This window comes from Deltaproteobacteria bacterium HGW-Deltaproteobacteria-6 (assembly GCA_002840435.1).
Lineage (GTDB): Bacteria > Desulfobacterota > Syntrophia > Syntrophales > Smithellaceae > UBA8904.
This window is the reverse complement of the sequence record PHAT01000004.1, coordinates 346,030-403,481: the sequence shown is the minus strand read 5'-3', so window position 1 is coordinate 403,481 and position 57,452 is coordinate 346,030. Positions and strand designations below refer to the sequence as shown.

Annotated in this window: 58 protein-coding genes and 1 tRNA gene (2 of these 59 only partly in view); 38 read left to right on the top strand and 21 right to left on the bottom strand. The window is 50.8% G+C overall.

Annotated elements, in window-relative coordinates; translation table 11 throughout:
• The 3 genes from CVU71_10215 to CVU71_10205 form a co-directional block, all read right to left on the bottom strand.
• Positions 1-1,228: the 5' portion of a hypothetical protein gene (locus CVU71_10215; protein ID PKN19140.1), read on the bottom strand. 848 nt of this gene lie to the left of the window's left edge; 1,228 of the gene's 2,076 nt are visible here — the first part of the coding sequence; its start codon is at positions 1,226-1,228; its stop codon lies off the left edge, out of view.
• A 20-nt stretch (positions 1,229-1,248) separates the two neighbouring features.
• Positions 1,249-1,680, bottom strand: a complete 432-nt coding sequence (gene gspG, locus CVU71_10210) for a type II secretion system protein GspG (protein ID PKN19139.1) — start codon at positions 1,678-1,680, stop codon at positions 1,249-1,251.
• 615 nt (positions 1,681-2,295) lie between these two features.
• Positions 2,296-4,194, bottom strand: a complete 1,899-nt coding sequence (locus CVU71_10205; protein ID PKN19138.1) for a hypothetical protein — start codon at positions 4,192-4,194, stop codon at positions 2,296-2,298.
• Between the two features lie 386 nt (positions 4,195-4,580).
• On the opposite strand from CVU71_10205, the gene CVU71_10200 reads away from it, so the two are divergent.
• The 12 genes from CVU71_10200 (at position 4,581) to CVU71_10145 (ending at position 16,433) form a co-directional block, all read left to right on the top strand.
• The gene (locus CVU71_10200; GenBank protein ID PKN19137.1) at positions 4,581-6,785 is read left to right on the top strand and encodes a hypothetical protein; all 2,205 of its coding nucleotides are present in this window, start codon (positions 4,581-4,583) and stop codon (positions 6,783-6,785) included.
• A 4-nt stretch (positions 6,786-6,789) separates the two neighbouring features.
• Entirely contained in the window at positions 6,790-10,059 is a 3,270-nt protein-coding gene (locus CVU71_10195) for a CusA/CzcA family heavy metal efflux RND transporter (protein ID PKN19172.1), read from the top strand.
• The gene (locus CVU71_10190; GenBank protein PKN19136.1) at positions 10,056-10,583 is read left to right on the top strand and encodes a TlpA family protein disulfide reductase; all 528 of its coding nucleotides are present in this window, start codon (positions 10,056-10,058) and stop codon (positions 10,581-10,583) included. The genes CVU71_10195 and CVU71_10190 overlap by 4 nt, the downstream gene beginning before the upstream one ends.
• A 29-nt stretch (positions 10,584-10,612) precedes the next feature.
• Positions 10,613-10,942, top strand: coding sequence for a hypothetical protein (locus tag CVU71_10185; protein PKN19135.1), 330 nt, complete (start codon positions 10,613-10,615; stop codon positions 10,940-10,942).
• Positions 10,943-11,115: 173 nt separating this feature from the next.
• Entirely contained in the window at positions 11,116-11,646 is a 531-nt protein-coding gene (locus CVU71_10180) for a hypothetical protein (protein PKN19134.1), read from the top strand.
• Position 11,647: 1 nt separating this feature from the next.
• The gene (locus tag CVU71_10175) at positions 11,648-11,998 is read left to right on the top strand and encodes a hypothetical protein (GenBank protein PKN19133.1); all 351 of its coding nucleotides are present in this window, start codon (positions 11,648-11,650) and stop codon (positions 11,996-11,998) included.
• A 198-nt stretch (positions 11,999-12,196) separates the two neighbouring features.
• Positions 12,197-12,718: a NosL family protein gene (locus CVU71_10170; protein PKN19171.1), complete on the top strand. Its 522-nt coding sequence runs from the start codon at positions 12,197-12,199 to the stop codon at positions 12,716-12,718.
• Positions 12,718-13,239 carry a nitrous oxide reductase accessory protein NosL gene (locus CVU71_10165; GenBank protein PKN19132.1) on the top strand — a complete coding sequence of 174 codons (522 nt, stop codon included), beginning with the start codon at positions 12,718-12,720 and terminating at the stop codon, positions 13,237-13,239. The genes CVU71_10170 and CVU71_10165 overlap by 1 nt, the downstream gene beginning before the upstream one ends.
• A 97-nt stretch (positions 13,240-13,336) precedes the next feature.
• A complete protein-coding gene (locus tag CVU71_10160) occupies positions 13,337-13,573 on the top strand; it encodes a hypothetical protein (protein PKN19170.1) in 237 nt (78 codons plus the stop codon).
• Positions 13,570-14,706, top strand: a complete 1,137-nt coding sequence (locus CVU71_10155; protein PKN19131.1) for an ABC transporter permease — start codon at positions 13,570-13,572, stop codon at positions 14,704-14,706. Before CVU71_10160 ends, CVU71_10155 begins: the two co-directional genes overlap by 4 nt.
• Positions 14,707-15,435 carry an ABC transporter ATP-binding protein gene (locus tag CVU71_10150; protein ID PKN19130.1) on the top strand — a complete coding sequence of 243 codons (729 nt, stop codon included), beginning with the start codon at positions 14,707-14,709 and terminating at the stop codon, positions 15,433-15,435.
• Entirely contained in the window at positions 15,432-16,433 is a 1,002-nt protein-coding gene (locus CVU71_10145; protein PKN19129.1) for a hypothetical protein, read from the top strand. Before CVU71_10150 ends, CVU71_10145 begins: the two co-directional genes overlap by 4 nt.
• 78 nt (positions 16,434-16,511) lie before the next feature.
• Here CVU71_10145 and CVU71_10140 read toward each other — a convergent pair whose 3' ends face one another.
• Positions 16,512-16,937, bottom strand: a complete 426-nt coding sequence (locus CVU71_10140; GenBank protein PKN19169.1) for a hypothetical protein — start codon at positions 16,935-16,937, stop codon at positions 16,512-16,514.
• Positions 16,938-17,140: 203 nt separating this feature from the next.
• Complete coding sequence (locus CVU71_10135) at positions 17,141-17,446, bottom strand: hypothetical protein (protein ID PKN19128.1); 306 nt, start codon at positions 17,444-17,446, stop codon at positions 17,141-17,143.
• A 342-nt stretch (positions 17,447-17,788) separates the two neighbouring features.
• Between CVU71_10135 and CVU71_10130 the strand changes: the two genes are divergently transcribed.
• Positions 17,789-17,995: a hypothetical protein gene (locus CVU71_10130; protein ID PKN19127.1), complete on the top strand. Its 207-nt coding sequence runs from the start codon at positions 17,789-17,791 to the stop codon at positions 17,993-17,995.
• Positions 17,996-18,059: 64 nt separating this feature from the next.
• Here CVU71_10130 and CVU71_10125 read toward each other — a convergent pair whose 3' ends face one another.
• Positions 18,060-18,776 carry a hypothetical protein gene (locus CVU71_10125; protein ID PKN19126.1) on the bottom strand — a complete coding sequence of 239 codons (717 nt, stop codon included), beginning with the start codon at positions 18,774-18,776 and terminating at the stop codon, positions 18,060-18,062.
• A 264-nt stretch (positions 18,777-19,040) separates the two neighbouring features.
• On the opposite strand from CVU71_10125, the gene CVU71_10120 reads away from it, so the two are divergent.
• Together CVU71_10120 and CVU71_10115 are read left to right on the top strand one after the other, a co-directional pair.
• Positions 19,041-23,120: a hypothetical protein gene (locus CVU71_10120; protein PKN19125.1), complete on the top strand. Its 4,080-nt coding sequence runs from the start codon at positions 19,041-19,043 to the stop codon at positions 23,118-23,120.
• Positions 23,121-23,204: 84 nt separating this feature from the next.
• Positions 23,205-25,103 carry a hypothetical protein gene (locus CVU71_10115; GenBank protein PKN19124.1) on the top strand — a complete coding sequence of 633 codons (1,899 nt, stop codon included), beginning with the start codon at positions 23,205-23,207 and terminating at the stop codon, positions 25,101-25,103.
• Positions 25,104-25,282: 179 nt separating this feature from the next.
• On the opposite strand, the gene CVU71_10110 is transcribed toward CVU71_10115, so the two are convergent.
• The 3 genes from CVU71_10110 to CVU71_10100 are packed head-to-tail and all read right to left on the bottom strand — an operon-like array spanning position 25,283 to position 28,869.
• Complete coding sequence (locus CVU71_10110; GenBank protein ID PKN19123.1) at positions 25,283-26,167, bottom strand: hypothetical protein; 885 nt, start codon at positions 26,165-26,167, stop codon at positions 25,283-25,285.
• 36 nt (positions 26,168-26,203) lie between these two features.
• Positions 26,204-26,638 carry a two-component system response regulator gene (locus CVU71_10105; protein ID PKN19122.1) on the bottom strand — a complete coding sequence of 145 codons (435 nt, stop codon included), beginning with the start codon at positions 26,636-26,638 and terminating at the stop codon, positions 26,204-26,206.
• 8 nt (positions 26,639-26,646) lie between these two features.
• Complete coding sequence (locus CVU71_10100) at positions 26,647-28,869, bottom strand: hypothetical protein (protein ID PKN19121.1); 2,223 nt, start codon at positions 28,867-28,869, stop codon at positions 26,647-26,649.
• 554 nt (positions 28,870-29,423) lie between these two features.
• Between CVU71_10100 and CVU71_10095 the strand changes: the two genes are divergently transcribed.
• On the top strand, positions 29,424-29,840 hold the full coding sequence (locus CVU71_10095; GenBank protein PKN19120.1) for a hypothetical protein: 417 nt from the start codon (positions 29,424-29,426) through the stop codon (positions 29,838-29,840).
• Between the two features lie 93 nt (positions 29,841-29,933).
• Here CVU71_10095 and CVU71_10090 read toward each other — a convergent pair.
• Positions 29,934-30,008, bottom strand: a tRNA-Glu gene (locus tag CVU71_10090).
• A 178-nt stretch (positions 30,009-30,186) separates the two neighbouring features.
• Entirely contained in the window at positions 30,187-31,593 is a 1,407-nt protein-coding gene (locus tag CVU71_10085) for a glutamate--tRNA ligase (GenBank protein PKN19119.1), read from the bottom strand.
• 158 nt (positions 31,594-31,751) lie between these two features.
• Between CVU71_10085 and CVU71_10080 the strand changes: the two genes are divergently transcribed.
• The 15 genes from CVU71_10080 (at position 31,752) to CVU71_10010 (ending at position 42,197) form a co-directional block, all read left to right on the top strand.
• Positions 31,752-32,303, top strand: a complete 552-nt coding sequence (locus CVU71_10080) for a hypothetical protein (GenBank protein PKN19118.1) — start codon at positions 31,752-31,754, stop codon at positions 32,301-32,303.
• Positions 32,304-32,328: 25 nt separating this feature from the next.
• Positions 32,329-32,514 (top strand): 50S ribosomal protein L32, encoded by a 186-nt coding sequence (locus CVU71_10075; GenBank protein ID PKN19117.1) that lies wholly within the window; start codon positions 32,329-32,331, stop codon positions 32,512-32,514.
• Between the two features lie 306 nt (positions 32,515-32,820).
• On the top strand, positions 32,821-33,057 hold the full coding sequence (acpP, locus tag CVU71_10070) for an acyl carrier protein (GenBank protein PKN19116.1): 237 nt from the start codon (positions 32,821-32,823) through the stop codon (positions 33,055-33,057).
• A gap of 25 nt (positions 33,058-33,082) precedes the next feature.
• Positions 33,083-34,324, top strand: coding sequence for a beta-ketoacyl-[acyl-carrier-protein] synthase II (fabF, locus tag CVU71_10065; protein PKN19115.1), 1,242 nt, complete (start codon positions 33,083-33,085; stop codon positions 34,322-34,324).
• Between the two features lie 24 nt (positions 34,325-34,348).
• Positions 34,349-35,599, top strand: coding sequence for a serine hydroxymethyltransferase (glyA, locus tag CVU71_10060; protein ID PKN19114.1), 1,251 nt, complete (start codon positions 34,349-34,351; stop codon positions 35,597-35,599).
• Between the two features lie 114 nt (positions 35,600-35,713).
• Entirely contained in the window at positions 35,714-36,208 is a 495-nt protein-coding gene (locus CVU71_10055) for a cytidine deaminase (protein ID PKN19168.1), read from the top strand.
• Between the two features lie 21 nt (positions 36,209-36,229).
• Positions 36,230-36,691 (top strand): transcriptional regulator NrdR, encoded by a 462-nt coding sequence (locus CVU71_10050; protein ID PKN19113.1) that lies wholly within the window; start codon positions 36,230-36,232, stop codon positions 36,689-36,691.
• A gap of 2 nt (positions 36,692-36,693) precedes the next feature.
• The gene (locus tag CVU71_10045; protein PKN19112.1) at positions 36,694-37,329 is read left to right on the top strand and encodes a riboflavin synthase; all 636 of its coding nucleotides are present in this window, start codon (positions 36,694-36,696) and stop codon (positions 37,327-37,329) included.
• 15 nt (positions 37,330-37,344) lie between these two features.
• Complete coding sequence (locus CVU71_10040) at positions 37,345-38,547, top strand: bifunctional 3,4-dihydroxy-2-butanone-4-phosphate synthase/GTP cyclohydrolase II (GenBank protein ID PKN19111.1); 1,203 nt, start codon at positions 37,345-37,347, stop codon at positions 38,545-38,547.
• A gap of 58 nt (positions 38,548-38,605) precedes the next feature.
• Positions 38,606-39,076 (top strand): 6,7-dimethyl-8-ribityllumazine synthase, encoded by a 471-nt coding sequence (locus CVU71_10035; protein ID PKN19110.1) that lies wholly within the window; start codon positions 38,606-38,608, stop codon positions 39,074-39,076.
• Between the two features lie 56 nt (positions 39,077-39,132).
• Positions 39,133-39,588: a transcription antitermination factor NusB gene (gene nusB / locus CVU71_10030; protein ID PKN19109.1), complete on the top strand. Its 456-nt coding sequence runs from the start codon at positions 39,133-39,135 to the stop codon at positions 39,586-39,588.
• Positions 39,542-40,111, top strand: coding sequence for a hypothetical protein (locus tag CVU71_10025; protein PKN19108.1), 570 nt, complete (start codon positions 39,542-39,544; stop codon positions 40,109-40,111). Before nusB ends, CVU71_10025 begins: the two co-directional genes overlap by 47 nt.
• Positions 40,112-40,309: 198 nt before the next feature.
• Positions 40,310-40,630: a hypothetical protein gene (locus CVU71_10020; GenBank protein ID PKN19107.1), complete on the top strand. Its 321-nt coding sequence runs from the start codon at positions 40,310-40,312 to the stop codon at positions 40,628-40,630.
• 128 nt (positions 40,631-40,758) lie between these two features.
• Positions 40,759-41,700 carry an alpha/beta hydrolase gene (locus tag CVU71_10015; GenBank protein PKN19106.1) on the top strand — a complete coding sequence of 314 codons (942 nt, stop codon included), beginning with the start codon at positions 40,759-40,761 and terminating at the stop codon, positions 41,698-41,700.
• 167 nt (positions 41,701-41,867) lie between these two features.
• Entirely contained in the window at positions 41,868-42,197 is a 330-nt protein-coding gene (locus CVU71_10010) for a thiol reductase thioredoxin (GenBank protein PKN19105.1), read from the top strand.
• A gap of 150 nt (positions 42,198-42,347) precedes the next feature.
• On the opposite strand, the gene CVU71_10005 is transcribed toward CVU71_10010, so the two are convergent.
• Positions 42,348-42,734 carry a hypothetical protein gene (locus CVU71_10005; GenBank protein PKN19104.1) on the bottom strand — a complete coding sequence of 129 codons (387 nt, stop codon included), beginning with the start codon at positions 42,732-42,734 and terminating at the stop codon, positions 42,348-42,350.
• 104 nt (positions 42,735-42,838) lie between these two features.
• Positions 42,839-43,021, bottom strand: coding sequence for a hypothetical protein (locus tag CVU71_10000; protein PKN19103.1), 183 nt, complete (start codon positions 43,019-43,021; stop codon positions 42,839-42,841).
• Here CVU71_10000 and CVU71_09995 point away from each other — a divergent pair.
• Entirely contained in the window at positions 43,020-44,936 is a 1,917-nt protein-coding gene (locus tag CVU71_09995) for a hypothetical protein (GenBank protein PKN19102.1), read from the top strand. The two genes, CVU71_10000 and CVU71_09995, sit on opposite strands and share 2 nt — an antisense overlap.
• A 459-nt stretch (positions 44,937-45,395) precedes the next feature.
• Positions 45,396-45,887 (top strand): hypothetical protein, encoded by a 492-nt coding sequence (locus tag CVU71_09990; protein ID PKN19101.1) that lies wholly within the window; start codon positions 45,396-45,398, stop codon positions 45,885-45,887.
• A gap of 100 nt (positions 45,888-45,987) precedes the next feature.
• Here the strand turns inward: CVU71_09990 and CVU71_09985 are convergent, their stop codons facing one another.
• The 3 genes from CVU71_09985 to CVU71_09975 all read right to left on the bottom strand — a co-directional run bounded on the left by CVU71_09985 (position 45,988) and on the right by CVU71_09975 (position 48,846).
• Positions 45,988-46,422: a hypothetical protein gene (locus CVU71_09985; protein PKN19100.1), complete on the bottom strand. Its 435-nt coding sequence runs from the start codon at positions 46,420-46,422 to the stop codon at positions 45,988-45,990.
• A gap of 115 nt (positions 46,423-46,537) precedes the next feature.
• Complete coding sequence (locus tag CVU71_09980) at positions 46,538-47,320, bottom strand: 3-oxoacyl-ACP reductase (GenBank protein PKN19099.1); 783 nt, start codon at positions 47,318-47,320, stop codon at positions 46,538-46,540.
• 71 nt (positions 47,321-47,391) lie between these two features.
• Complete coding sequence (locus CVU71_09975; protein PKN19098.1) at positions 47,392-48,846, bottom strand: hypothetical protein; 1,455 nt, start codon at positions 48,844-48,846, stop codon at positions 47,392-47,394.
• A 367-nt stretch (positions 48,847-49,213) separates the two neighbouring features.
• Between CVU71_09975 and CVU71_09970 the strand changes: the two genes are divergently transcribed.
• Positions 49,214-49,456: a hypothetical protein gene (locus CVU71_09970; GenBank protein ID PKN19097.1), complete on the top strand. Its 243-nt coding sequence runs from the start codon at positions 49,214-49,216 to the stop codon at positions 49,454-49,456.
• Between the two features lie 17 nt (positions 49,457-49,473).
• Here CVU71_09970 and CVU71_09965 read toward each other — a convergent pair whose 3' ends face one another.
• From CVU71_09965 to CVU71_09950, 4 genes are all read right to left on the bottom strand, one after another.
• Complete coding sequence (locus CVU71_09965; GenBank protein PKN19096.1) at positions 49,474-49,950, bottom strand: hypothetical protein; 477 nt, start codon at positions 49,948-49,950, stop codon at positions 49,474-49,476.
• 92 nt (positions 49,951-50,042) lie between these two features.
• Complete coding sequence (locus tag CVU71_09960; protein PKN19095.1) at positions 50,043-50,477, bottom strand: hypothetical protein; 435 nt, start codon at positions 50,475-50,477, stop codon at positions 50,043-50,045.
• A 181-nt stretch (positions 50,478-50,658) separates the two neighbouring features.
• Positions 50,659-51,636 (bottom strand): hypothetical protein, encoded by a 978-nt coding sequence (locus CVU71_09955; protein PKN19094.1) that lies wholly within the window; start codon positions 51,634-51,636, stop codon positions 50,659-50,661.
• Between the two features lie 89 nt (positions 51,637-51,725).
• Entirely contained in the window at positions 51,726-52,244 is a 519-nt protein-coding gene (locus CVU71_09950) for a hypothetical protein (GenBank protein ID PKN19093.1), read from the bottom strand.
• A gap of 451 nt (positions 52,245-52,695) precedes the next feature.
• Between CVU71_09950 and CVU71_09945 the strand changes: the two genes are divergently transcribed.
• The 4 genes from CVU71_09945 (at position 52,696) to CVU71_09930 (ending at position 55,005) form a co-directional block, all read left to right on the top strand.
• Positions 52,696-53,274 (top strand): hypothetical protein, encoded by a 579-nt coding sequence (locus tag CVU71_09945; GenBank protein ID PKN19092.1) that lies wholly within the window; start codon positions 52,696-52,698, stop codon positions 53,272-53,274.
• A 232-nt stretch (positions 53,275-53,506) separates the two neighbouring features.
• The gene (locus CVU71_09940) at positions 53,507-53,998 is read left to right on the top strand and encodes a pyridoxamine 5'-phosphate oxidase (protein PKN19091.1); all 492 of its coding nucleotides are present in this window, start codon (positions 53,507-53,509) and stop codon (positions 53,996-53,998) included.
• Between the two features lie 46 nt (positions 53,999-54,044).
• On the top strand, positions 54,045-54,560 hold the full coding sequence (locus CVU71_09935) for a hypothetical protein (GenBank protein PKN19090.1): 516 nt from the start codon (positions 54,045-54,047) through the stop codon (positions 54,558-54,560).
• A complete protein-coding gene (locus CVU71_09930; protein PKN19089.1) occupies positions 54,517-55,005 on the top strand; it encodes a hypothetical protein in 489 nt (162 codons plus the stop codon). Before CVU71_09935 ends, CVU71_09930 begins: the two co-directional genes overlap by 44 nt.
• 292 nt (positions 55,006-55,297) lie before the next feature.
• Here CVU71_09930 and CVU71_09925 read toward each other — a convergent pair whose 3' ends face one another.
• Positions 55,298-57,452 carry the 3' portion of a hypothetical protein gene (locus CVU71_09925; GenBank protein ID PKN19088.1) on the bottom strand. Its footprint extends 86 nt past the window's final position, so 2,155 of the gene's 2,241 nt are visible here — the last part of the coding sequence; its start codon lies beyond the right edge, outside the window; the stop codon is at positions 55,298-55,300.

Here is a 57,452-nt window from a genome sequence, read left to right as displayed (position 1 = left end):
TAATATCGATTTTATCAATGGCTGCCTTAATCATGAGAAATTCTTCGGGCGTCGATAAAATAATAATGGAGTTGGTGACTTCATCCGGGATGAATTTGGTGAATTCAGCGACAAGCATCTGTCCTCCGGATGAAGTTGGGGGGCTGGAAGATGCATGCCCGCCCATCCCGCTTACCGCGGGTGGTGACGCCTGTCCGGCCGCAGCACCGGCACCCGGGGTCGCAGGTGATCGTGCCCCCTGAAAGGTTTGCTGCAGGATGCTGGCTATGTCCTTGGCCTTTCCGTTATGAACGGAGTAGACAAAAACCTGCGGCCCGGTGATTTTCATTTTTTCATTATCAAAGACTTCAATCAACTGGAGCAGACGTTTCACATTGGTATCGGTGTCGACGATGATGATTTGATTGCTTTTGGGAACGTCGATCAGGATGGCATTACTGGATGAAAAAGGCGAAAGCAATTTAATGGCTTCGGCTGACGACATATAGAGAATGGGCGCCACCTGGAGCAGAGCTTTCCCTTTCACGACAATCTTTCGGGGGTCGCGTCCGAAGTTGACGGGTGACGGTTCTCTCGAAATGTCACCAATGGGGACGAGACGGTAGAGACTGTTTTCCTCCACAACCCCGATGCCGTTCAGTCTCAGGATGACTTCCATCAGGGGGAGCACCTTGTCAAAGGGAACGGGAGCAACGGCACGGAAAGTTACCCTGCCTTTGATCCGGGGGTCAACCACATAGTTAACTTTAAGTACATTACCGAAAATAGTTTGAATGATCGCAAACACATCCGCATCATCGAAATTCAGAGTAACCATCCCCTGCTGCGATGCCATAGCCGGGATCGACGGCCCGGGGATGAAAGGCGCCGGTTGCATGTTCGGCAATTGCCCACCGGGCAATGGAGCAGCGCCTCCCGGCATGGTGGACTGCGGCGGTTTTGCCTGGTCCGGACGGGCCAATGCAGGTGTCTGACTTTGCTGCGGCAGGTTTTCGCTCTTTGCGGCAGGCATAACCGGCTGCTCCCCCGGCTGAATTTCAGGGCTCTTCTGGCCGGGCAGCAGGGGAATTTGAGGATTCACCGGCACTGGTTTGATGATAGGCGGGGTTGCCGGTTCCTGTGCGAAGCACACTGTCTGTGTTCCAGGCACGCCCGGAAAGGAATGGAACATCCAGCTGAAAGCGATTAACCCGATGTATGAATAAATGACGTGTTTTCTGTTTTGCAATGTTCACCTTCCGAATACAGTTATTTCCAGCTTACAATATCCTGGTCTTCACCCTCGCCGCCGGGAGAGCCGTCTCTGCCGTAGGAAAATAAATCATATTCGCCGTGTGTTCCGGGAGACTGATAGATGTATGGCTTGTTCCATGGATCATTGGGCATATCTTTCTTGAGGTAGGGGCCGTCCCATTTTTCGATGTTGGGGTTGACGATGAGTGCGTTCAATCCTTCCTGCGTGGTCGGATATTGCCCGGTATCGAGACGATAGTGATCCAGCGCCTGTCCGAGTAGCTCTATTTGCGCCTTGGCCGCGGAGACCTTGCCCTTGCCCAGCTTGGGAAAAAGACGGGGACCCACCAGAGCGGCAATCAGAGCCAGAATGACCATGACCACCAGCATTTCAATGAGGGTAAACCCTTTTGAGCCGGGCGTCCTGCGAAAATATTTAATCATCATCAAAATTCTCCATCCCTCGACCATCAGTTAATGACCTAGGATATTTAAGAGAAATTTGACATTTACCAGACTGTTTTACTATCGGGGAGAAACTTGATCAGGCATTCAGAATTTCCTATTTCCATATCAGGAAAAGGATGATGAAATCCTGAAGTGCTGTGGCAGTCCGACCTGACGCGGCCGGCTAGCCTTCTTGAATATTGGTGAAAAAAAGATGCCGGCCGGCGAAAGGAGGGAAGACGCCGGCCGGCAGCGAACCGGGAGTGTGCAAGCCATCGGGACGCCTTTCCGGTTCATCAGGTTTTTCGGTTAAAACACAGGTGTTGCATTTTTCCAGACGGTTGTCTCTTGAACGGACACATAACAGTTCGGTCGCCGGACAGACCGGTTCCGCATGGAGTCAATATGTTTATTTTCTGTTTCACAGTCAATCAGGCTCGCCCTGATTGATCACGCGGCGATAACTTAAAATTATCTAATCCGGTCCAGGTTATTCCGGGCCGTCTGCAGGAGTTTTCATTATTATCCCGGAACAAGGGTAAAAAGCGGATCTCCCCGCTTCCGCAAGACGAGCGTTCATTCGCCTCCGCTTGCTGCGATATAAAAGCGTTCGTTTCATACCTCGACTGCCTGCTGCGAGGCGGTTGTTTTTTTTGCAGCCTTTTTTGCCGTATTTGTTTTCCGGTGTTTCTGTTCCGGCACAATGAGCCGGACGGATGTTCCCTGTCCCTTTTTGGCTTCAATCTCGAAAATGCCCCCGATATGATTCAGCCGTTCCCTGATGCTGAGCAGGCCGAAACCGCCCGTTCGCGAAGAAGGACGCTCAATGTCCTCCATATCGAAGCTGACGCCATTGTCCTTCACGGTAACACTGATCTTTCCCGGCAGCATTTGTAAAATGATATAAGCTTCTTTGGCGCGGGCGTGCTTTACCGCATTCAAAAGCAGCTCTCTGGTGGATCGGAATAAGAACACCTGAAGATCCTTATCAATATTCCGGATTTTCGGATCATTTTTCACAATGACCTTCAGCCCGTGCTGGTCTTGAATCTGCTCGCCCAGCCACTCCAATGCTTCCGTCAGTCCCAATTCGTAAAGGACGGACGGGCTCAGGTCGGTCATCAAAGATCTGGTTTGCGTGATGGCCTGATTGATCAACTTGATGATGTCTTTCAGAGGCTTTTCCGACTCGTCTCCGTGCGACGAGTCCAGAAGCAGATCGAGCTTCAATTTGGTGATAGCCAGTGTTTGAGCGATATGGTCGTGGAGGTCGACGGCAATCCGGCGTCTTTCACGTTCCTCGGTCATGACCAGTTCCGATGTGATGGATCTGAGCATTTCATTGGTCCTGAGAATTTCCTGCTCCGCTTCCAGGTGTTCCGTGATATCGCGGGCATTGGCCAGGATGCCTTGAATCTCTCCCGCTTCATTTCGGAATAACGATGCGTTGTAAAGAACATTGGTTTCCCTGCCGGAGGTATGGCGGATGGCCAGAGGATAATCCCGTATAAACCCCTTGGCAAAAACTTCGAGATACCCGTCATGAGCTTTGTCCGGTTCAGTGAAATAACCGGAAAAGTCGCTGCCGATCAATTTTTCCGGGCTGAGACCCGTGACGGATGCAGTGGCCTTGTTGACATCCGTGATCATGCCGTCGGCGTTGATGGTCACCAGGGGATCAAGGCTGGCCTCGATCAGGCTTCGGGCATAAAGGGAGGCCTCGCGTTTTTCTTTTTCGGCTTCTTTCAGTTTGGTAATGTCCAGCAGCGATAAGACCTGCCTCCTGGTCGGTGGTATCCAGGCAATACTGGCCAGAACATAATGAACATCGCCCGTTTGATGAATGATTCTGAATTCACAGTCACTGCTTGCCTCTGTGGCGGTGAGTCCGCACTTTTGATCGAGATCGACCGTTTTGCCGAGATCATCGGGATGGACAAACTCATTCCAGTATTTTTTTCCTTCAATTTCCTGTCTGGCCATACCGGCGAGTTGTTCAAATTGTTTATTGGCGAGAACAATCTTTTTGTTCTCCCCGATAATAATGGTTGCTGTGCCGGTATTTTCAAAAATGGACCGGTAACGGTTTTCCGATTCCTTGAGGGCGTCTTCGGCGCGCTTTCGTTCAATCCGCTCTGCCGCTTCCTGCATGGCCCTGTTCACAGCGGGCGCCAGACGGGACATTCTGTCCTTCAGAACATAATCCGTTGCTCCTTTTTTCAGAAGATCAATAGCCAATTCTTCGCCTAATGCTCCGGAAACAAAGATAAACGGAATATCGGGATATTTGCTTCTGGCAATTTTCATTGCCTCATAACCGTTAAACTGGGGAAGGGAATAGTCGGAAAGGATGATGTCCGGCAATCTTTCTTCGAGCGCGGCGAGGAAAGATGCTTTATCGGAAACGAACGTGGGCTCAAAGTCCGTCCCGGCCTCGCTAAGCTCGAAAGCCACTAATTCCGCATCTGCTTGAACATCATCCAGGATCAATATGTGGAGTCTTGATTTTATCATTCAATCTCTATTCCTTAGTGTATTTTAAGCTGCCTTCATGATCAGCCGCTGTTCAATTTCTTTAGGGGTATTAATAGGGTTCAATCCGGTAAATAACAATAGTAATTAATTGACAGAGGTACAGTAGCTAAATACTACTATTAATAGCCCTTTGCGGATATAGCCCATCACCCGTTTTTTTCGTGTTCATCCATTCCCTGAGCCGTATTTAAGGTATCAGGCCTGTGGGATGCAGTTTTATCCCGATGGAAAATATTACCTAATAGCATAACATTTTATGCAACAGGAAGATGCCTTATCAGTGAAAACACCATAATCGGATGTGATGTTTCCGGGGATGGCAATTTTCTCTGATTGGGAAATAACAAAATGACAGGTTATTAATCATGAAAAATAAGACCAGAGCGCTGATCCTGCTGATCATTATTACCGCTTCTTTTTTCGCCGGATATTGGGTCAGCAGAACGAACAGGTCCGATGAAGCCTCTATCCGTAAAATATTATACTATGTGGATCCGATGAATCCGGGATTCCGATCGGAAAAACCTGGCCTTGCCCCCTGCGGCATGGCTCTTGAGCCGGTTTATGCTGATTCCGGTGAAGCAGCCCTCCAGAAATCGCTGCCGCCGGGAGCGATCAGAATACCGCCGGAAAAACAGCAATTAATCGGCGTCAAGACGGCAATCGTGGAGAAATCACCGTGGAGCCATACGCAGCGCGTGCTGGGAAGGGTGACACCGGACGAGACGCGCGTTTATCGGATCAACGCCGCCGTTGCCGGCCTGATCAAAAATGTTCGTCCCGTAACCACGGGCAGTCAGGTGCGGGAAAATGAACTGCTGGCTACGTTTTATTCGTCCCTGGAGTACCGGGCGCTGGTCCAGAGTTATTTTAACTCCATGAAATTAGTCAAAACCGGATCCTGGGGCGCGGACGCGGAACGCTCGCATCCCCAATTCAGCAAGGCGCAGCTTGCCCAGATGAAGAAAACCGCCCGTGATCAGGGGCAGACGGGAGAAACATCACAAATTGATTATTATCGCCGAAATATTTTAAACTCGGGAATAAGCGCTTATCAGCTGGCGGAAATGGAACGCACCGGAACGATACCCGAGGAAATTGAAATCCGCTCACCCGCCAGTGGTTTTGTGGTCCTCCGGAATGTAACGGCCGATCTGCGTTTTGATAAAGGAGCCGAATTATACAGAATTGCCGACATTTCCAGGGTCTGGGTGCTGGCTGATGTTTTTGAAAATGAGGCGTCGTTTTTTCAACCGGGGCAGCGCGTTAAGCTGGAGTTGCCCTATCAGAAAAAAACCATGTATGCCACGATGAGCAATGTTTTACCCCAGTTCGACCCCGCCACACGGACCCTCAAGATGCGCCTGGAGGTGAATAACCCGGGCTATGCTCTGCGACCCGATATGTTTGTGAACGTAGAGCTCGTCATGAACGGTCCGCAGGCAATCATTGTACCGGTGGACGCTGTTCTGGATTCAGGATTGAAAAAAACGGTCTTTATCGATCGGGGCAACGGAATTTTCGAGCCCAGGCAGGTGGAAACAGGGCGTTCTCTCGGGGAGCGGGTGGAAATTGTACAGGGGCTGATGCCGGGCGAGAAAATTGTGGTGTCCGGAAATTTCCTCCTCGATTCCGAGTCTCGGATGCAGCAGGCTGCTTCGGGAACCGTCGTGAAAACCTTTCGTGACCCGGTTTGCGGCATGAATACGGATGAAGACCGCGCCCGGGCTGCCGGTCATTTTCATGAATATCAGGGCGGCAAATACTATTTCTGCTCAACAGAGTGCCGCGATGAATTTATCAAGTCGCCTAAGCGTTATACCGGAACCGCAATGCATCAGGGAAGCATGCCGCCAGCGCCGGCCGGCGCCGCGAAAGAAAAGAAACCAAAACCCGGTGCTGCGATCAATCATCAGGATCACGATCATGGCGCGATGCAGGGCTCTGAGCATTCGTCGCCGACGCCGATGCGGAGCAACGTCAAGATGATGAAGCCTGCCGCAAACGGTAAAGCAAATATGCCGATGGATGCGGCGGCCATGCCCGGCGCAAAAACAAACCCTGCGCCTTTCTCTGATCGTTCCCTGCCGGTGATGACCGAATCGCCGGAAGGAAAGCCTCCTCTTTCTCCGAAGGCCGCAAGCCCCATGCCGGTGACATCCGGTGGACAAGGCAGGGGAACGATGCCCGGAGCGCCGGGCGCCGCCCCTCCTCCCGAAGGCAACCCGATGCAACCGCGACTGCCGGGCCAGCTGCCCGCTGCTATCAAAACAGATAAAAGTTTTTTGCCGGCGATGAATTCTTCTCCCGTCTTCCCGGCGCCCGGCGCTGTCCAGAATGCTTTGCCGCCGGGAGCCCCGGGGGCGAATGTCGCGCCGGAAGCGGCGGGGGGCGCAGGAGATCAGAAAAAACGTTATCCCGCCAACATGAGAACGAAGAACCCCGCCGGCCGCATGCAGATGCCAGGGCAGCGGGAAGCATCTTCCCCGCCCGATGAAAACGCGGCGATCACTCCGCGCAAGACTTCCCCGTTACGGGACGAAGAAATGAAACGTCCAGATGGTGAATAAAGGCATGATTAACCGGACCATTGATTTTTCCGCCAACAACAAACTGATTGTTTTGCTGATTGTGGCCGCTCTCGCCATCGCGGGGTGGTGGTCCATGAAGACGGTTCCGCTGGATGCCATACCGGACCTCTCGGAAACCCAGGTCATCATTTACTCCCGTTGGGATCGCAGTCCGGATATTCTCGAGGATCAGGTGACCTACCCGATCGTTACGGCCATGCTGGGCGCTCCCGGCGTCCGGACAGTCCGGGGATTCTCCGACTTCGGTTATTCCTTTGTCTATGTCATTTTTGATGAGGGGACCGACATCTACTGGGCGCGATCGCGCACTCAGGAATACCTGTCGGCGATCTTGCCGCGTCTGCCCCAGGGTGTGAAGACGGAGCTGGGACCGGATGCCACGGGGCTCGGCTGGGTTTATCAGTATGCGCTGGTTGACACGACAGGTCAGCAGAGCCTGGCGGAACTCCGTTCCTATCAGGATTGGTATCTCCGCTATTACCTTAAATCGGTGCCCGGGGTGGCCGAAGTGGCCCCCGTGGGTGGTTTTCGCCAGCAGTATCAGGTGAATCTCGATCCCAACCGGCTGCAGTTTTACGGGATTACGGTCAACCGGGTGGTCGAGGCGATTCGCGGGAACAACAACGATGTCGGAGGCCGGCTGATTGAATTTGGCGGAACGGAATACATGGTGCGCGGCCGGGGATATGCGCGGTCCACCGAAGAGTTCGGGAATATCGCCCTGGCCGTCAGCGAGAACGGATCGCCGATCCGTGTTCGCGACGTGGGACAGGTGACGCTTGGACCGGACTACCGCCGGGGCATTGCCGACCTCAATGGCCAGGGCGATGTTGTTTCCGGCATTGTCGTCATGCGCCAGGGTCAAAACGCTCTGGATGTCATTGAACGGGTCAAAAAGAAGATTCGGGAAATCGAACCCGGCCTGCCTCCCGGCATTAAAATCATTCCCGTTTACGACCGTTCGGAGCTGATCAATCGCGCCATCAGCAATCTCAAGGTGACCCTGATCGAGGTGATGATCACCGTTTCGCTGGTCATCCTCATCTTCCTGTGGCATTTCCCGAGCGCGGTTATTCCTATTATCACCATTCCGCTTGCTGTTTTGATTTCGTTTATCCCGTTCCGGCTCATGGGGATTTCAGCCAATATCATGTCGCTTGCCGGAATCGCCATTGCCATCGGCGCGCTGGTTGATTCGGCCATCGTGATTGTGGAACAGACGCATAAAAAGCTGGAGATATGGGAACAGGAGGGCCGGAAGACCGATTACCGGGAAGTGATCATCAGCGCGGTCAAGGAAGTCGGACCGGCCAGTTTCTTCGCCCTGTTGGTCATCGCGGTCTCCTTTCTTCCCATTCTGACCCTTGAGGCTCAGGAAGGGCGTCTGTTCAAACCGCTGGCCTATACCAAAACGCTGTCCATGGTTGTCGCCGCCTTTCTGGCCGTCACGCTGGACCCGGCTTTACGGCTCCTGTTTACCCACTTTCGCAACTTTCATTTCCGGCCGCGCGCTCTGAGCCGCATGGTGAACGCCATGCTGGTCGGGAAAATCCGGCCCGAAAAAAATCATCCCGTCAGCCGTTTTCTGATTCGTCTCTATGAGCCGGCGGTGTCCTGGTCGCTCAACCGGAAGTGGCTCGTTATCGGTGTCTCCGTCATGCTGGTGCTGGTGACCATCCCCGTGTTTCAAAAGCTCGGTTCCGAGTTCATGCCGCCCCTCGACGAGGGGTCGCTCTTTTACATGCCGACTACCATGCCGGGGATCTCCATCACCAGAGCCCAGCATCTTCTGCAGACCACGGACCGGATCATTAAACAATTTCCGGAAGTGGATCAGGTGCTGGGGAAAGCGGGACGCGCCGAGACGTCAACGGACCCGGCGCCCCTTTCGATGCTCGAAACCCTGGTCATCCTCAAGCCGAAAAGTGAGTGGCGCAAAGTTGACACCTGGTATTCTTCCTGGGCGCCCCAATGGCTCAAACCCCTGTTTCGTTCGATCTCTCCCGACACGCTGTCGCAGGAAGAACTGATTCACCAGATGAATGAAGCGCTGCGGCTTCCCGGACTCTCCAATGCCTGGACCATGCCGATCAAGGGACGGATCGACATGCTGACCACCGGCATTCGCACGCCCGTGGGTCTCAAAATCTCCGGCGCTGATCTGGTGCAGATCGAGCAGATCGGGGGACAGGTGGAAGCGGCTCTCCGCCAGATGAAGGCGACCCGGAGTATTTTTGCCGAAAGGACGGGCGGCGGTTATTTTCTCGACATCGAATGGAACCGTGATGAACTGGCCCGTTACGGCCTTTCCATTGATGAGGCACAGAGCGCCGTCGAGAATGCCATTGGCGGGGAAAGCATTGCCACCACGATTTCGGGGCGGGAAAGATATTCCGTCAATGTCCGGTATCAGCGTGACTTCCGCAGTAATCTGCCGGCCATCGGCCGCATCCTGGTGCCGGTCGCCGGCAGCCAGAAACAGATTTCCCTGTCGCAGTTGGCCCATGTGAATGTTGCCGGCGGTCCGGCGATGATTCGTGATGAAGACGGAATGCTGACCGGCTATGTTTACGTGGATATCGCGGGTCAGGATCCGGGAAGCTATATCGAGGAAGCCAACCGTCTGCTCATGGAAAAGTTAGAGCTTCCGGCCGGCTATGTCGTCAGCTGGAGCGGCCAATACGAGGCCATGCAGCGGGTCCGGGAGCGCCTGAAGGTGGTTGTTCCCATCACTCTTCTGCTGATTGTCATTCTGCTTTATCTCAATACCCGCTCGCTGGTGAAGACATCGATCGTCCTGCTGGCTGTGCCTTTTTCGGCCGTGGGAGCCGTCTGGTTTCTTTATCTGCTGGGTTACAACATGAGCATCGGTGTCTGGGTGGGATTGATCGCTCTGCTCGGGGTCGATGCGGAAACAGGCGTCTTTATGCTTCTTTATCTGGATCTCGCCTATGAAAAGGCCAGGCGGGAAGGAAAGCTTAAGACGCTGGATGATCTGCGGGCGGCCATACGGGAGGGAGCGGCTAAACGGATACGGCCGAAATTCATGACGGTGGCCACAACGATGCTCGGCCTTATTCCCATTATGTGGGCAACAGGAACCGGTTCGGACGTCATGAAGCACATCGCGGCGCCGATGGTCGGGGGAATTCTCACCTCTTTTTTGATGGAACTGATGGTCTACCCGGCTGTTTATGAAATATGGAAATGGAATTATGAAATGAAAAAGCAGCGGATGGAGTTGACTCCATGAACAAGACATGCCCGGAGAAGAAGAGAATGGGATGGTTTCCGGTCTGCCGGTTGGCGGTCCTCTGCCTGATCGGTCTGCTTGCCGCGATTCCGGCCGGGGCTGCCCTGCGCATCGGCGATGTGCCGCCATCGATTACTCTCCGTGATGTCAACGGTCTTCCCGTCAGGATTCCGGAGAGCGTCCGGGGCAAAGTGGTGATTCTCCATTTCTGGCAGATTGGCTGCAGTTCCTGCAAACTGGAAATGCCGGCCATGGATAAGTTGCGCAATCAATACCGGCAAAAGGGGCTGGAAATCATGGCTGTCAACATCGGCCAGACAAAAGAGCGCGTGAAGACATTTGCCGCGGAACTGGGGGTTTCCTATCCGCTGGTGATCGATGAGGACAAAAAAAGTGCGGGTCTCTACGGTGTGACGGATGTGCCCAGAACTTATGTGATCGATCGTAAAGGTATCGTGCGCTACCGGATCCTGGGCGGCGCCAGTCCTGAACTTTTGAAAAAACTGATTCTCGGTCTTTTCTGACGCTGCAAGTTTAAAAAAGGAGAATTGCCATGAAAAAGATATGGAGTTTGCTGCTGATCACGATATTTGCCATGCCCGTAGCAGGATTTGCCGATCCCAAGGTTGATTTCAATGCCAAGTGCGCCAAATGCCACAGGACAAACAAAAATATTCTGAAACAGGCCAAACTGCTCAATGTTCATCCGGAAAAGCTGACGCTCAGGACCAGTAAGATGACCCGGGATGAAATGATTGCCATCACCGAAAAAGGCAAGGATAAAATGCCGGGATTTGAAAAGGATCTCACAAGACAACAGATTGAAGACATTATTGAATACATACTGGCATTAAAAAATAGATCCGTCCCCCCCGGCCGGTGAAGCAAAGCATTTCCCTGATGCGCAAATAGTTAATCCCTGACTGAAACTAAGAGTTTCCCCGATATCATTTCAGCTGCAGGAAGCATATGTTTTGAGGAAGTTGCCTGAGGACGCAGGCGGGCAATGATTGTTGCGCCGGTGAATCTGAGAAAGCGCTCGGCGGAGAATCCGTTATGCAGGAAATTATCTCAAATATCGGAAGACGGAATTTCGTGAAAATCGGAATGATGGCCGGACTCGCCGCTGTTCTTCCCGGCATCCTGTCCTGCCTTGGAAAAGAAGTCCCGGGCGTGGGAAGCAAGCTTTCCGAAGTCGTTCTTTCCGACGTTTCGGGGAATAAAGTTGTGATCCCCGCGGACGCAAGAGGGAAAATCGCCCTGATTCACTTCTGGGCCAGCTGGTGCCGGACCTGCCGGGGTGAAATGAAGCATCTGGAATGGATTGCCAATCAGTACCGGGAGGCAGGTGTGGTTGCTTATTCCGTGGGCGTTGGTGAGAAAAAAACGACGGCTGCCGCGTATATTCATAACTTGAATATCTCGTATCCGGTTCTGCTCGATCCGGATGCAATCACTAAAAAACGGTTCGGCATTGTCGGCATTCCGACCTACTACGTCCTTAACCGGGAAGGGATCATCCGCTTTAAAATCTTCGGTGAAACGGATGATCGTCAATGGGAAAAAATAATCGGGGGACTCATCTGATATGAAGCTGCGAGCTTTTCTTCCGGCATTCATCGCCTTGATCATTCTGACGGGTTCGCCCTTTGGTTCCCTGATGCGTGTTGCTGAAAGGCCGCACGGGGGACTCGAATGTTTTTGCTGTCAAGATTCGGCAAAGCCCTGCGTCATGATTTCCTGCAGCTGCTGCAATGATCAGACCGACCGGGATATGCCCCAATGGATGCCGGAGATGATTTTTACTCCGCATCATTCCAGTGTTTCCATTAAGCCCGTCTATACGCAGGCGCCCTGCTTTCTCATGCCGGAAAGCATCTGTATGGACGTGCCTGTTTTACCTCCTGAGCCGGTCCGATTCCGGATTGCCTCTGTTTAAATCATCAACAAGCTTCATCACCGGTTCCCTGAACCTTGCGGTTTATGTTGAATGCAGGACGGGGGGGGATCGTGCGCCATTGTGGCAATCCCTTAAAATGGACAGAAAATGAATTGTGCGAACCATCAGGTTCGTGAACGGGAAGCGGGTCCCGGCGGCCCGCTCCTCATCATGCTTTCAACCGTGAAAGGAGACGTTATGAAAAAATTATCCGTATATTGGGGAATCGTGATTTTGTGCCTGATGCTTGCCGTGCCCGTGCTCTGGGCCATGGAAAATGATGTAAAGGAAATGCCTGCCTGCATCCATTGCGGCATGAACCGCGATATGTTTGCTCACAGCAGGATGCTCATTGAATACGGCGATGGCTCGAAAGTCGGTGTATGCAGCCTTCATTGCGCGGCGGTCGATCTGGCCCTGAACCTGGATAAAGCGCCGTCAGCCATCCGCGTGGGTGATTACGGAAAGAAAGAATTGATTGATGCGGAAAAAGCTTTCTGGGTTATCGGCGGTGGCAAACCGGGCGTGATGACAAAAAATGCCAAGTGGGCGTTTGCCGATCAGGCGGATGCGGAAAAATTCATGAAGGTAAGCGGCGGCCGTTTTGGAACTTTTGACGATGCGCTTCAGGCCGCTTATGTGGATCTTGGCAATGACACAAAAATGATCCGCGAAAAAAGAAAAATGAAAAAAATGAAAATGATGGAGCATAAACATTGATGAGCAAAACACAACGGTATTGGAAATGGGGCAGGGTGCTTCTGGCTGCTTCGTTTGTCATATTTTGCGCTTGTTTGCCGGCAGCCGCGGCGGGGTCGGCAAACAAGCAACTGACGATGCCGAAACCTGCGGTGAAAGACAAATGCCCCGTCTGCGGCATGTTTGTGGCGAAATATCCGGACTGGGTCATGGCCGTCCGCTTCCGGGATGGTTCCCACGTCTATTTTGACGGCGCGAAAGATATGTTTAAATATCTTTTTGATCTGAAGCGTTATGCTCCGTCCAGAAAAGCCGCGGATATCCAAACGATCCTGGTCAGGGATTACTATCATCTTTCCGCGATCGACGCGCGAAAAGCCCTGTACATCATCGGCAGCGATATTTACGGCCCGATGGGGCGGGAATTGATCCCTCTGGCACATGAAGACGATGCCCGGGAGTTCTCAACCGACCATCAGGGGAAAAAAATTCTCAAATTTTCCGAAATAACGGCAGAGGTGGTCAAAAGTCTTGATCAGTAAACTTTTACATCATCAAAACGGACAGGTCCGGTTGCCGGTGAGGAAATCGGATCTCTGTCTGATCCTGCTTATCTTTCTGCTCATTGCCTGCGGACTGATGTTCGTTCACGCGGCAGCAAGGCGGCAGGCGGATGCCGCTCACATCGCTCAGCTGGCAGCAGTGGTTAAAAAACTGGAGCTGACGGATCTGTGTCTTTTTACGGAAGCGCGCTATACCCGTCATTTGTCCCAGGCCGACATGTATTCAGCCTTTCAGGATCATCCGGTGGCGCTCGAACATTTTCCGACGGGGTCGCTTGCGGGCCCGACCGTCAGGCAAAGGAGGCTGGAATGACACGCTGGATTGAGAAACAAAGAAGCATCCTCGACTTCACCATGGCTTCCCTCATCAGAAGAAAAGGCAAAAACCTCAGCCTGCTTTTTGTCTATACACTGGTTGTTTTTATCCTGGCCTCGGCCATGTTTTTTACGCACGCCATGAAGCGGGAGGCATCGCTCATTCTGAAAGGCGCTCCCGAAATGGTGGTGCAAAGGCTCCTGATGGGCCGCTATGACCCCATTCCCGTGAATTATCTTCAGAGGATAAAAAAAATCAGGGGTGTTACTTCGGCCGAGGCAAGATTATGGGGCTATTATTATGATCCCGTTGTCGGCGCCAACTACACCCTTATGGCGCCCCGGGGAAACGACCTGTCCTCCGGAAATATCATCATCGGCAGCGGCCTGGCGAAAGGCAGAATGATCGGCGCCGGCGACATCATGTCCTTCCGTGGTTCGGATGGATCCGTCCGGGGTTTTTCCATCGTTCGGGAAATTTCCGCCGCATCGGAACTGGTGACGGCCGATTTGATCCTGATGACGGAACAAGACTTCCGGGAGCTATTCGGACTGGCCGCGCCCTTCGCGACGGACATTACCGTAACCGTCAGGAATCCCAAGGAACTGGCAACCATCGCGAGGAAGGTAACGGAACTGCTTCCCGATACACGGCCGATCATCCGGGATGAAATGGTGCGGACCTATGACTCCGTTTTTGACTGGCGGGGCGGTATGGTGATCATTCTGCTCATCATGGCTCTTTTGGCTTTCATTATTTTTGCTTCGGAAAAAGCATCGGGACTTTCGGCGGAAGAGAAGCGGGAAATCGGCATCCTGAAGGCCATCGGCTGGGAAATATCCGATGTCCTGGCCGTGAAAACCTATGAAGGCGCTCTGATTTCCTTCCTGGCTTTTGCCGGGGGCGTATTGCTGGCTTACGCCCATGTTTTCTTTTCATCAGCTTTCCTGTTTGCTCCCGCCTTGAAAGGCTGGTCCGTCCTCTATCCTGATTTTCGTATAACGCCTTTCATCGATTCCTATCAGCTGGCCGTCCTTTTCTTTCTGACGGTTGTGCCCTATACCGTGGCCACCATTATCCCTTCCTGGAAGGCGGCGATTATCGATCCCGATCAGGTGATGAGGTCTTAGATGATTAAATTAATGAATGTGCGAAAAGGATTTAATCTGGGAAAGTCCAATGCCTTTACTGCCGTGAACGGCGTGACGCTTGACATGGAAGGCAGCCGCGTCACGGTGCTGAAGGGGCCGAGCGGTTCGGGAAAGACGACACTCCTGTCGCTGATCGGCTGCATGGCGAGGCCTTCGTCCGGCCGGATCACGCTGCAAAAAGGGCTGCTGGGCAAAAATGGTTTTCTCCGGAATGACGACCAGCCGGATGTGGAGGTGACGAGCCTGCCGGAGCGGTTTTTGACGGAAATACGGCGCCGTTCGTTCGGATTCATTTTTCAGCAGTTTAATCTCGTCCGGGGAATAACGGTGATCGAAAATGTCCTGCTCCCCTCCTACCCGCTGGGAAACAAGCACGCCGAGGTCAGGAGGCGCGCGGAAGAACTTCTGGATATGTTCAGCCTGAAAGACCGCGCCCCCGCGAAGGTGGAGTGGCTTTCCGGCGGTGAAGCGCAGCGGGTGGCGATCGCCCGGGCGCTGATGAATGACCCGCCGGTCATCATCGCCGATGAACCGACGGCGCATCTGGACAGCAGGTTGTCGCTGGAATTCATGAACATCGTTTCCCGGTTGAAGGATCAGAGCAAGACAATCATTATTGCCAGTCATGACCCTATTGTTTTTGAAGCGTCCGTTGTTGATCGGGTTATTGGCGTTCGTGACGGGATAATCGATGAGGCGGGGCTATGATTCTGCATCCGGCCATTGTCGCACTCGTGTTTGCGTCCGTTCTCATCTGCGGAATGATTATTTTCAGCTCCTGGTTCGGCATCAGGATTATCCGCTGCTGGGACATGCAAAGCGGCAGTGAAGAGCAGCTGGCCCTGGAGAGAAAGACTTACCTCATTTCGACGATTCTATCCTATGTCTTCGTATTCCAGATCGGTTCGCTCTTTCTTTTCATCTATACCGCCGACGGGCTTCACAACCTCTTTGTCGGAGCGATGTGCGCCGCGGGCACGCTTTATGTTGATCCTTACGGCTACCCGGCCTTTCTCCTGAAAATTCTCAACTGCATCCTGGCCGGTCTCTGGCTCATCGTCAACCATGTGGACAATCAGGCCAGAGATTATCCCCTGATCAGGAAGAAATATGCCATGCTCCTCGGCCTTTCGCCCCTGATCATCGCGGAAGCAGTTTTCCAATGGTTGTATTTTTCCGGGATGAAGGCGGATGTCATCACATCCTGCTGCGGAAGTCTCTTTAATTCCGGGCAAACCGGCGTCGGTTCGGAAATTACCGCACTGCCGGTTGTGAGCGCCATGGCGGTTTTTTACGGGGGGATTGTCCTGACTTTGTTGTCCGGCATCATTTATCTCGTCAAGGGTAAACCGGGATATCTTTTTTCCATCATCTCCGGATTATTTTTTCTGATATCCTGCGCCTCCCTGATCTCTTTCATCTCGCTTTACTTTTATGAACTTCCGACCCACCATTGCCCTTTTTGCATTTTACAGAAAGAATATGGTTATGTCGGATACCTTCTTTATGCCTCCCTGATGACCGGCGTTGTTTCGGGTCTGGGTGTGGGCGTCCTGATGCCGTTTCGCAGAATTAAAAGCCTCGCTTCCGGCCTGGCGCGTTTTCAGAGGAGGCTTACGCTCATCAGCCTTGTCTCCTATTGCATCTTTGCCGGGATATCCATTTGCCGGATGGTCCTTACGGATTTTACCATGGGGTTGTTCTGATTTTTTAAAAGATATCTCCCGCTGGTCTTGCCCCCGGCAATAAGGGTCGGCAGGACAGGAGATCAATGCAACGCTGCTCTAGTTGGAGGCCCTTTTACCGCTCATGATTTCCCGTTGATTGAGAAAGAGGCTGTCGGCATTCCGTTTCTGCTCATCTGTCATGCTGTTATAGAGAGCTTCAAATGCCGGAATAAATTTTTTCAGGCCGCCGGCATGGGCGTCGGCAATTTCGCTGTAACTTTTAAGGTCATCCAGTGCGGTCATCAACCGGACTTCTTTCTGGCGCTTTTCCTGAAGATCCTGCATCGTTTTATTATTTTCCAGCATCACCCGGGCGAATTTCTGCCATTGATCTTCCTGAGCCTTCGTGATCTGAAGCTTGGTGTGCAGCATGGAGAGGTGTGCGTCCATGCGTTCGGTTAAAGACAGCTTTACCGCCGTTTTGGATTCGGAATCATCGGGACCCGCATAAGAGACATTTGCTCCCGTGAGCAAAACAGCCATCAAAAGTAATGCCGACGCCATGATGATAATGGGTTGATGACCCCGTCGGCTGATATTTAATTTCATGATCTTCCTCCATCGGTGTTTTGATACCGGACAGGGTGCTGTTCCGGGAAAAACCGTGAGCCGTGTCCTGATTGGTTGCTTCCCCTCAAACTAAAGCCGTTCTCAGCCTTTTTGACGTCTTGGTAACAGGGTGACGACTACGGAAGGCAGGCGCCGTCCTTGGCGTCTTCCACAATAAATGATTTCTGATTCTTCGGACATATCTTGATAAATTTATAGGGAATGGCAATGGGTTCTCTCCCAGTGGCCATGGTGCGGTAGGTCAGCACCCAGACAAAACCGGTGGTTGTGTCCACAAGATATGCCTTGTCTTCCGGGCCTGTGACAACTTGATAGCGGTGGGGAGGCTCCGCTGCAAACGATGTGTTGCAAAAGAAAATAACGGTCAATGACACGAAAACCACCGCCAATATTTTGTGCTTCCATGAAGTACTGACCGGCATGGGACACCTCCTGAAATTTTTGCGGGATTCATGATACCCGTATGACTATATATTAAACATCAAATTGATCATGCTCTCCATCGGGAATACACTGGATTAGGATCAACCAATCCCTGAGACAAGCCTCATGGCATGGATGAAACAATTGGTGATACACATGAGCAGCCGACGGTAATTCGGGCAGTTCCATAACCATAGCCGGGAGTAGTATTTACCTGCCATTCAACTCTTAATTTATCATTATTGTTTTTATCTTAAACTTCCTGCATTTTAAGAAAAAAGAGCACCCCGGTTTAAGCTGAGACGGGTGATGTTCGGACTACTTTTTCAGGGAGAAAGATCATGCTTTGGTCGATTGCTGTTTTACTGACAGGTCTCTGGTGTCTGGGGTTGGCAACCGGTTATACAACCGGTCTTCTGATCCACGTATTAATTGCCGCCGCGATCATTCTGCTGGTTATTAATATCAAGCAGGAAATTGTCATTTATGATGAGTTGACGGAAATATCGCGCGCCGGTAAACGTAAAAAAGCACATTTGAGAGGATGACGGATAAGCATCGATAAGGCAATCTTCAAAATGAATGGATCAGATAGTCAGGAAGTTTTTCAGGTCAGTTGAACGCCTGCGGATAAAGTTTTCTTGCGCATTCCGGGCACACCCCATGAGTAAATTCCGCGTTGGAATTATTTTTGATATAGACTTCAACTTGCTCCCAATTACCCTTGCTGTCACGGATCTTTTTGCAGGAAGCACAAATCGGCAAAAGACCGCTCAGTGTTTTTATACGGGAGAGTGCTTCCCGGAGGTCTTCCTCGGTCTTCTTTCGTTCTTCAATTTCGGTCTGTAACTGAGCGGTTCTCTGTTTGACCTGAACCTCCAGCTCATCATGCGCCTTGCGCAGTTGTGCCTCCGCCTCTCTGCGCGCTTTGACTTCCCTTGCTTCCTCCAGCGCCCTTTGGACAGCCGGGACAAGTCTCTGCAGGCGATTTTTCATGACATAATCACTGGCCCCGCTGATCAGAATATCGATGGCCAGATCCTCTGCAATGGCTCCCGTTACAAGGATAAAGGGCACATCCGGAAATTTCAGTTTGAGTCTGGCATCACTTAAAGCTTTAACACCGTCATATTGGGGGAGATTATAATCAGAAAGAATAATGTCCGGAAAAAAATTATCCAGGGCCTCCAGGTAATCTTTTCTGTTGGAAACAACACAGGGAACAAAGTTGAGTCCGGCGCTTTGCAGCTCATCTTTGATCAATATCGCATCGCTTGCCACATCTTCCAACATCAGAATACGTATATTATCAGTCATGTTCCATCTCATTCCCTGAAAAAATTTCCTTGTGATGAATCTGTTTTATTACATCATTTTACATTAGTATAAGGTTTGACGCATAAAATAAACATGGTAGGAAATATTGCGCTATTCGGTAGGTAAAACCCCCTATTGTTCGGCGGAAAAACATCATTATATGATGCAACCGCGATCAATCTGGAAAATATAAGTTTAAAATCCGCTTTGAAATCCAATCTTGATGTATTGTTACTAATATGTCAGATTGTGATGCAATCGACATATTGACAGGTGATGAGATTTATGACGGAACCCCTTCACATTCTTATTCTGGAAGACAACCGAACGGATGCCGAGTTAACGCTGTTTGAACTGGAAGATGCCGGGTTTCGCGTTGCCGCGAAAGTGGTGGAAAACGAGCAAGATTACATTTACGAACTACAGCAGTCCTGCTACGATCTTATTCTGTCCGATTATGACCTTCCTCAATACAACGGCGCATTGGCGCTTCTGGAAGCAAATAAACAATGCCCCGACACCCCTTTTATTTTAGTGACCGGCGCGGTCAGTGAAGATCGCGCCATTGAAATTCTCACGCAGGGCGCAAAGGATTATGTTTTAAAGAACCGTCTGCAGCAGCGGCTCGTGCCGGCTGTAAGGAGAGCCCTGGCGGAAGCGGACGAGTTGAAGGCGCGCAAGAAAGCGGAAGAAGAACTGCGCGAGGCGCACAGAGATCTGGAACGGCAGGTTGCCGCAAGGACGGCGGAACTGCAGAAAGAGTTGGAGCACCGCCGGCAGATAGAAGCGATTCTGTTAAAATACAACGAACGGCTGGAAATCTTATCCTACACGGCCGGCCGGCTGCTCGCGAGTGACAAACCGCAGCAGCTCGTGGTGGAGCTGTGCACACGGGTTATGGAATTTCTGGATTGTCAGGCCTTTTTCAATTTTCTGGTTGATGAAGATGCCGGACGGTTGCACTTAAATGCGTATGCGGGGATTCCGCCCGAAGCGGCGCGAGAAATGGAATGGCTGGAATACGGTGTGGCGGTTTGCGGGTGCGTGGCGCGCGACAAATGCCGGATTGTCGCCGAGAACATTCCAACGACGCCCGACGTCCGGACGGAACTGGTAAAATCTTTCGGCATTAAAGCCTACGCCTGCCATCCGCTCATGGAGCAAAATCGTGTCATTGGAACCCTGTCCTTCGGCACCCGTAACCGGACGACTTTCAGCGCGGATGATCTGGCGCTGATGAAAGCCGTTGCCGATCAGGTCGCCATCGCCATGAATCGCGTCAAAATCGAAGAGGCCCTGCGGGCAAGCGAGTTGCGGGAAAGAATACGCGCCGGGGAAATGCAGACCGTGATGGATGTGGCGCCCGTTGCGATCTGGATTGCGCACGACCCGCAATGCCTGCGCATTACCGGCAACCGGTACGCCGATGAGATCATGCAGGTGCCGCCCGATGCCAATGTTTCGATGAGCGCGCCCGGGGATGCGGCAGTGACTTATAAAGTTTTACGCAATGGTGCGGAGATGAAGCCCGACCAGTTGCCCGCGCAGGTTGCCGCCGCAACAGGAAGGCCTGTCGAGGCCGAAATGCTGGATCTGGTCTTCTCCGACGGACGGGTGGTGCGGCTGATCGAAGGCGCCATGCCGTTTTTCGATGCCGAAGGTCGTGTCCGTGGCTCCGTAGCCGCCGGAACGGACATCACCAGGCGGCGAATGCTGGAAGAGGAACTGAAGGAGACCACGGAACGCTTTGAAATGGCGCAGCACGCGGCACAGGTGGGCACGTGGGACTGGAACGTTTTGACCGGCGATATTCTGTGGTCGGACCAGATGTTTTATCTTTTCAAACTGGATCCGCGGAAAAACCGGGCATCGTTTGAGTTGTGGGAAAGCATCCTGCATCCTGAAGATGTTCCAATAGCACAGGGCCGGATCAACGATGCCCTGCGTCAGAAGACAACCCTGAACAGTGATTATCGCATTGTGCTGCCGGACGGCCAGGTTCGCTGGATAAATTCCATCGGAGAAGGCAGATATGATGACACAGGCAAACCCGTCCGGATGATCGGCATCTGTATGGATATCACCGATCGGAAGCAAACTGAAGAGGCGCTCGGCAACAATGAGAACCTTTATCGCGGCCTCTTCAACAGCATGCAGGAAGGATTTTACATAGGCGAGATTATTTACGATGAAGACGGCAGCCCGCAGGATTACACTTATCTGGACATCAATCCGGTATTTGAAAAGATCATGGGAATTTCGCGGGATCAAATCATCGGCAGACGCATGAAAGAGCTGAATCCCCATGTTTCATCCCACTGGCTTTCTATTTTCAAGAAAGTTGCCATCACCGGAATGTCGGAGTACAGTGAATTCTACTCCAAATCTTTCCGGCGGCACTTTAAAGCCATGGCATATCGGCCGATGGAAAAGCGTTTTGCCGTGCTGGTTGAAGATATCACCGAGCGTAAGCAGGGCGAGGAGGCCCTGAAAATAAGCGAGGAAAAATACAGGAATCTTGTCAAATATGCTCCTGCCGCCATTTATGAAATGGATTTGCCGGGAGCAAAGTTTTTAAGTGTCAACGATGTCATGTGCAACATTCTCGGGTATTCCAGAGAAGAACTGCTGGCCGTGAAGCCTCTTGATATTCTGGCAGAAGAAAGCAGACCGCTTTTTGAAGAAAGAACCAGACAAAAACTGGCGGGGAAAGCCGTAGCCGAGACGGTCGAATACCGGATCAGAAAGAAGAACGGAGACTGGATATATGCCGCCGTTAATATGGGAACCGTTTCTTACCCCGGTGAAAAATCGGCCCGGGTTGCCGTGATCGCTCATGATATTACGGCGCGCAAAAAAATTGAGGAAGCCCTGCGCGACAGCGAACAGCGTCTGAAGTTTCATTTTGAAAATTCTCCTCTGGCCGTGGTGGAATGGGATGCTGATTTTATCGTAACAGAATGGTCCTCTGAGGCCGAGCGAATATTCGGCTGGAAAAAAGAAGAAGTCATCGGCAGGCGCATTGACCATCTCCGGATAATTTATAATGAGGATATCCCGGCGGTCGACCGCATTATGGAAACCCTGGCGACCGGTGAAAAACATACCGTTGTTTCTACGAATCGCAATTACACGAAGTCGGGCGCCATCATTGAATGCACCTGGCATAACTCCGCCATATTCAATGCCGAAGGAAAGATGGAATCCGTCTTGTCACTGGTCGAGGATGTCACCGAGCGCAAGCGGACGGACCAGGCCATCCTTCTGGCCAAGGAAGAGTGGGAGAGGACCTTTGACACCGTTCCGGATCTGATTGCGATACTGGATAATCAACACAAGATCATCCGGGTCAACAAGGCGATGGCGGATCGTCTGGGTGTCGCCCCGAAGCGCTGCATCGGACTGACCTGCCATGAAACTGTCCATGGAGCGGGTGAACCGCCCGCCTTCTGCCCTCATCAGCTGACTTGCGGAGACGGTCTGCAGCATGTCGCCGAAGTTCATGAGCCGAATCTCGGAGGCGATTTTCTGGTCAGCACAACGCCTCTTTGCGATCAGGAGGGGCGTCCCGTTGGATCCGTGCATGTGGCACGTGATATCACGGCCCGCAAACGGGCGGAAGATCTTCTGGCCCGGCAGGCGGCAGAACTGCAGGAGCGGACCAATCAACTGGAAGCCGCCAACCGGGAACTTGAAAGTTTCAGTTATTCCGTCTCGCATGATCTGCGGGCGCCGCTTCGGGCCATCGACGGGTTTTCCCGGATCATCCTCAGGCAGCAAGGGGAGCAATTTGATGAAAATACCCGGCGGCAATTCGATATGATCAGAGACAATACCAGAAAGATGGGCGCTCTGATCGACAGTCTGCTTTCTTTTTCGAGAGTCCAGAAAACCAGTATGAACATTTCGGTCATCGATATGGATAAACTTGCCCGGGAGGTATGGGAAGAAATACGGATCGCGAATAAAGAGCGTAATCTGGAATTCCGGATAACAGAGGTATTGCCCGGATGCGGAGACCGGACCCTCATCAGGCAGGTGCTGTTCAATCTCCTGGAGAATGCCGTAAAATTTACCAGGAACCGCCGGTCGGGCATAATCGAAATGAGCAGCGCTGAAGAATCCGGTCGTATGGTTTACTGTGTAAAGGATAATGGCGCCGGGTTTGATATGGAGTATTATAATAAATTGTTCGGTGTTTTCCAGCGGCTCCACACCGCGGAGGAGTATGCGGGCACCGGCGTGGGGCTGGCGATCGTCCAGCGAATTGTCAAACGGCATGGTGGACGGGTGTGGGCTGAAGGAAAAGTAAATGAAGGGGCTGCATTCTATTTTGCACTGCCCCAAAAATGTTAAATACCTCAATCCGACAGTCGGAATAGCTGATGCGGAAATGAAGCGGTTTATTCTTGCAGCGTGAGTCCATAAGGAAAGGAAGTTATGAGGAAACAGGAGGCGACTTTATTCGGACCGGGCGAGGTGGTAGTCGGTTTGATCTCTCTGGCCGGATTGTTTGTCATCAGCCGTTACAGCTATCTGACATTCCATGTAATGGCCGAGTTATTCAGCATCATCATCGGATTCAGCATTTTCATGCTCATCTGGAATTCACGCCGTATTATTGACAATAATTATCTCACATTTATCGGCATTGCTTTTTTCTTTGTGGCGGCCTTCGATCTCGTCCACACCCTCGCTTACAAAAAAATGGACTTTTTCATGGGCTACGGAACGAATCTGCCGACTCAGCTGTGGATTGCCGCGCGCTATATGGAAAGCCTCTCGCTTTTTGCCGCTCTCTTCCTGATGGGGCGAAAACTGAAAGCCGGCTGGATCCTGACCGGATACGCGGGATTGAGTCTGGCGCTCCTGACGGCTATCTTTACGGGGGTCTTCCCCGATTGTCATATTGACGGCGTCGGCCTGACCCGGTTCAAGATTTTGAGCGAATATCTGATTTCCGCCATCCTGTTTGGTTCTTTGATCCTGATGCTCATGAAGCGCGACGAATTTGATCGTGACGTGCTGATTCTGCTCGTTTTGGCGATCATCGTTACAATAGGTTCGGAGCTTGCCTTTACGTTTTATGTCGGCGTCTATGACCTCTCCAATTTAATCGGCCATTGCCTGAAGATAATAGCCTTCTATCTTATTTACAAGGCGATCATTGTAACCGGCCTTTCCAGGCCCTATGACCTGCTGTTCAGGAATCTTCAGCTGAGTGAGCAGGCGCTGAGGGAAAGCGAGGAAAGATATCATTCTCTTTTCATAAACATGTCGGAAGGATTTGCGCTTCATGAAATTATCTGTGATGAACAGGGCGTACCCTGCGACTATCGCTTTCTGGACATTAACCCGGCCTTTGAAACGCTGACCGGCATCCGGAGGGAACAGATTGTCGGCAAGTGCATGAAAGAGGTTTTTCCCGGTGAAGATCCGAAATGGATCAAGGTCTATGGTGACGTAGCCCTGACGGGCGAACCGGTGCATTTCGGGAACTACGCCGTAACACTCAAACGGTACTACGATGTTTTTGCCTACCGCCCCTCGCCATGCCATTTTGCGGTTATCTTTATGGACATTACCGACCGTATGCAGGCGGAAGCAGAAGTGCAGAAAAAAACCGCTCTGCTTGAAGAAGCAAACCGGGAACTGGAGAGTTTCAGTTACTCCGTTTCCCACGATCTCCGGGCGCCGCTTCGGGCCATTGACGGTTTTTCCCGGATCATCCTGAGACAGCAGGGGGATCAGTTTGATGAGAAGACAAGGCATCACTTTGATCTGATCAGGGACAATGCCAGGATGATGGGCATTCTGATCGACAGCCTGCTTTCTTTTTCCAGAGTGCAAAAAACCGACATGAGCATTTCGGTCATTGATATGGATAAACTGGCGGGCGAAGTATGGAGTGATATTCGTCAGGAGCATCCGGAACGGGAGCTGGAGGTCGAGATTACGAGGATGCTCCCCGGCTACGGAGACCGGAATCTTATCCGGCAGGTGTTTTTTAATCTTCTGTCCAATGCCGTAAAATTTACAAAAAACCGGAAACCGGGCACCATCTTCATCAGCAGTCATGAAGGCGACGGCCATGTTGTCTATTGTTTGAAGGATAACGGCGTCGGTTTTGATATGGACTATTATGATAAACTCTTCGGTGTCTTCCAGCGCCTCCACAGCCAGGAGGAGTTCGAGGGTACGGGTGTGGGACTGGCCATCGTTCAGCGGATTATCAGCCGGCATGGCGGACGGGTCTGGGCCGAAGGAAAAGTGGACGAAGGCGCCAGCTTTTATTTTTCACTGTCATCAATGCCTAAGAAACATGAGGCGGTTCACTGAATAATGAACAGCCGCGGGTTTGCCGGAAGGGAACGCATGACCTGTGAAAACGGCGTGGGCGGACTCCGCATATGACGGTGTGATGCAATAAATCATTCCGCCGTAAATAATTTCAGCATCCTGATGCTGATTTGCGGATAGTCCCCATCGCGGGGACTATCTTGTTCAGGATCGCCAATCTAAGACGACATGGAGAGAAGTAAAGAGCGGAGATTTGTTTTCTCGTTTTTTATGCCGAGTTTTGAACGGATATTTTTCCGGTGAAAATCGACGGCCGTGGCCGATATATTCAAATATTCGGTCATTTCTTTGGTCGTTTTGCCTTCTTTAATCAGGGTGGCAATTTGAATTTCCCGCGGCGTCAAATCAAAATGTTTTGTAGTCAGATTATGCAGAAACGGCGATATGATCTCCTGCAAATGGCTTTCAATAATGCTGACATGCTCTGCCTGCATGTCGTTTAACTTCAGTGTTTTTAATTTTTCAATGGAAGGAAGCACCAGCTTTTTTACATTAGATAAAATGTTTTCTTCCATGGCGCTCCTGTCTTCTTCCCGATGCTTCAACAATACTTTCAGGGCGATATTGGCTTCTTCTAATGTCTGGGATTTCAATTGCAATTCTTTTTCGCTTTGTTTCAAATCTGCCTCGGCTTTTCTGCGCTCATTGCGCTGGGCTGTTTCCTTTAACGCCCGGTTAACCGAAGGAGCAAGCCTCAATAAATTATTTTTTAAAACGTAATCCGTCGCTCCTTTTTTGAGCAGTTCCACCGCCAGTTCCTCACCCAGAGCGCCCGAGACAAAAATAAAGGGAATGTCGGCATATTGGCTCACAACAATGTTGAGCGCCGATTTGCCGCTGAAGCCGGGCAGCGAATAGTCAGCCAGAATCAAGTCCGGCAGGAATTCGTCCAATTGTTTCACGAAATCCGCCTTGGTGGCGACCCTTCTGGAAATAAACTCCAGCCCGGCTTGCCTTAATTCGTCTTCCATCAGCTCCGCGTCGGAAGCTGTGTCTTCCAATATCAAAATGCGTAATTCTTTGTTCATAGTGGCACCATCCATCTTTAATCCATGTTAATTATTGCCCCATGTGCTGACTTAATAACCATTCTCATTTAGACTGATCCAATAATTGATAATTTGTTTGATATGGTTTACAAACTGATCGGCATCCAGCGGTTTGACCAGATAGCTGTTGGCACCCAGTTTGTAACTTTCCATCCGGTCTCTTTGTTCATTGGATGTCGTGAAAACCACGACGGGAATGCTTCTTGTCCTTTCATCCGTTTTCAATAGTTTCAGAACTTCCATGCCGTTGATCTTCGGAAGTTTTAAATCCAGCAATATCAACCGCGGCAATTTACATTTTTCAGAGAAAAATCTGCCGCCGACGCCAAAAAAATTCTTTACCGCTTCTGTTCCATCGCTGAAAATGAGAGTGTCCGCTTTAATTTCCAGTTCGCGAAAGGCGTCTAAAATCATCTCGATATCATGATGATTATCTTCGACAATAACAATATCCACATTATCCATTATTCAAATCAGTCCTTTACCGGCAGGGAAAAATAAAAGGTTGCTCCTTCTTCCGCTTTGCTTTCCGCCCAGACGCGGCCTCCGTGGCGATGAACAATTCTCTGGACAATGGCCAGTCCCACCCCGGTGCCTTCATAATCATCAGCGCTGTGCAACCGTTGAAATACGCCAAACAATTTATCATAATATTCCATGTCAAAGCCGACGCCATTGTCTTTTATATAGTAGATATTATCATTCTCCGCTTTGTATCCGCCGGTTTCAATGCGTGCCCGGTCCTTGATTTTTGTATATTTTACGGCATTGGATAAAAGATTGGAATAGACTTGTTTGATCAACGTGCGATCCCCGAAACCCTGCGGAATGGTTTTAATATCGAATTCAATCTTTCGTTCGGGATTGATGACCTGCAGCTCCATCCATACATCATTGACCAGACCTGTCATATCCAGTCTGGACATATTGATTTCCAGCCGGCCCAAACGGGAGAAGGAAAGCAAATCATCAATTAACTTACCCATCATCTGCGTATTACTTCTGATCAAATCAAATTTCCGCCTGGCGTCATCGTTGAGATGATCTTTCTGATCCCGCAGGATCATCCTTGAATAACCGTCAATCGCCCTGAGCGGAGCGCGCAAATCGTGAGAAACGGAGTAGCTGAAGCTCTCCAGTTCCTTATTGGTCATTTCCAGCAATTGTGTCCGCAGTTCAATGAGCTTTTCCACCTCTTTGCGTTCCCGTATTTCCCTTTGCAGGGATTCGTTGACTTTTTGCAGTTCGTTTGTTCTTTCTTCCACTCTTATTTCCAGTTCATCATGCGCCGCCTTCAAAGCCTGTTCAACGCTCTTTAACTTTGTTATGTCACGGGCCGCCGCAAAAATACCCTGTACTTCCCCGGCTTCGTTCTTATACAGGGAAGCGTTGTACAGGACTTGGGTGACCTGTCCGGAAACATTTCTGATGAACAGCGGATAGTCCCGGACAATTCCTTTTTCAAAGGCCAGTTTGTACCCTTCTTCGGCCTTTTGGGGCTCGGTAAAATAGGTCGAAAAATTGCTGCCGATCAATTCCTGTCTGGTCCGTCCCGTGATCAGCTCCGTTGATGCATTGACATCCATCACTTTCCCTTCAGGACTGATCGTCACCAGCGGATCAAGGCTTGCCTCAATGAGGCTTCGGGCATACAGAGAAGCTCTTTTATCTTCCAGCTCATATTGTTTGCGATAAAATTTCGCCTGCTGATAACGCCGGACATAGGCGGCAATGACTCCAAAAGACAGTATGGCGCCTAAGACGAAAACCACGATCATCCAGAAGCGTGAAGCTAAGGATGCGTACAGCTCCTCCGTATCAATTTTTGCGACCAGAAACCACCGGGAATCCGGCACCGCCTTGATTGCAGCGAGAACATTTTTTTTACGGTAATCCGTTCCATCAACAACGCCTGTATGGCCTTGGACTGCCATAACGGCCGGCAGGGACGATTCCGTCAGGGAATGTCTCATCAACAAAGGCCTGTTCTTTTCGTGACGCAACTCGTTCAGATACACCACATCGTTCCCGTCGCGGCTTACCAACAGAGACTCTCCGGTTTCACCGGGCGCGGGCCATAATTTAATTGCCGGGTATAAGCGCACATAGGGATCGATAATAATAATTACAGTACCCAGGTGCGCGGCGCCGGGCTTTTTCGTCATCGCGATGGGAATGGCCACGGACAGATGAACCGCATGAGATTTATTATCAATATAGAAATCGCTGATCGTGATGTTGTTTTTCGCGACAGCCTGATCGATAAAATCAGAATGAATTCTGCCGTAATCGCTATCGTTGACTTTTGTGGCGAGCTTCGTGTTTTTTTGTTTATCCAGCAGCAGGATGTTTTTATATTGATATGATTTCTGCGTTGCAGAAAGCAGGGATAAAATATTTTTTTTGGCCGCAGAAGATGACGGATTGCTGAAATATTGAAGGACGTCGGCATAAAATGCGTCATTGTTGTAGATGACGCTGGCATCACCGATCCGCTCATTGCGCCAATTATTGATTTCCCATACTTTAAGCTCGGCAATGGCGTTCAGTTGCTGCTTTGCCGCATCATTCGTGTATTTCTTCTGACTTTGATAAAATAGATGGCCCAGGATGATGACCAGAATGGAGGCGGTCATAAAAATGACCGCAATTATCAGTAAAGATGCTCTGGTTTTCTCAGGCAAAGAATTTGTCATTACGTATTTGCTTTCCTTTTCTTCACATAAATCGAAAGTGCTTTTCAACTCATTATAAAATCAAGCAATTAGAAAAACAAATCAGTTTACAAAGCTTACTTTAAAAAATCATTTATTGCAATTATTATAAACTTTCCCCGGATAATTGATCCGATCTTTTAGATGGGCTTCCATCTATTGTATGCTCCGATCGATTATTTGCAGTTTGTTTATCATGACGCGCGGATTTGCAGCTGTCTAATGCAGAAATAAACTTTGTCACTCTTTTGCCTGACGGGTTGGAAATAGGGCTGGGAGAATATTTGTTCCAGGGCAGGCAGTTGTTTTAAAATAAACTTTAATGTACAATCACAGTCGTTCGGGTCTCTTTTATCCATGTCTCCCATTCGGGTTGGAGGTGGCAATCTAACACCGGAGTTTTTGGCCCGGCAACCCGGGCATGTACACGGGAAAGCAATATCCTGCTGCATTCCCGTTGACACCCGATAATTATATTTTGTCAACAGCCAAGCAATGCAGACTAAACTGAATCAGACAGGGGGAATCATAAGATCATGAACGAGACGCAAAAAAAGAAGGTGCTGATTAACCCGGCGGGAACAGAAGAAACATACAGACGGATGAAATTCTCCCAGGCCACCCGTGTAGGCGAGATGGTTTGGGTATCCGGACAGGTTGGGATGGATGAAAAGGGTGCGGTCGGTGAAGGGATTGAAGCCCAGGCCCGCCTCGCCTTCAAAAATCTTGAGCATGTTCTTGCCGAGGCCGGCGCCACTCTGGCCGATATCGTGGAGCTCATGACCTTCCATACGTCCATGAGCGACATTCGCGGTTTTTCCAAAGTAAAAGCCGAGTTCATCCCGGAAAATTATCCGGCATGGACGGCGGTTGAAGTCAAAGGGCTAGTCATGCCGCAGTTACTGATTGAGATCAAAGCGATTGCCGTGATCGGCAGTGGAAAAACCGGTTAATCAGCGCGGCGGACTATGATGCTGGAGTGCGGCTTGGGATGGTGGTTATTGTGAACTGTCTCTATGCTGAAAATAATTTACAGCTATTTGAACTGGTAGTCCCACGGGGACTTGAACCCCGGTTTCCGGCGTGAGAGGCCAGCGTCCTAACCACTAGACGATGGGACCATTTTGGTTCGACGGCCAGGATGAAAATTTACGCTGCAGGCTGGAAAATCCTGTTGCCGTTGCTGGCCGATTCCCCGGCGACGGGGAAAGTCGAGGGTGAGTATCTATTCAATTCGACTTTAAAAGTCAAGATGAAAGTAACGCGGTTGATATAACGCCGCAGCCTTCCTGCCAGTCCTCATGCATTCTGCTTGTTAATGGCGGCCATTGCGGCGTTGATTCTTTGCACAACACGATCCCTGCCCAGTGTGACCATCACTTCGTCAATGCCGGGGCTGACCGTTTTTCCGGTCAGCGCCACTCTGAGCGGCTGCGCAATTGCCTTAAATTTAATTCCCCGTTCTTCGATGAACGTCTTGAGAAATTCTTCCAGCCCTTCTTTACTGAAGTTTTGGACGCCCGGAATGGCCTCTGCCATCGCCTTTAAATGGGGGGCTATTTCAGGTGTCAGAAATTTCTGCGCGGCCTGTTCCTCGTAATGAACCGAATCAGTAAAATAAAAATTCGCCACTTCCGCCAGCTCGACCAGGGTTTTGGCGCGGGGCTGCAGATCGGCAATTACCTTTTTGGTAAAAACGGCATCCGTGGCATCCGTTCCGGCAGGCCACAGGGGTTTCATTTCTTCCATCAGCCGCCCCGGATTTGCTTCCTTTATATAATGGGCATTCAACCAGAGCAGTTTTTCAGGGTTAAAAACGGCGGGGGATTTCCCGACCGCGTCCAGGGCAAAAAAATCAACCAGTTCTTTTTGCGAAAAAATCTCCTGGTCCCCGTGCGACCAGCCCAGGCGAACCAGATAATTTACAAGGGCTTCCGGCAGATAACCCATCTCTTTGTAGGCCATGACGGAGGTGGCCCCGTGGCGCTTGCTCAAGCGCGCTTTGTCCGATCCCAGAATCATCGGGACATGGGCAAATTTGGGCACCTCAAAACCCAGCGCCTGATACATCAGAATCTGGCGCGGGGTGTTGTTGACATGGTCGTCGCCGCGAATAACATGCGTGATATTCATCATGGCGTCGTCAATAACGACGGCAAAGTTATAAGTGGGATATCCATCGCCGCGTTCGATAATTAAATCATCCAACTCATCGTTATTAAAGCTTATATTTCCTTTGATGAGATCTTCTACAATAGTAATGCCGGTTTGCGCGCCCCGGAAGCGCACTACACTGCCCGTTGATTTCTTTAAGTTTTTGTCACGGCAGGTTCCGTCGTATTTGGGCTTTTTGCCGGTAGCCAGGGCTTCTTTTCTTTTGGCTTCCAGTTCCTCGGGGGTACAGGTACAGACGTAGGCCTTGCCCTCGTCAATCAGTTTCTGCACCATGTCGCGGTGCAGACCGACACGCTGGGCCTGAAAATGCGGTCCTTCATCCCAGTTCAGACCCATCCAGGTCATGGCATCCAGAATCGCTCTGGTGGATTCGTCGGTAGAGCGCTGCTGATCCGTGTCTTCAATTCTTAAAACAAATTCGCCGCCATTATGGCGGGAAAAAAGCCAGTTAAAAAGAGCGGTTCTGGCACCTCCGATGTGCAGGTAGCCGGTCGGGGATGGTGCAAAACGGGTTCGTATTTTGGCGGTCATATTGTTTCCCTTAATTTTTGCGCTGTTATAGGGTTGCGGCCGACCATTTGTCAAGCGCCTTTTGACTGCTGTCCGGCAAATTGTTCTTGACAACACGATAAATTTATCATTTACTCACCGGCTTAGCGCGGTTGGCTGAATTTTTTTTGCAAGGTAATATGGGTTCCATGTCCGATTCTTTGAAAATTAATCTGACCATTCTTCCCGAGGAAGGGTTGCGTTTGACTTTTTCCAAAGATGCCGCATGGTTCAAGGAATGCTTTTCTGAGGACGATCGGCCGGAGTTTTCACTGGTCAAGGCGGATGTCAACTGTCTCATCACCCGGTCAGGCGATACGATTTATGTCCGGGGGGAACTGGCAGCCAGCATCAGCCAGGATTGCGACCGCTGTCTGGAGAAAACGACGATTCCCATCGGCGGAGATTTTGCCTATACGCTGGTTCCTGAAAAGACGGAGATCGCAGAAGAACTGGAGCTGACCGCAGATGAACTTGAAACAAGCCATTACCGCGGTGATTTCATCGATCTGGCGCCGATGATCTGCGAACAGATTGTTCTGCAGGTACCGATGAAAATTCTCTGTGCCGGGGATTGCAAAGGGTTGTGCCCGCATTGCGGTAAAAATTTGAATACCGGTTCATGCAACTGCCGTTCGGATGTTGTAGACGATCGTCTGGCAGTGCTGAAAAAATTTAGAGTGAAAAATTAATTTATAAAAAAGAGGATAATTTACCATGCCAAATCCAGTAAAGAGACATTCCAAAACGAGACGCAATACCCGAAGGGCGCATGATTTCCTGAAACAGCCTTCCATGTCGGTTTGTCCGCAATGCAGTGAACCGAAAATGCCCCACCGTGTTTGCCCGAATTGCGGCACCTATAAAGGCAGAGAAGTGATCTCGGCGGAAAAGATTTCCTAACACGACTGCATCGTTGTTTTGAGGAAAACACCGGCTGTTTTCACCCGTTGATTGTTTTCACGGCAGGTGGTTCAGTATAAACCGGGTGATTCAGTCTGCGGGAAGTTCTGCCAATAAAAGATGGAGTACCCTGTAAACAGGGAACTGTCTGAACCGGTGAACATCGCGGGGCGGACGCTTCAACGGCCGGAAAATGCGGAAGTCCTCCGCATTGAAATAAATAAGGAATTATTTTAAAAAAACAGGTAATAAGTTCAGCACTTGTTATAATTATGTAGTCTAATTTTGGACTGGGGGAGGGAACTCATGTCATTGGAAGAAAAAGTCATTAAACTTGTTATGGAACAGCTGGATGTGGCACAGGAGCAATGCAAACTGGAGGCGTCATTTATTGATGATCTGGGTGCTGATTCTCTGGATCTGGTTGAACTGATCATGGAAATGGAAGAAGTTTTCGGTGTAGAGATCGCCGACGAAGAACTGGAAAAAATCCGAACGATTCAGGACGTCGTCGATTTTCTCCAGAAAAAAGGCATTAATTAATTTTTTAAATCAGGATCATTAATCCATGAAAAGGCGTGTTGTTGTAACAGGCCTCGGCGCCCTGACTCCCCTTGGCAATTCCGTTTCGGAATCATGGGCGGGCGCCGTTGCGGGAAAATCGGGCATCGGTCCCATCACCCGGTTTGATGCCACTGCTTTCGCCTCCAAAATCGCGGGCGAAATCAGAAATTTTGATCCTTCACAATATGTCGATAAAAAAGAAGTCCGGCGTCTGGATAACTTTGCCCTTTATACCATAGCCGCTTCTCAGATGGCCATGGAAGATGCGGCGCTGACCGTCAGCCCGGAAATTGCGGAAAGGGTCGGTGTCATCATTGGTTCAGCCATCGGGGGCGTTGCAACCTTTGAAAAAGAAGTTATTGTGATCCATGATTCAGGCCCCCGCAAATTATCGCCTTTTGCTGTTCCGTCCATTCTGGCCAATCTGGCATCCGGTCATGTTTCCATGCGTTTCGGCGCCAAGGGTCCCATCAATTGCGCCGTGACGGCCTGTGCTTCGGGTACGTCGGCTATCGGCGATGCTTATAAAATCATCGCTTACGGCGACGCTGATGTCATGATAGCAGGCGGCGTCGAAGCAGCCGTAACACCGCTCGGCGTCGGCGGATTTTGCGCCATGCGCGCGCTCTCGACACGAAACGATGAACCTGAAAAAGCCAGCCGGCCTTTCGATAAAGGACGCAATGGTTTTGTCATCGCCGAAGGCTGCGGCGTTTTAATCCTGGAAGAACTGTCCTTTGCCCGAAAGCGGGGCGCAAAAATCTACGCAGAAATTATCGGCTACGGCTGTACGTCGGATGCTTTTCATCTGGCCGCGCCGCCTCCCGGACACGAAGGCGCAGCCCGCAGCATGCAGGTGGCGATCAATGATGCCGGTCTGAAACCCACCGATATTGATTATATCAATGCCCACGGCACATCCACACCGCTCAACGATCTTTATGAGACGCAGGCCATCAAGAATCTTTTCGGCGATCACGCGAAGAAGCTGCTGATCAGTTCGACGAAGTCGATGACCGGCCACATGCTGGGAGGCACCGGCGGTGTAGAGGCGATATTTACCGTTAAAGCGCTGCACGAGGGCGTCATCCCGCCCACCATCAATCTGGACAATCCGGACGATGAATGCGATCTGGATTTTGTGCCGAATGTCGCCAGACATCAGGAAATCAACACCGGCATGTCCAATAGTTTCGGTTTCGGCGGCGTCAACGCGGTTATCATTTTCAGAAAATATACAGAATAACTGTTTTTGGAGGAATTTTTAGCAATGTCATTTTTAGATCAGGTTGATCCGGAAGTTGCAAAGGCCATTGAACTGGAAACAAGGCGTCAGGCGGGAAAACTGGAACTTATCGCTTCGGAAAATTTTGTCAGTGAAGCCGTTCTGGAAGCCCAAGGCTCGGTCATGACCAATAAATATGCCGAAGGTTACCCGGGTAAGCGCTATTACGGCGGCTGCGAATACGTTGATATTCCCGAAACTCTGGCCATTGAACGCTGCAAGCAGCTCTTTGGCGCGGAAGCCGTCAATGTGCAGCCTCACTCCGGCACCCAGGCCAACATGGCCGTCTATTTTGCCGCCTGTTCTCCCGGCGATACGGTTTTGGGCATGAACCTTTCTCACGGCGGCCACTTGTCGCACGGATCTCCTGCGAATTTTTCCGGCAAGTTTTATAAGATTGTGCCCTACGGTGTGAACCGGGACACGGAAATGATCGATTATGACGAAATGGCCAGGCTGGTACGTGTTCATAAACCCAAAATGATTGTTGTCGGCGCGAGCGCCTATCCGCGGACGATTGACTTCAACAAATTCCGCGCGGCGGCCGATGAAGTCGGCGCGGTCATCATGGCAGACATTGCGCATATTGCGGGGCTGGTTGCCGTAGGCCTTCATCCCTCTCCGGTTCCCGTCTGCGAGTATGTTACCACCACCACGCACAAGACCTTGCGCGGACCGCGCGGCGGACTCATCATGTGCAAGGAACCCTATATTAAAATCCTCAACAGCCGGGTTTTTCCCGGTATGCAGGGCGGGCCGTTGATGCATGTTATCGCCGCCAAGGCCGTGGCCTTGAAAGAAGCGCTCATGCCGGAATTCAAGGCATATCAACAGCAGATTGTTAAAAACGCCCAGGCGATGGCGGACGAATTAAAGAATGCCGGTTTCCGGCTGGTGTCGGGCGGTACGGACAATCACCTGATGCTGGTCGATCTGACCCCCAAAGGCGTGACCGGCAAGGATGCGCAGGAAGCTCTGGATCGTGCGGCCATTACCGTCAATAAAAACGGTATTCCGTTTGATACGCAGGGGCCGATGGTCACCAGCGGCATCCGGATTGGAACACCGGCGCTGACGACCCGCGGTATGAAGGAAAATGAAATGCGCGAGATTGCTTCGCTGATTGCCGATGTGATCGACCATATTAATGATGAGCAGAAAATTAAAGCCGTGGCTGAAAAAGTCAACACGCTTTGCGCCCGGTTCCCGCTGTATGCGCAAAGGCTGAAAGGGTAATGCCGTTTTGCTTTCAAAGGATAACGCGACGACAAAGCCGGTAAAGTTAGCCAAAGAAAGTGAATGGGTATAATAGGGGATCAAGGCAAGCGGCTTATCAGAAAGCGGAAAGATATGACGGAAAAAAATGCGCCGTCGCATCATATTTCAGATCAGGTCCACTCCCGTCCCGATTGGGACACGTATTTTCTGGACATCGTTGATCTGGTATCCCGGCGCAGCACCTGCCTGAGACGGGCGGTTGGAGCCGGACTGGTTCGCGATAAGAGAATTCTGGCCACCGGTTATAACGGCGCCCCTTCCAAATTGCAGCATTGCCTGGATATCGGCTGTCTGCGGGAACAGCTTAAAGTTCCGTCCGGCGAACGCCATGAATTGTGCCGCGGACTGCACGCGGAGCAAAACGCGATTATTCAGGCCGCCCTACATGGCGTCAACACCAAAGACTCTACGTTATACTGCACCAATCATCCCTGCGTCATTTGCGCCAAGATGATCATCAATGCCGGCATCACCCGCATTGTGATTCGTGACGGCTACAGTGACAAGCTGGCGGCGGAAATGCTCCGCGAAGCGGGGATCAGCGTTGAATGGTTGGAAAAATTTTAAAAGGATCGGTCAGGTGAAATCATGAAATGTCCTTTTTGCGGTAATGCGGAAAACAAAGTGATTGATTCCCGGATCAGCAAAGACGGTAAGGCCATTCGCCGCCGCCGGGAGTGCCTGGGCTGCTCCCGCCGTTTCACGACGTACGAATACGTGGAAGACATTCTGCCGATGGTGGTCAAAAAAGACGGGCGGCGCGAACCGTTCGACCGGACGAAAATCCGCAATGGCGTGAGAACGGCATGTGAAAAACGGCCGATCAGCACGGAGGATATGGAAAAAATCGTCGAAAACGTGGAAGCCGCCTGCCAGGAGTTTCAGGGCGAGGAAATTCCTTCCTCGGTGATCGGCGAAAAAGTGATGGGTGAACTCAAAGTGCTCGACGGCGTGGCCTATGTAAGATTTGCCTCGGTCTACCGGCAGTTTCGCGACGTCGGGGAATTCATGTCCGAATTGAAGGATTTGCTAAGCAAAGGCAAAAAATAATCATGTTTACCGGCATTATTGAAGGATTGGGAAAAGTCGTTCGTCTCACGATGAAAGGCGCGGATGCGGTTCTGGAAGTGGAAGCCGCGATTGATCTGCAGGAGGTGTCCCTGGGGGACAGTATAGCGGTAAACGGCGCCTGCCTGACCGTGACGTCCAAAACGGCCAGAACCTTTACCGTCGACGTTTCCGCGGAGTCCCTGAGCAAGACGACCCTTAAAACCTTACAGGCCGGACATAAAGTTAATCTGGAAAAATCTCTGCGAGTCGGCGGCTTCCTGGGCGGCCACTTTGTGCTGGGCCACGTGGACGGGATTGGCCGGATCCTGAGCAAAACACAGAAGTCCGGGTCGATCATCTTTGCTGTTGAAACCGCGGCACCCTTGTCGCGCTATATTGTGGAAAAAGGCTCGGTCGCCATCGACGGAATCAGCCTGACCGTGAACAAGCTTGAAAAAGGCCGGTTTTATGTTAATATCATTCCACACACAGCCGGCAATACGACGCTCACGGAGAAAAAAGAAGCGGACTTTGTAAACATTGAAACGGATATTCTGGGTAAGTATGTAGAAAAGTTATTGCAAACACCGCGGGGAATCGATAAGGATTTTCTCGCCGAACATGGTTTTATTAAGTAAAAAAGGATGAGAAAAATGGCAGTTAGTAAAATATCGGAAGCAATTGAAGACATTCGCAACGGGAAAATGGTTATTCTCGTTGATGATGAAGATCGGGAAAACGAAGGCGACCTTTGCATGGCGGCGCAGTTTGTCACGCCCGAGGCGATCAATTTCATGGCCAGGCTGGGCCGCGGGCTGATTTGCCTGACCATTAATGAGGAAATTGCCGACCGGATGAAGCTCCATCCGATGGTGAAAGACAATCAGGCGCGTTTCGGTACGGCCTTTACCGTCTCCATTGAAGCCCGGCATGGCGTCTCCACCGGCATTTCAGCGGCGGACCGCGCTACCACCATTCTGGCGGCGGTGAATTGCGCGGGCAAACCGGAAGACATTGTCAGCCCCGGCCATGTGTTTCCGATTCTGGCGCGCAAGGGCGGCGTTCTGGTGCGCACCGGTCAGACTGAAGGGTCCGTGGATTTATGCAGGCTCGCGGGACTTACCCCGTCCGGAGTCATCTGTGAAATCATGAAAGACGACGGCACAATGGCGCGAATGCCGGATCTGGAAATATTTGCGCAGGAACATAATCTCAAGATATGCACCATCGCCGATCTGATTGATTACCGGATGCAGAACGAATCCCTGATCCGGCGCGTTGCGGAAGCGTCATTGCCGACGCTTTACGGCGGCGACGGCAAGATTATTATTTATGAAAACGATGTGGACGACATGCAGCACATCGCGCTGGTGAAAGGCGATATCACCAAGAACGACGAAGTGCTGGTGCGTGTTCATTCCGAATGCTGCACCGGCGATATTTTTGCGTCGGCCCGCTGCGACTGCGGCGATCAGCTTCATCGCGCCATGGAAATGATCGGCGAAGAAGGCAAAGGCGTTATTGTCTATATGCGGCAGGAAGGCCGGGGCATCGGTCTGGTCAACAAAATAAAAGCCTATGCCCTTCAGGATGAAGGCCACGATACGGTGGAAGCCAACATCGCTCTGGGCTTTAAAGCGGATCTGAGAGATTACGGGATCGGCGCGCAGATTCTGGCGGATCTGGGCGTGCACAAAATGCGGTTGATGACGAATAACCCCAAAAAGATTGTCGGGCTGGAAGGCTACGGGATTGAAGTGACCAAGCGCGTGTCGATTGAAATTCCGCCCAATGAGAACAACATTCGTTATATGACCACCAAGAAAAGCAAGATGGGTCATATTCTGGAGCTTTAAACAAGGGCGGCGCAATGCGCCGATAGGAATAATTTCAAATAAGGATGGTGTTGAAATCATGCCGAAAATAATTGAAGGAAAAATTGTTGCCAAGGGGATGAAGTTCGCGATTGCCGTAAGCCGGTTTAACGATTTCATCGGCGGCAGGTTAACGGAAGGCGCGGTGGATACGCTGTTGCGGGCCGGCGCGGACGAAAAGGACATTGTGGTCTGCAAAGTTCCCGGCGCGTTCGAACTGCCGCTGGCGGCAAAGATGCTTGCTAAAAGCAAGCGCTATGACGCGGTGATCTGTCTGGGCGCGGTGATTCGCGGCGCGACCCCGCATTTTGAATATGTCAGCGCGGAAGTGTCCAAGGGCGTCGCCAGCGTGGGGCTGGATGCGGAGATTCCGGTGGTTTTCGGCGTCCTGACGACGGACTCGATTGAGCAGGCGATTGAACGGGCGGGCACCAAGTCGGGCAACAAAGGTGCGGATGCGGCAATGGCGGCCATTGAAATGGTGGATCTGTTCAAAAAGATCAGTGCCTAAATTAAAAAAGTGAAATAGCGCCGGAATGCTCAGGCGCTTCTGGATTTGAGGATTAGATGCAAGGTCGTAGAAAGGCGCGCGAAGTTGCCTTACAGGTTCTTTACAGTTTGAATTTTGTCACGCTCGATGTGGAAAAGGCTCAGGAGCTTTTCTGGGGGAATTTTGTCGCGCCCAGGTCGGCCAAAGAGTTTGCGGCCACCTTGATTTCCGGCGCCTGGCATCATCGGGAAGAGCTGGACAAGATGATCGGCGGCTGTTCGGATAACTGGTCGCTTGGCCGGATGTCCAAGGTTGATATCAGTATTCTGCGAATGGCCGTGTATGAGTTTCTTTACTGTGACGATATTCCGGCTAAAGTCAGCATCAATGAAGCTGTTGATCTGGGTAAAATGTTCGGATCGGAAAATTCCGGTTCTTTTATCAACGGCATCCTGGATGCCCTCAATCTGAAAATTAATAAAAAAAATGCAGCTAAACCTGACCACCCATCCACCCGACCGGCAAAGGCATAAGTGCCTGGTCCTGGGTTTCTTCAGCGATGAAAAACCGCCGCGCGGCATTTGCGGTTTGATGGATTGGCGTCTCAACGGCATGATTTCGCGGGAAATCAAACAGGGTCATGTGACCGGAGAGTTTAAGGAGAAGGTGGCAATACCCTATCCGGACCGTGTCAATTCCGATTTGCTGCTTCTTTTCGGAGTGGGCAATGTTGGCGATCTTTCCTATGATCGCATCTACACAGCGGCTTATGAAATAGTTGCCACGGTTGATAAAATGAAGATCAGGGATTTTGCGTTTGACCTGCCGGGCGAAGGGCGTTCGGATTTGAATACCGCCGGCGTTCTGGAAGCCATGATTACCGGTTTTTTCGACTGCCTGTCGGAAGATGTCAGCAAGCTGGCCAGCATGAATATGTGTCTGGTGACATCTTCTGAACGTTTAAAAGATGTCGCAGCGGGCGTAACCCAGTTTCACAAAAACGTGCGGCATCTGGGTTCGGTTGATTTCAGCGCCCTGGAACCGCATTTCACCTGAGTATCTCGCCCCGACCTTGTAGCTTGAATATATTCATTTGCCGGCATCCGCACCGGCGACCGCGGCTGGCTTGACGAAGACGGATTCCTGCATATTACTGGCCGTTTTAAGGATGAATACAAACTGGCCAACGGGAAGTATGTCCATCCGGAGGGCATCGAAAATGAAATCAGGCTGCTGCGCTATGTTGCCAACACGATGCTGTATGGCGAAGGGAAAGACTACAACGTGGCCATTATTGTTCCCAATTATGCAGAACTGAAAGCCGATCCGAACATCAATTCACTGCTGAAGGACACACTGGAAGAATCCCTGAAGAGCAAAAATTTGCAGGATTATCTGGCCAAAGGAATCATGGCTCATCTCCGTAAAACATTCGGCAGTTATGAAGTGCCGCAAAAATTTCTTTTTGTTGAGGAGGACTTTACCATTGATAATGGTTTTATCACCCAGACCATGAAACTCAAGAGAGCCAATGTCTTGAAGAAGTATGGAGAACAACTTCAGGCGCTTTACTGAGGTTTGCCTTATGCCTTGTCGATAAAAAAGCCGTTTGCCCGTTATGGGTTGCGGCTTTTTTTCTCTTAACGGAACAATACAGGATATCCCCCTGTTTTGCATTTCCTGCATAAAACTGGTAAGAAGACATGTCAATCAATCAGGGTGTCCATGGCAAAAAAATGAATCCGGGAGGAGCCGTTGGAATGACAGCCACAAGCGACGGGCAGAGGGTATCCGAAAACGAAGTCAGGTTTCTTGCGGCAGACGGGTTTGAGCTTGCCGGTACATTGCTGCTTCCGGATCAGCCGCACACGGCCGTGCTCATCTCCGCGGCAACAGGGTTTCCCAGGGAATTCTATCTGCCCTTCGCCCGTCTGGGTGCAATGCGCGGCGCCGCCTGCCTTGTTTACGACTACCGCGGCGTCGGCGCTTCGGCGCCTGCCGATCTGAGCTCATTTAAAATGGATTATCCGGACTGGGGCAGGCTGGACATGGCGGCGGCCCTCGAACGGCTGATCGCTGCGGCGCCCGGCGCGCCCGTTGTCCACATTGCCAACAGCGCCGGCGGACATCTGGCCGGCTTCATGCCTAATCAGAATAAGATTACACGCCACATCTTCATCGGCGTCGGGTTGGGAACCTGGTGGACGCATCGGTTTCCGAAGCAGCAATTGCTCGACATGTTTTTCTGGTGGATCTACGGACCCCTGCAGCTGACGATGAAAGGGTATATTCCCGCCGGCGGCCTCTGGGGAGGCTCCACCCTGCCCTCAGGCGCCTTTCGCACCTGGCGGCGCTGGTCGCACAGGGGCGATTACTTCCGCCGCGAGCTTGCGGACCGGCTGAAACCTCACCAGTTTGATGAAATGCAGGCGCCGATCATTTCGTATGTCTTCTCCGACGATCCGCTGACCACCGCCAAAAGCGCGCGAACGTTTCTGGCATTCATGCCCCGCGCGGGAAAAGAGATTCGCCTGAAGAAGCCCGCCGACCTGGGAGTCAGGGCGCTCGGCCACCAGAACCTGTTTCGCCGCAAAAATGAGGCCGCCTGGTCCAATATCTGGGATACAGCGATCAATGGGGAGTGACGAAATGAAACCGAACGGAGAATGTGTATTTTCATCCAGTGAAAAAGTTTCGGCATTTTTTAAGTTTATAGGAAAAGAGCAATGGTTAAGCGAAGTCCCGGTGACCTCCCGTTGGTCCGGGCAACTCATTTCACCTTTTACAGATAGGCAAACAAGGAGGGCGAAAAATGGCCTTCAGCAGTAAATTTGTCGAAATCGAACCGGCTCGCAAAGATATTGATGCGTTATGCGGACCCGCCGTTCTGGAATTCGGCACGGACTGGTGCGGTTATTGCCAGGATGCCGGGCCGATGGTCCGGCAGGCATTTGCCTCGCATCCGCAGGTTGTGCACATCAAGGTCGAAGACGGCCGCGGCCGTCCGCTGGGGCGTTCCTTCGGGGTCAAGTTGTGGCCCACGCTGATCTTCCTCACGGACGGGTGCGAAGTCGCGCGCCTGATCCGTCCGGAGAGCGTGCAGGCCATTTTGCAGGCCATGAAAAAAATCGATTGTCCGTGAAGCGTTGGAGGAATGGGCAGGCTGAGCCGCCATTAAGAATCCTTGTAAGGCCGGTGCCACCTGACATCAGAAACGGATATGTCAAGTCCCTGACCTTGTTTTCCCAGCCTCCTTCAAGGAATAAGCCAACCAGTTGACAGCGATTCTTTTTTACCAATTCGAGATAATGTTATAGTAATGCTCGCAACCCACGTTACAAAGAAGGTACTTCCCGCTCGAAGACCATCCTTCCATGCATTTGTCCTTGCACTTTACCCATCCCGGTCCGGCGTTGCCTTTATCAAAGCTGCCTGTCCATGCCGAGACAACGCTATAGTAATAATCACAACCGCTGCAGCAATAAGAAGGAAAACTGGCGCCATTGCATTTGTTTTTGCACTTTGTCCATGCGGGTCCTGCATCGCCTTTGCCAAAACTGCCGGCATAAGACGAACTGACCAGTTCGGTTGCCGGCCATAAGCTTTCAGACGTGACACCCGCCATGAAAATCACTACTCCCAATCCAACCGGCAAAAATCTCTTCAGTAACTTTTTCATTTTTTCTTTTCCTCTTGTGCCTGCTTTTTACAATCCGTTTCATGCTGGATGTCTGCAATATCAGCGGTTATTTCATGGCATAAAATAATATATAGAAAAATAGATTATCGGAAGATAAGAAAATAATTAATCGCAAAGACTGCGCTCATTGCCGGATTTAAACCGAGCGAGAACCGCAATAAACGAAATGGGTTCCGGTATAGGATCATCCTATATTGTTTGACTTGTGATGGTTTCTTGATTATAAGGGCCTCATTAAGCCAACTGATCAAAGGAGGCCCCATCATGAATGAAAACCCCGTTCCCTGGTACATCACGGTTCAGACTTTTCCCGAACTTCTCCACCGCAACGCCACACAGCACGGCAACCGGCGCGCCCAGTGGTGGAAGACTGGGGGGAAGAACACGGATTCTCTAACCTATGCGCAGCTTGCGCAAACGGTGCGCGAGCTTTCGGCAGGCCTTATGCAGCTTGGCCTCGCCAGGGGTGACCGCGCCTGCATCATGGCGAACACGCGGCCCGAGTGGGTATGGGCGGATTATTCCATCCTCTGCGGGGCGGCCATTACCGTGTGCATCTACCCCTCGGTATCGGCTCCCGAGATCAGGCATATCGTGAACGATTCCGGGGCCCGCTTCGTCTTTGTGGACAACGGGGAAAACCTGAACAAGATAAAAAGCGTCTGGAATGAAATGCCTACGCTGGAAAAAGTTATCACCATCGGGGAATGGTCTGCGACCGGAGATGAGCGGGTGATAACGCTTGATGATCTGAAGGTCCTCGGCCGAACGCTTTTGGCCGGGACTCCGAATGCTTTCGACGATCGCTGGCGCGAAGTTCGACTGGACGACCCCATGACCATCGTCTACACCTCGGGCACCACGGGTGTTCCCAAGGGAGCGGTGCATACCCACCGCAGTGTTAACGCGGCCTGCCGGCGCGACCTGACGGTGTTTTCCGCTCGGCCTTTCACCGAGGAAGATGTCTTCCTGTCGTTTCTGCCTTTGTCTCACACCTATGAACGCGAGTGCGGCCATGGCTGCGCCATGCACTGCGCGGTGACCGTCGCCTATACCGATCCCAAATCCCTGGTGGACGATTTACAGATCTTCCGCCCGACCGCTTTTGTTTCCGTCCCCCGGCTCTATGAGCGCATCTATATGACCATGCAGTCCCGCACGGCAACCTCGCCGGTCAAGAAGGCCATTTTCGAGTACGCGATGAAAACCGGCCTGGATCTGGTGGAATACCGCTCCGACAAAAACGGGTTCATCAATATGGCCGAGGGAGTTGACTTTACCGAGGGTGTGCCATTGCCCCTCCGGATCAGATACAAGCTCCTGGACAAGATATTTTTTTCGAAGGTGCGCGCCATGATGGGCGGCCGTTTCCGGTTTGCCTTTTCCGCCGCCGGCAGTCTGCCCGCGGACCTGTGCAAGGTGTTTCTGGCCATGGGGATACGAATCTACGAGGGATACGGGTCCACGGAGACCTGCAACACCATAACCATCAACCGGGTCGACAAGATCCTTCCCGGATCGGTGGGGCCTGTGGCGCCGGGCGTTGAGGGCCGGATTGCCGAGGACGGCGAGTGGCAGGTCAAAGGGGAAAATATTTTTGCGGGATACTGGAACAACCCGGAGGCGACAAAAGAAGCCTTTACCCCGGACGGCTTTTTTAAGACCGGAGACATCGTGGTCATGGTTGCCGATGGCTTCCTGAAGATCGTGGACCGAAAGAAAGGATTGATGGTTCTCGATACGGGCAAAAACGTGCCGTCGGCCAAAATCGAAGCCAGATTCTCGTTATCGCCCTGGATCGAGGTCGTCATGCCCGTAGGAGACAATCGCAAGTATGTGGGTGCCCTCGTGGTGCCCAACTTTGACGCCTTCATCCGTCTTTTCGATGAAAAGGGCATCACCTATGACAAAAGCAAACTGATTTTTTCCGAGGCGGACGGTACAAGAATCTGCGCGCAGGTCGGTCAGGACTTTATTGACAAACCGGAACTAAAGCAGCTCATTGATGCCGATATCCGCAAGGTCAACGCCGAGCTTGAGGAATACGAGTGCGTCAAAAAGTACGCCATCCTGAAGCGAAAACTGACCGTGGAAGAGGGCGAGATGACCCCCACCATGAAGGTCAAGCGCAACGAGGTGATCAAACACTTCAAGACCGAGATCGAAGGCCTTTACGATTGAAAAACGACAGGGGCAGGGACTGTTGTTCAAGTCTTCTGCCCCGGGTATCAGGACAACTTGGTCGTTCGTCAGGCTTATCTTATGTGACAGTGACAATATCGTTGTTGACGGCGGTATTTCAATCCAGTGAGACAAAGGGATGACGGCTAAGTAACAGGAGGTAATTTTACTTAACCGAGATCATTTTATTTCTAAAAAGGTTTGTTTCTCTTGAAGGGAATAATATAGGACGTCCCGCTGTTCAGGTCCGGGGATATTTCGATAAACTTGGTATTTCAGGGGCGCCTCGCTCACGGTTCAAATATGATCTCATTCCCATAACCTGACAGGGCTTGGTTTCTCGAAGCTGATTGCAGGCTTCATAGCAGTTTCCATCTGCCAATCTCCTGCCATTTAACTATTATTGTTTACTTCACTTCCTGAGATTAGACTGGGACGGCAATTGACCAATTATCATCTATGAGAGGTGATATGCAATATTTTTCGTTACTGGTATTATCATGGGTACTGGTTTTTATATTCACCCTGCCTTTTGTTTTACAGGCTTATACATTAACGCCATTTCTTGGAAAACAAAGATCCATTCAAATTGTAGGCAGGCAACTGATCCTGGCCGCTACATTAGTAGCGAAAGTAATAGTGCCGCGGGTAAATTCAAAACTGGAATTTCCAATATTCAAGCAAAAAATTAAAAGAAACTTTTTATTTTTCAGAAAACTTCTGCATTTAAGAATTGAAAATGAAACACAGGATAAAATTGAATTCCGGTTTCAGTTTTGTCCGGTCACAAAGATGCTGACCCTGTTCGGGCTGTCAGAGCTGTGCAAATACTCGTGCGCGGGAGATTGGAAGCACGCAAAGGAAAATAAGGAATACTGGATTTTTACCAGAGAACAAACCATTGGAAAAGGCGGTTCGTATTGCAATCACACATACTCAAGAAAGCCATGATGATATTATAACCATGCCCTGCATCAAAACCGCGGCGGAGACCAACATTGAGAAATGGTTGTCAGGGGCGTCCCCCTCGCTGTCTCTTATCCACATCAAATCACTTCTTACAGAAGCCAAAGTCGTTATTCTGGAGATTAGAGTAATCGCCCGTGGTCCCGCGCTTCCGGCAAATCTTCCATCCCGTATCCCGGCAAGCCATTCTTCCTTCTGATATATCGGAAATGTCGTTGCCGCTGTGCATGCTGACCGGCTGCAGGGCAATAGATACAAATTCATTCTGTTTATAAATGATATATTTTCCGGACAGACTCTTCGGACATCTTGCTCCGGTGTGGAAGCTGATGGTTCCGCCTTTCACGATATCTTTCGTATCGCATTCATCGGATCCAATTAGTTTTTCCGTGCACATTTTGACTTGGCCCGGCCACCACCAGGGACTTTCCACTTCAACCGACCATGCCGATGCATTATTATTCATCACGGTAAAAAAGCAGAGTATCGCCATCAATATGATCAAACCGGTTTTTTTCATTTCGTCTCCTTTTTTATAAAATCAATTATTTTATATTCAATCCTGCTATTCCCTCGGCGCAAAGTTCTATGATCGCAATTTATTAAGATGCGATTCAGAATTCAATGAGATACGTTCAGGATTCAAGCGTGACGGCTTTGAGCGTGACCCCCCCGTCGACCACAATCGTAATGCCGACGACGTAGTCTCCGGCCCGGGATGCCAGATAAACCGCCGCTCCGGCCATGTCCTCATCGCGCCCGATGCGTTTTGCAGGAACGCTGGCCGCGACCATGTCTTCGTAGTCGCGGGCAAGCTTGTTCATTTCCGATGCGAAAGCCCCCGGCGCGATTCCGCTGACAACGATATTGTCCTTGATCAGTCGCAGGGCCATCCGCCGGGTCAAATGGATCAGACCTGCTTTGCTTGCGGCATAGGAATAAGTCTCCATGGGATTGACAATGACGCCGTCAATCGAAGATACATTGATGATCTTTGCCGGCCGGTCTTCGGCTGCTTTGCGTAATTGCCTGATCAGCGCCTGGCTTAAAAAGAACGGCGCCTTTAGATTCAGGTCGACAACTTTATCCCAGCCTTTTTCGGAAAAGTCATCGAAAGGTTCTCCCCAGGCAGCCCCCGCATTGTTCACCAGGATATCGAGTTTTTCTTCGCGTGCGGCAAACTGAGAGGCCAGGGCCTTCGCACCCTCAACCGTTGAGACATCGCACGGCAGGGAAATACAATTGCCCAGCTCACAGAGTTCTTTGGCTGTTGTATCGCAGGCATCCGCCTTGCGTGATGAGATATAGACGCGCGCGCCCTGTTCGAGGAAGCCCTCCGCAATCATGCGGCCGATCCCGCGCGAACCGCCCGTTACGAGCGCCGTCCGCCCCTTAAGAGAAAATAATTCCTTCATCATCTGCCATTCCTCCCTGTTATTAATTTCATGGTTTCTCTGTGATGGTTGTTCAATATAAAAAAGGACGTCCCTTATTTTATGTCTATTTCCTTTTTTACCAGCGTCGCCTGTTTTTTTCCTTTTTTTGCGGGCTGTTTTTCCGCCCATTCAAAGTATGATCCGATCGCGTAGACAGCATCCTGTATTTTAGTATAAACGGGGAAGCCCGCCTTGCGCAGAGCGGCGTACGTTTCGATCCGGACGCGCTCATAGTCGAGGTTGTCTTCCACAAAGTTTGCCAGGATCGGGATAACGGGTTTCCTGATTTGCCGGGCCATTTCCAGAACGGTATCAGCGTTATTTTTCACATTAAGAAATAATTCGGCATGCAGGATGTATTCGACTGAAAAGTAGGGGACAATAACGTCGATCGATTCGTCCGCATCAATGGCCTTCATGGTATGCAGCATAACATTGAGATCGAAACCAAAGGCCCCCAGATCAACCGGGTTGACCGTCGAGGTATTGACTCCCATGATTTTTTCACTGATCATCTGCTGCGAAGCGGCGCTCAATTCAGGAAGAGACAGGCCCGACTGAATGGCAAGATCGGAAAAAAGAACGGATACGCCGCCTCCGGCGCCCAGGAAGCCCACCCGCTTGCCCCGCGGAATTTTTGCAGCCGTGCCCAGCATCACCAGATGCATCAGTTGATCGAAATCATCCACCAGCAAACCGCCGTGCTGACGGACGGCCGCCGCCCAGATTGTGTAATTGCTGGCCATCGCGCCCGTGTGGCTGGCCGCGGCCTTTGATCCGATTTCCGTTTTCCCGCCCTTGAGAATAATCACCGGTTTTTTTGCCGTGGTCCGCTTGAGTGTCTTAAGAAAAGTTTTTACATTCTTGATGTCTTCCACGTAGCAGGCAATAATCCGGACATCCTGATCATCGGCCAGATATTCCAGATAATCTTCAAGACGCAGGTCGATCTGATTTCCGTAAGAGACAACTTTATTGATGGGAATTTTTCGCGTCGAGGCCATGGCCATAAAGTTTGCCGTCACACCGCCCGATTGTCCCAGAAACGCAACCGTACCGGCCGATTCCTGAGGCGGGGCAAATACAAATGAAATTTTGGACCCGGTGCAATGCACGCCGACGCAGTTTGGTCCGACAATCCGCAAGTCCCCCTTACGGGCTTCCCGGATCACATCTTCTTCCAGCTGCAGGTTTCCCGTTTCTCCAAAACCCGATGTGAAAAAATGAATGAACTTGATCTGCTTGCGGACTGCGGCCCGGACAATGTCTATGGACTGTTCAACAGGCGCCGCGATAATGGCAAAATCAACCGGCCCGGGAAGATCATCGATAGATGTAAAAACCTTGATGCCGCTTATTTCACCGCCTTTGGGGTTTACCGGATAGATAGTTCCCGCAAAACCGTTCCCCTGGATAATCTGAAAATAGGGCATTTTCCCGCCGCCCAGATTGTTGGACGCGCCGACGACGGCCACGCTTTCCGGATAAAATAACTGATCGAGATTCATCGCATTCCTCCTTGTTCCGCTTCAGGTCAAAGATCATATGTTATCACAGCACCCGGTGTCTGATGCCATAGCCACCAAATCAATGTCGGACCGGCATGCCTTCGGTGTTCGCATCCGATAGATCAACTCTTTATTCTCCGGAAACGAACAGGCCGATCAAAATCACTTGCGAAATATACAGTTTCCCGCAAACGATGCAAGAATAAAAATAGTTTATAGTGGATGGAAAATAAAGAGGACGGTTCGCGGCCCAATATGCCCGGATTTTCTTGACATGCAAGTCCGGGTTTCCTATACTGCCTGACAAAGAAAGCAATTTCTTATCAATTGTTTGCAGAATTGCCAGTGGTTCAGTAAGGAGAATTGAATGATAAAAGGATTATCCAAAGTTTGTTTGGTTTCAGGGATCGCGATCGTCATCTTGCTGGCCGGAGATACAGCTCAAACCGGCCAGGTTAACGAGTCACAAAACATCAATATAAAAAATAAGTGCTACGCCTTTTGTGAAGGTCGCTACCATAATACACCGTCCTGCGATGCCGCTATGGTGATGGCGTGCAAGGATGCCTGTGATCTGTATTGGCACGAAATTTATCTTATTGATTATTAAAACGCCTCTAATATTACTCAGGGCTTTGGCTCTTCGTTCCAGATATCCCGGGCGATCTTCCAACTGCCGTCCGGCTGCTGTTTCAGGACGAACAGATAGTGTCCGGAGACCTTGTTTTTCGTTTGGCTCGCCTTGATTGTTTCCATCCTTGTAAAAGTGCCGCTCAGGAACGCCCATTGACCGCTTTGCTGAATCTGGCCGGGTTTCAATTCAAATGTGGGCAGCGTCGTTTTAAAATAAGCGCCATAGAGAGCGACTATTTTGTCTTTGCCGACAATGGCCGGCTTTCCCGGTGGCATCCAAACGCCATCCGGATCGATCAGGCGACCCATGGCTTTACTATCGCCCGCGTTGAAGGCAGCGTTAAAATCAATCCGCACCTGGTCGATTGCTCTGTCGTCCGACGCCGCCAGGGCAGAACGCTGGGGCATGAGAGCCGCCGTCACGGCCATTGTCAAAAAGAATATTACCGCATAAAACATTCTCCTCTGCATATTGATCTTTCCTTTCCTGTTGTGTTTTTTAATTTGCCTTCCCCGAAGCTTAAAAAGCCGGTATTACCTTCTTTGCCCCAGCTTCGTATAAGCTATAATGTTTTTTCAAAATGATACGTACCGTCGCTCTTTTTGACTATATTGAACTTCGGACTCGCGCAGCATCGTTCCGTAGTCGAGGCGCTTTCATTGCCGTTACAGGTCATCGGATAGATATTTTTACTTCCAACCGTCCCCGTCAAATAGGATGGACAGAGCCCGGTTAAACTGAGAAAACTCGTTGTCTGATTCTGGTTATTCGGAATGGTAAGGGTGGAATATAATGATGCCGCTCCGGTAGCGCCCTTCGAATACACCTTAACCATTGCTGTGGCGCCGGATAGATTGGTAATTTTCACTTCAAATTCCAGTGCCGACACCTGGTGAACCCAGACCGTACACAAAAGTGAAAGAGCGGCAAGGGCGCAACTCAGGATAAATATTTTTTTCTTCATTCTCTTCATGGCTGCTCTCCGGATATTTTCCATAATAATTCCCTCATTTTCCCTGTTGGTTCAATCATTATGGTTGAACCTTTATTTGATTTTTCTATAAATGCTAAAATGTAAAGGGTCAATCTATAAAATTGAACCAGCAAAGCGCCTGAAAGAAACTTAGTATTTTAGGGGCATCCCGCTTGGCGCCCGCGGCGGCTTGCTAAAAAAATTCTTACGGTTCAACCACGATCTTGATGGCGGTCTCACTCTTTGCCGCCAGAACGTCAAAGCCCTTGACGGCGATATCGGCCAGCGGGATAATATCCGTAATGATGCTTTCCGGTTTGATCCTTCCCGTTTCCAGCCATTTCATGGCCAGGTCGGGCTTAATGGAATTAGTGCCGATCATAGTCGTTTCCCGTGTGACAAATCCCAGCATGTGAACCGCAGCTCGCTGTGTGAAAATACCCTGAACAATGACTGTGCCCTGATAGCGTGCCGAGGCCAGGCAGTCTTTCAGCGTTGCTTCTACGCCGACGGCTTCTATGGCCACATCCACACCCCGCCCTTCGGTCAGTTCCTTTATTTTTGCGGGGGTCTTGATCTCGACGGGGTTCCAGACCAGGGTGGCGCCCAGTTCTTCGGCCTTCTTCCGCCGGTTTTCCAGAACATCCGTCATGTAAACCGTATTAACGCCCATCGCTTTGAGACCCATCAGCAGCATCAATCCCACCGTGCCCGCGCCGGCAATAAAGACGGTATCTTCGGGTTTTACATTTCCCCGGTCGATGGCGTACGCCGCGCCGGAGAGCGGTTCCAGAACTGTGGCCCGCTTCCAGTCCATGTCGTCGGGAATTTTCAGAAGGCGGTCCTGGGGGCAGTTGACCGCTTCGGCGTAAGCGCCGGCAACAAGCGTGCAGACGCGGTCGCCGACGTTGTACCCTTCAACACCGGGGCCTGCGGCTATAATCGTGCCGCAGGCTTCATGGCCAAAAGGGCTTTCGGGAAAAGGTCCGTGCAGATATTCGTGCAAATCGGACCCGCAGATGCCGCAGTATTTGATTTTGACTTTGACTTCACCGGCGCCCGGTGCAACGTCTTTGACGTCCTCGACGGTGATATTCCTTATTCCATGATAAATGGTCTTTTTCATAAAAACGCCCCTTTCGGCGGAAATGCATTTGGTTGATAAACGGCTGCCCGGTGTCACGCACCCCGCCGCTTGCCGGGGCCGACGTCCGGCTGTCCCGGGATTTGCGGCGCGGATTCAGATGCGATAGGTTCGCATCTGAAAAAAATTTAATCCTCCAGGGCCACGCGGAAGCGGCAGACCTTGTCGCCTTTGGTCAGCAGTTTGCTGAATCCGCTGGTTTTAAATTTCGGGTTGAGTTCTGTCGCCATGCCGCGAAGTGATTCTCCCAGCAGGATTTCGCACAGCTCCGGTTCCCTGGACCACTGTTTCGCGATCGGGCAGGTGTAAAGTTCCTTTTCAAAAGCCTTCGGCGAATGCTCCACGTAACCGTTCCAGTAATTGGCAAAAGTATCGTCGATTAAGTCATGCACTTTGGGAAGATTCATGCAATCGCAATAGTCCGCATTTGTGGTGCCGGTCAGCGACATCCACATTTTGGCGCCTTTCTGGCCGTCCTTGTAATATTCCTCTTTCAGGCGCTCGACAAATTTATCGCCGCCGACTTCCTTGCCGACGCGGTACAGGGTAACCATCTGCCGGGCCAGGGCTTCCGTCCAGTTTTTGTAGCGCTTGCCCATCTCTTCTTCGCTTACCGGGTATTTCTCGTAATCGGGTGTTTCTTTCATGGTTTCTTCCTCCTCGCGATAAAATCGGTGTTGATCATATCATGGGAACTGCTTGAACCTGCATGTCTTTAATATTTTGTGGGCCAGTTGGTCAAGTGGTGCTCGCCGATTACGCCCGTGCGCTGATCTTTTGCTGGTCCAATCATTATGAATGAATCTTATTTGAACTTTCTATAAATGCTAAAATGTAAAGGGTCAATCTATAAAATTGAACCAGAAAAGCGTCTGAAAGAAAATTAGTATTTTAGGGGTGCCCCGCGCGCGGTGCTATCCCGCAATAACAAAAGTTACCGTAATAAAAACCGACAACATACAAAACACGATCATGCTCTTTTTCATGCCGTCTTCTTTTTCTTCTTTGATCTGCCATTGCTGGGGGAATTGGCATTTAACATGCTATTAGAAAGCAAATCATCTTGACATAATAGAATTATTCTTCCATTAAACTTGTATGGGACGCAAAGCTTACTTTCAAAACGAAGATTTCCTCAACGCGGCAGTCCAGATCATCGCTAATGACGGTCTGGGTGCTCTCACCATCGCGGCACTGGCCAAACGGGTAAACGCGCCCGTCGGTTCGGTTTACCATCGTTTCCCGTCACGCGATGCGCTCTTGGCCGAAGTCTGGCTCAACATTATTGAATCATTCCAAAAAGAATTTTTAAAAAAGCTTCAGGATGATGGACTTCAGGCCACCCTGGCCTGCCTGCAGTGGGTTCGCCAGCATCCTCATGAGGCGCGCATCATGCTCCTTTACCGGATCCACGACCTCACATCCGACAAATGGCCGGAAGACATGCAGAAACGCGCCCTGCGACTGGCCAATGAATTGATTGAGGGCGTAACCGCGTTTACCAAAAAGCAATTCGGGCGGGTCACGAAAGAAACAATGGATCGCGTGACTTTTGCCATCTATGACGCCCCCATCGGCATCATCAGAAGATATTTGCGGGAGAATAAAGTTCCGCCGGTATCCGTCAATGAACTGATCCGCGAAACATATGAAGCAGTCATCGTAAATGCAAAATAATATCCGAATTAACACCGCCTGTTCCAGTTTCACACGCGTGCGTCAACCCGTCTGATAGTATTTCTATTATTCGCCCTGCCGTGCATGAGCCAATCGGGTATGTGCGCGTCAGGCAGAAATATTCTTGACATTCTTTTTAATAGAATCTATGTTCTAATATAAACATTCTAATTAAAAGATTTGGTTCGATAATAATCACATCTTAAAACACTATTTTCATGGAGGTATTTTTATGGAAATCGGCAAACATTGGGAAACCATCCAGGCTGTCTTTGAAGAAGCGTTTAAGAGTTGCATGCATTTTGCGGTGGCCACCGTCAATGAAGACGGATCACCTCACGTGACGCCCATCGGTGCATTAATCCTGCGGGACGATTCAACCGGTTTTTACTTTGAGGAAAATCCGGTGAGAATGCCGCGCAATTTGACTCTAAATCCCCGCGTCTGTATTCTGGCACAAAACGCCGACAAGTTATTCTGGGGCAACGCACTGATCAACGGAAAATTCCCGACACCTCCGGCGGTCAGGCTCTCAGGCATTGCAGGTAAGTTGCGCCAGGCAACACCTGATGAGACGGCGCTCTGGCAGGAAAAGATTGCCTTGGCCAAAGGCACGAAAGGCTATCAGCTGTTATGGAGTTCCTTCTCTCATGTCCGGGATGTTGCCTTTGATTCTTTCGAGCCCGTTGACGTGGGAGAAATGACGGACGAACTTTGGAAATGACCGGATACAGACGTTGAAGAAATGAATAATAAAAGGAGGCCAGGAGATGACGGTTAATGCCCTTTCGCTCAGTAAAGATGAAATAAAGGAACTTGTGAGTAAAAACTGGATAACCCACGATGCCATGTGGTTTTACCACTGCCTGCAGGAATTCGGCATCGAAAAGACCAATCAGTTGAACAAGGCTGCTATCCGCGACATGTCGGCAATAGAAATCAGACGAATTCACAAAGCGATGGGCGCGGCGCCGATTAACACGTTTGATGAATTCAAACACTTCTTTGACGTGGCGATGGAAATCGCCACCGGGAAATTTATGAAATATAAGTACACCTCACCTTTTCATAATTTAGTGCACGCAGAGTGGGATTCCTGCTTTGCATACGAAGGGATGAAAGCCCTGGGGGTTGCCGACCGTTATGAATGCGGTGTCATGCTGAGGATCAACACATGGCTGGATACGCTGGGTATCAAATATGAAGTGACGCCCAGGGTAACTGGCTGTATGATGCATACCGATGGTAAATGTTTCCGGGATTATCAGTATTTCTTTGAAAAATAAGCTGTCAAAGGAGGTCCAGGCGATGAACGAGGATGTTTGGAAAGCTGTCCAGAAGCATCTGAATTATAATAATGAAGAGATGGAGATATTTCGAGCTGATCCCAGAAATGAGGATGCCTTGTCCAAAACGGCCCTTATGCTCAATAAAACAATTATCGCGGAAGTCATCGAAGCACATGGTTGTGACAGCGGACATAAAGTTGGTGACAAGTTTTATTTTGATGGCCGCGGTGTCAGCCTTCTGGCAAAACTGGGTCCAAGCAGAGTTTGCATTTTCGCTTTGCACTCAATTGCTCTGGCTTTACCTGCGGTGGCTGAGTTGCTTTATGCCGGTGATGATCCCAATAAAATGAGATTCAAGCGGTTTGGCTGCCCGGATGTTGGCGTAAAGTGCGGTGGTTGGGGACATATCGTCATGGAGATTAAAGTTGAAGATCGAAAGTAAATTGATTCGAGCAGCCGCGCTTGAGTGCCCGCATCTAGCCGCGATAAATATATTCAGGAGCAAGTGCTATGAAAATAAATGGAAAACACGGTCAAATCTCTATTCTTGACATTTCAATCTGTTCCTTGATTCCGGCCTCCGTAACCTGAAGGTCAAAAGACCGGAATGACGGTGGAAAAGATTGCTACGCCCCGATGTCGGGACTTGCAATAACAAAGGCATGAATTGTCCTAAACAATTCCTTTCCCGTCTGACGGCAGACACTTCTTCTTTTATAAATCCGAAACCCCGCTCAAAAATTCAACGTAAACAATTTCACCGGCCTGCCATCCGCGGGGCCTGTGATGATTTCCGAATCTTCGCGGCCGCTCAGATCTCCGCCGACTTCCTCGTCAATGATTTTCAGCGCCTTTTGCATGTGCTCGATATAAACATCCGCCGGAATCATTTCGCTGTAGGTTCGGTTAAAGGCATAGATGCCGACATTTGCTTCCAGGGCGCGCCTCGCCATGTCGATGGCATGGGTTATTCTTTCCCTGACTATTTTTGCCGTCAAAACCGTATGGACCGGCAGAAAATCCCACAGGGCCACGGCATTGCAAAACAGGGTGGTCGGCTGATAACTGAACAAGGCAATGGCTGCGTTATAGATGGTGCCTTTCTGAATGGTGATCTTGACGACCAGTTCATCCTGCTTCTGGACGGGCAGTTCACTGCGGCGATAGCCGATCTGCCATTGCACGTCCATGGATTCCTGTTGAAAAATATCGGCGCCGCCGGTGATGGGTTTGTCCGGATTGACAAAGAGCTCCGCGTCGGCCGTGAGCATCGTTTTCAGCACGGCGGCGATTTTCAAGAGGAAGGATGAGCGGGTTCCGGAAGAAGACACGGACATTCCTTTTTCAAAAAGCTGTTTGGCCTGATCCAATCCCTGATAAACGGCGCATTGAAGATTTTCAAACTCCCGGATATCGGTGCAGACCTCCGGATGAGTCCGCATGTACCGGACGGTGGACATGGCCTGCGCCAGATAGACGATGGCGTATTCGCAGTAGAAATCCTCCGTGTGGAAATCGCAATGCTCCCGGATGTTGTCCGCTTCCTGGAGGGCCTGGCGAAAAACAGCAGCCGCCGACCGCTGCGATGGTGTATCCAGCGCCATGTTCCGAAGCAGCATCATCCGCAGCGTCCGCGCCACCAGGTCCTTGGGGTTGATGGACAAAACAATCCGCAGGATTTCCGCCGCTTCCGAACAGCGTTTGCGATAGTAGAGCGTCTTGGCAATCTCCACACCCAGCAGAGAATTATGCGGATACTTGAAAAAAGTGGCAATCGCATTGTTGTCGCCCGCATGGCCTGCAGCCGCGTCTTCGCTTCCCATGGGCCAGAGCAGCCGGTCCAGTTTTTCAATCGAAGCGGGGGAATTTTGCAGCGTCTCATCATGGAGCAGCTCGGAGACAAAGTCGAAATAATGAGTCGTCCAGAGCGATGTGATCCACCAGATCGGCAGAGATTCCCCGTTGAATAATCTGGCTTCCGCAGGCTTCGGACAAAGAATGACGTGGATGTCGTTGATGAGCAGACCGTGACGCGCGTAATCCGAGATGCGGATCATGGGGTCATCCGGCAGGCCGGCGTTCAAAAGAGACAGCATGTGATTGTCCAGAACCCCGTATTCTCCCGCCGTAATGGCGATGGAGAGAAACCGGTTTTTGCTGTAATACTTGGAAAGCGGCCAGCGGATGGCGATCTGGTGCGCCAGCGCCACCGCGCTCTTCAGGCATTCCATGTAATGCACCAGATTACCGCCCTCCTTTTCCTTCGGGAAATCGATATACAATGTCGTAATGTCGTAGGCCTTGACTTTGCCCCATTTGCCGTAAAGAAAGTGGCCGATAGCCTCGGTGATGTAGCTTTTAATGTTTTTTTTCAGCCAGCCGATGATTTCGTGATCAATGACTTCGCCGCGGCTGGTCAGGGCAAAACCGATGCGCACGCCTTCGTTGTGGTCGTCGGATTTTGAAGGAGCGCCGCTTTCGGGAAAGAGCGAGACCAGCGTTTCAAAGTTCCATTTCCGGGAAAGTTCTGCCCGCTCATAGCCCAGCCAGAAAGCGATGCTCCGGAGCACATTCATTTTGTAGTCCGTATCCAGGGGTTCTTTTTTCAGCCGCATGAGCATGGAATGGGTCACCTGCGGCAGCCTGATGTGGTGCGTGGTCAGCAGGGCATTGATCCGGTTGCACAGGGCCCTGAGCGATAGATTCAGCTTCAGCGTTTCTTCCTTTTTATTTAACAAGTCTTCAAAACTGATATCGCCGGCTAACTGGAGTTTGAATGTATTGTCCGTATGGGCACGGATGAACTGCTCGAGACTTTCAGTATCCGCTGGAGAGATAAGACCGTTTCGGACGGCAAAATCGATAAATGAATCACCTGCCGGTGTATTA

Bases quoted from the DNA above. Each gene is read 5' to 3' on its own strand.
- gspG (PKN19139.1), bottom strand. From the start codon at position 1,680: ATGATGATTAAATATTTTCGCAGGACGCCCGGCTCAAAAGGGTTTACC.
- CVU71_10205 (PKN19138.1), bottom strand. From the start codon at position 4,194: ATGATAAAATCAAGACTCCACATATTGATCCTGGATGATGTTCAAGCA.
- CVU71_10200 (PKN19137.1), top strand. From the start codon at position 4,581: ATGAAAAATAAGACCAGAGCGCTGATCCTGCTGATCATTATTACCGCT.
- CVU71_10195 (PKN19172.1), top strand. From the start codon at position 6,790: ATGATTAACCGGACCATTGATTTTTCCGCCAACAACAAACTGATTGTT.
- CVU71_10190 (PKN19136.1), top strand. From the start codon at position 10,056: ATGAACAAGACATGCCCGGAGAAGAAGAGAATGGGATGGTTTCCGGTC.
- CVU71_10185 (PKN19135.1), top strand. From the start codon at position 10,613: ATGAAAAAGATATGGAGTTTGCTGCTGATCACGATATTTGCCATGCCC.
- CVU71_10180 (PKN19134.1), top strand. From the start codon at position 11,116: ATGCAGGAAATTATCTCAAATATCGGAAGACGGAATTTCGTGAAAATC.
- CVU71_10175 (PKN19133.1), top strand. From the start codon at position 11,648: ATGAAGCTGCGAGCTTTTCTTCCGGCATTCATCGCCTTGATCATTCTG.
- CVU71_10170 (PKN19171.1), top strand. From the start codon at position 12,197: ATGAAAAAATTATCCGTATATTGGGGAATCGTGATTTTGTGCCTGATG.
- CVU71_10165 (PKN19132.1), top strand. From the start codon at position 12,718: ATGAGCAAAACACAACGGTATTGGAAATGGGGCAGGGTGCTTCTGGCT.
- CVU71_10160 (PKN19170.1), top strand. From the start codon at position 13,337: ATGTTCGTTCACGCGGCAGCAAGGCGGCAGGCGGATGCCGCTCACATC.
- CVU71_10155 (PKN19131.1), top strand. From the start codon at position 13,570: ATGACACGCTGGATTGAGAAACAAAGAAGCATCCTCGACTTCACCATG.
- CVU71_10150 (PKN19130.1), top strand. From the start codon at position 14,707: ATGATTAAATTAATGAATGTGCGAAAAGGATTTAATCTGGGAAAGTCC.
- CVU71_10145 (PKN19129.1), top strand. From the start codon at position 15,432: ATGATTCTGCATCCGGCCATTGTCGCACTCGTGTTTGCGTCCGTTCTC.
- CVU71_10140 (PKN19169.1), bottom strand. From the start codon at position 16,937: ATGGCTGTTTTGCTCACGGGAGCAAATGTCTCTTATGCGGGTCCCGAT.
- CVU71_10135 (PKN19128.1), bottom strand. From the start codon at position 17,446: ATGCCGGTCAGTACTTCATGGAAGCACAAAATATTGGCGGTGGTTTTC.
- CVU71_10130 (PKN19127.1), top strand. From the start codon at position 17,789: ATGCTTTGGTCGATTGCTGTTTTACTGACAGGTCTCTGGTGTCTGGGG.
- CVU71_10125 (PKN19126.1), bottom strand. From the start codon at position 18,776: ATGAGATGGAACATGACTGATAATATACGTATTCTGATGTTGGAAGAT.
- CVU71_10120 (PKN19125.1), top strand. From the start codon at position 19,041: ATGAGATTTATGACGGAACCCCTTCACATTCTTATTCTGGAAGACAAC.
- CVU71_10115 (PKN19124.1), top strand. From the start codon at position 23,205: ATGAGGAAACAGGAGGCGACTTTATTCGGACCGGGCGAGGTGGTAGTC.
- CVU71_10110 (PKN19123.1), bottom strand. From the start codon at position 26,167: ATGGATGGTGCCACTATGAACAAAGAATTACGCATTTTGATATTGGAA.
- CVU71_10105 (PKN19122.1), bottom strand. From the start codon at position 26,638: ATGGATAATGTGGATATTGTTATTGTCGAAGATAATCATCATGATATC.
- CVU71_10100 (PKN19121.1), bottom strand. From the start codon at position 28,869: ATGACAAATTCTTTGCCTGAGAAAACCAGAGCATCTTTACTGATAATT.
- CVU71_10095 (PKN19120.1), top strand. From the start codon at position 29,424: ATGAACGAGACGCAAAAAAAGAAGGTGCTGATTAACCCGGCGGGAACA.
- CVU71_10085 (PKN19119.1), bottom strand. From the start codon at position 31,593: ATGACCGCCAAAATACGAACCCGTTTTGCACCATCCCCGACCGGCTAC.
- CVU71_10080 (PKN19118.1), top strand. From the start codon at position 31,752: ATGGGTTCCATGTCCGATTCTTTGAAAATTAATCTGACCATTCTTCCC.
- CVU71_10075 (PKN19117.1), top strand. From the start codon at position 32,329: ATGCCAAATCCAGTAAAGAGACATTCCAAAACGAGACGCAATACCCGA.
- acpP (PKN19116.1), top strand. From the start codon at position 32,821: ATGTCATTGGAAGAAAAAGTCATTAAACTTGTTATGGAACAGCTGGAT.
- fabF (PKN19115.1), top strand. From the start codon at position 33,083: ATGAAAAGGCGTGTTGTTGTAACAGGCCTCGGCGCCCTGACTCCCCTT.
- glyA (PKN19114.1), top strand. From the start codon at position 34,349: ATGTCATTTTTAGATCAGGTTGATCCGGAAGTTGCAAAGGCCATTGAA.
- CVU71_10055 (PKN19168.1), top strand. From the start codon at position 35,714: ATGACGGAAAAAAATGCGCCGTCGCATCATATTTCAGATCAGGTCCAC.
- CVU71_10050 (PKN19113.1), top strand. From the start codon at position 36,230: ATGAAATGTCCTTTTTGCGGTAATGCGGAAAACAAAGTGATTGATTCC.
- CVU71_10045 (PKN19112.1), top strand. From the start codon at position 36,694: ATGTTTACCGGCATTATTGAAGGATTGGGAAAAGTCGTTCGTCTCACG.
- CVU71_10040 (PKN19111.1), top strand. From the start codon at position 37,345: ATGGCAGTTAGTAAAATATCGGAAGCAATTGAAGACATTCGCAACGGG.
- CVU71_10035 (PKN19110.1), top strand. From the start codon at position 38,606: ATGCCGAAAATAATTGAAGGAAAAATTGTTGCCAAGGGGATGAAGTTC.
- nusB (PKN19109.1), top strand. From the start codon at position 39,133: ATGCAAGGTCGTAGAAAGGCGCGCGAAGTTGCCTTACAGGTTCTTTAC.
- CVU71_10025 (PKN19108.1), top strand. From the start codon at position 39,542: ATGCAGCTAAACCTGACCACCCATCCACCCGACCGGCAAAGGCATAAG.
- CVU71_10020 (PKN19107.1), top strand. From the start codon at position 40,310: ATGCTGTATGGCGAAGGGAAAGACTACAACGTGGCCATTATTGTTCCC.
- CVU71_10015 (PKN19106.1), top strand. From the start codon at position 40,759: ATGTCAATCAATCAGGGTGTCCATGGCAAAAAAATGAATCCGGGAGGA.
- CVU71_10010 (PKN19105.1), top strand. From the start codon at position 41,868: ATGGCCTTCAGCAGTAAATTTGTCGAAATCGAACCGGCTCGCAAAGAT.
- CVU71_10005 (PKN19104.1), bottom strand. From the start codon at position 42,734: ATGAAAAAGTTACTGAAGAGATTTTTGCCGGTTGGATTGGGAGTAGTG.
- CVU71_09995 (PKN19102.1), top strand. From the start codon at position 43,020: ATGAATGAAAACCCCGTTCCCTGGTACATCACGGTTCAGACTTTTCCC.
- CVU71_10000 (PKN19103.1), bottom strand. From the start codon at position 43,021: ATGATGGGGCCTCCTTTGATCAGTTGGCTTAATGAGGCCCTTATAATC.
- CVU71_09990 (PKN19101.1), top strand. From the start codon at position 45,396: ATGAGAGGTGATATGCAATATTTTTCGTTACTGGTATTATCATGGGTA.
- CVU71_09985 (PKN19100.1), bottom strand. From the start codon at position 46,422: ATGAAAAAAACCGGTTTGATCATATTGATGGCGATACTCTGCTTTTTT.
- CVU71_09980 (PKN19099.1), bottom strand. From the start codon at position 47,320: ATGATGAAGGAATTATTTTCTCTTAAGGGGCGGACGGCGCTCGTAACG.
- CVU71_09975 (PKN19098.1), bottom strand. From the start codon at position 48,846: ATGAATCTCGATCAGTTATTTTATCCGGAAAGCGTGGCCGTCGTCGGC.
- CVU71_09970 (PKN19097.1), top strand. From the start codon at position 49,214: ATGATAAAAGGATTATCCAAAGTTTGTTTGGTTTCAGGGATCGCGATC.
- CVU71_09965 (PKN19096.1), bottom strand. From the start codon at position 49,950: ATGCAGAGGAGAATGTTTTATGCGGTAATATTCTTTTTGACAATGGCC.
- CVU71_09960 (PKN19095.1), bottom strand. From the start codon at position 50,477: ATGGAAAATATCCGGAGAGCAGCCATGAAGAGAATGAAGAAAAAAATA.
- CVU71_09950 (PKN19093.1), bottom strand. From the start codon at position 52,244: ATGAAAGAAACACCCGATTACGAGAAATACCCGGTAAGCGAAGAAGAG.
- CVU71_09945 (PKN19092.1), top strand. From the start codon at position 52,696: ATGGGACGCAAAGCTTACTTTCAAAACGAAGATTTCCTCAACGCGGCA.
- CVU71_09940 (PKN19091.1), top strand. From the start codon at position 53,507: ATGGAAATCGGCAAACATTGGGAAACCATCCAGGCTGTCTTTGAAGAA.
- CVU71_09935 (PKN19090.1), top strand. From the start codon at position 54,045: ATGACGGTTAATGCCCTTTCGCTCAGTAAAGATGAAATAAAGGAACTT.
- CVU71_09930 (PKN19089.1), top strand. From the start codon at position 54,517: ATGGTAAATGTTTCCGGGATTATCAGTATTTCTTTGAAAAATAAGCTG.